42 protein-coding genes and 2 pseudogenes are annotated in these 45,583 nt (G+C 68.9%); 22 read left to right on the top strand and 22 right to left on the bottom strand.

Annotation, left to right across the window (positions count from 1 at the left end):
* The first annotated feature begins 101 nt into the window (after positions 1-101).
* The 9 genes from ACE3UA_RS15775 (at position 102) to ACE3UA_RS15735 (ending at position 9,691) form a co-directional block, all read left to right on the top strand.
* A complete protein-coding gene (locus ACE3UA_RS15775) occupies positions 102-1,148 on the top strand; it encodes a M24 family metallopeptidase (protein WP_374646800.1) in 1,047 nt (348 codons plus the stop codon).
* Between the two features lie 131 nt (positions 1,149-1,279).
* On the top strand, positions 1,280-2,320 hold the full coding sequence (locus tag ACE3UA_RS15770; RefSeq protein ID WP_374646798.1) for an ABC transporter substrate-binding protein: 1,041 nt from the start codon (positions 1,280-1,282) through the stop codon (positions 2,318-2,320).
* Positions 2,321-2,344: 24 nt separating this feature from the next.
* Entirely contained in the window at positions 2,345-3,466 is a 1,122-nt protein-coding gene (locus tag ACE3UA_RS15765; protein WP_374646796.1) for an ABC transporter ATP-binding protein, read from the top strand.
* Between the two features lie 3 nt (positions 3,467-3,469).
* Positions 3,470-4,711, top strand: coding sequence for an ABC transporter permease (locus tag ACE3UA_RS15760; RefSeq protein WP_374646794.1), 1,242 nt, complete (start codon positions 3,470-3,472; stop codon positions 4,709-4,711).
* Between the two features lie 6 nt (positions 4,712-4,717).
* The gene (locus ACE3UA_RS15755; protein ID WP_374646792.1) at positions 4,718-5,527 is read left to right on the top strand and encodes an ABC transporter permease; all 810 of its coding nucleotides are present in this window, start codon (positions 4,718-4,720) and stop codon (positions 5,525-5,527) included.
* 229 nt (positions 5,528-5,756) lie between these two features.
* Positions 5,757-6,572, top strand: a complete 816-nt coding sequence (locus tag ACE3UA_RS15750) for a transporter substrate-binding domain-containing protein (RefSeq protein WP_374646790.1) — start codon at positions 5,757-5,759, stop codon at positions 6,570-6,572.
* A gap of 91 nt (positions 6,573-6,663) precedes the next feature.
* Positions 6,664-7,965, top strand: a complete 1,302-nt coding sequence (locus ACE3UA_RS15745; RefSeq protein ID WP_374646788.1) for an NAD(P)/FAD-dependent oxidoreductase — start codon at positions 6,664-6,666, stop codon at positions 7,963-7,965.
* 5 nt (positions 7,966-7,970) lie between these two features.
* Positions 7,971-8,939, top strand: coding sequence for an amino acid ABC transporter permease (locus ACE3UA_RS15740; protein WP_374646786.1), 969 nt, complete (start codon positions 7,971-7,973; stop codon positions 8,937-8,939).
* On the top strand, positions 8,936-9,691 hold the full coding sequence (locus ACE3UA_RS15735) for an amino acid ABC transporter ATP-binding protein (RefSeq protein WP_374646784.1): 756 nt from the start codon (positions 8,936-8,938) through the stop codon (positions 9,689-9,691). The genes ACE3UA_RS15740 and ACE3UA_RS15735 overlap by 4 nt, the downstream gene beginning before the upstream one ends.
* A gap of 30 nt (positions 9,692-9,721) precedes the next feature.
* Here ACE3UA_RS15735 and ACE3UA_RS15730 read toward each other — a convergent pair whose 3' ends face one another.
* The 9 genes from ACE3UA_RS15730 to ACE3UA_RS15690 form a co-directional block, all read right to left on the bottom strand.
* A complete protein-coding gene (locus tag ACE3UA_RS15730; RefSeq protein WP_374646782.1) occupies positions 9,722-10,495 on the bottom strand; it encodes a GntR family transcriptional regulator in 774 nt (257 codons plus the stop codon).
* A gap of 97 nt (positions 10,496-10,592) precedes the next feature.
* A complete protein-coding gene (locus ACE3UA_RS15725) occupies positions 10,593-12,083 on the bottom strand; it encodes a chlorohydrolase family protein (RefSeq protein ID WP_374646780.1) in 1,491 nt (496 codons plus the stop codon).
* Positions 12,080-13,261, bottom strand: a complete 1,182-nt coding sequence (locus ACE3UA_RS15720; protein ID WP_374646778.1) for an amidohydrolase family protein — start codon at positions 13,259-13,261, stop codon at positions 12,080-12,082. Before ACE3UA_RS15720 ends, ACE3UA_RS15725 begins: the two co-directional genes overlap by 4 nt.
* A complete protein-coding gene (locus ACE3UA_RS15715) occupies positions 13,258-13,941 on the bottom strand; it encodes a flavin reductase family protein (protein WP_374646776.1) in 684 nt (227 codons plus the stop codon). Before ACE3UA_RS15715 ends, ACE3UA_RS15720 begins: the two co-directional genes overlap by 4 nt.
* A complete protein-coding gene (locus ACE3UA_RS15710; RefSeq protein WP_374646774.1) occupies positions 13,938-14,963 on the bottom strand; it encodes an ABC transporter ATP-binding protein in 1,026 nt (341 codons plus the stop codon). Before ACE3UA_RS15710 ends, ACE3UA_RS15715 begins: the two co-directional genes overlap by 4 nt.
* Positions 14,960-15,928 (bottom strand): ABC transporter ATP-binding protein, encoded by a 969-nt coding sequence (locus ACE3UA_RS15705; protein WP_374646772.1) that lies wholly within the window; start codon positions 15,926-15,928, stop codon positions 14,960-14,962. The genes ACE3UA_RS15710 and ACE3UA_RS15705 overlap by 4 nt, the downstream gene beginning before the upstream one ends.
* Before the next feature lie 5 nt (positions 15,929-15,933).
* A complete protein-coding gene (locus tag ACE3UA_RS15700) occupies positions 15,934-16,851 on the bottom strand; it encodes an ABC transporter permease (RefSeq protein WP_374646770.1) in 918 nt (305 codons plus the stop codon).
* A 14-nt stretch (positions 16,852-16,865) separates the two neighbouring features.
* On the bottom strand, positions 16,866-17,849 hold the full coding sequence (locus tag ACE3UA_RS15695) for an ABC transporter permease (protein WP_374646768.1): 984 nt from the start codon (positions 17,847-17,849) through the stop codon (positions 16,866-16,868).
* A 65-nt stretch (positions 17,850-17,914) separates the two neighbouring features.
* Positions 17,915-19,480: an ABC transporter substrate-binding protein gene (locus tag ACE3UA_RS15690; protein WP_374646766.1), complete on the bottom strand. Its 1,566-nt coding sequence runs from the start codon at positions 19,478-19,480 to the stop codon at positions 17,915-17,917.
* 177 nt (positions 19,481-19,657) lie between these two features.
* On the opposite strand from ACE3UA_RS15690, the gene ACE3UA_RS15685 reads away from it, so the two are divergent.
* Both ACE3UA_RS15685 and ACE3UA_RS15680 read left to right on the top strand, forming a co-directional pair.
* The gene (locus ACE3UA_RS15685; RefSeq protein WP_374646764.1) at positions 19,658-20,344 is read left to right on the top strand and encodes a GntR family transcriptional regulator; all 687 of its coding nucleotides are present in this window, start codon (positions 19,658-19,660) and stop codon (positions 20,342-20,344) included.
* The gene (locus tag ACE3UA_RS15680) at positions 20,341-21,786 is read left to right on the top strand and encodes an amidohydrolase family protein (RefSeq protein WP_374646762.1); all 1,446 of its coding nucleotides are present in this window, start codon (positions 20,341-20,343) and stop codon (positions 21,784-21,786) included. Before ACE3UA_RS15685 ends, ACE3UA_RS15680 begins: the two co-directional genes overlap by 4 nt.
* Before the next feature lie 10 nt (positions 21,787-21,796).
* Here the strand turns inward: ACE3UA_RS15680 and ACE3UA_RS15675 are convergent, their stop codons facing one another.
* On the bottom strand, positions 21,797-23,158 hold the full coding sequence (locus ACE3UA_RS15675; RefSeq protein ID WP_374646760.1) for a formimidoylglutamate deiminase: 1,362 nt from the start codon (positions 23,156-23,158) through the stop codon (positions 21,797-21,799).
* Between the two features lie 101 nt (positions 23,159-23,259).
* Between ACE3UA_RS15675 and hutI the strand changes: the two genes are divergently transcribed.
* The 3 genes from hutI to hutU are packed head-to-tail and all read left to right on the top strand — an operon-like array spanning position 23,260 to position 27,710.
* Positions 23,260-24,459, top strand: coding sequence for an imidazolonepropionase (gene hutI / locus ACE3UA_RS15670; RefSeq protein WP_374646758.1), 1,200 nt, complete (start codon positions 23,260-23,262; stop codon positions 24,457-24,459).
* Positions 24,456-25,982: a histidine ammonia-lyase gene (hutH, locus tag ACE3UA_RS15665; RefSeq protein WP_374646756.1), complete on the top strand. Its 1,527-nt coding sequence runs from the start codon at positions 24,456-24,458 to the stop codon at positions 25,980-25,982. The genes hutI and hutH overlap by 4 nt, the downstream gene beginning before the upstream one ends.
* A 48-nt stretch (positions 25,983-26,030) precedes the next feature.
* Positions 26,031-27,710: a urocanate hydratase gene (gene hutU / locus ACE3UA_RS15660; protein ID WP_374646754.1), complete on the top strand. Its 1,680-nt coding sequence runs from the start codon at positions 26,031-26,033 to the stop codon at positions 27,708-27,710.
* A gap of 38 nt (positions 27,711-27,748) precedes the next feature.
* Here hutU and ACE3UA_RS15655 read toward each other — a convergent pair whose 3' ends face one another.
* Positions 27,749-28,450: a GntR family transcriptional regulator gene (locus ACE3UA_RS15655; RefSeq protein WP_374646752.1), complete on the bottom strand. Its 702-nt coding sequence runs from the start codon at positions 28,448-28,450 to the stop codon at positions 27,749-27,751.
* Between the two features lie 204 nt (positions 28,451-28,654).
* On the opposite strand from ACE3UA_RS15655, the pseudogene ACE3UA_RS15650 reads away from it, so the two are divergent.
* The 4 genes and pseudogenes from ACE3UA_RS15650 to ACE3UA_RS15635 form a co-directional block, all read left to right on the top strand.
* Positions 28,655-28,801, top strand: a pseudogene (locus ACE3UA_RS15650) (2Fe-2S iron-sulfur cluster-binding protein); the annotation flags it as partial.
* A 116-nt stretch (positions 28,802-28,917) separates the two neighbouring features.
* On the top strand, positions 28,918-29,121 hold the full coding sequence (locus ACE3UA_RS15645) for a (2Fe-2S)-binding protein (RefSeq protein ID WP_374646750.1): 204 nt from the start codon (positions 28,918-28,920) through the stop codon (positions 29,119-29,121).
* The gene (locus ACE3UA_RS15640) at positions 29,115-29,909 is read left to right on the top strand and encodes a xanthine dehydrogenase family protein subunit M (protein WP_374646748.1); all 795 of its coding nucleotides are present in this window, start codon (positions 29,115-29,117) and stop codon (positions 29,907-29,909) included. The genes ACE3UA_RS15645 and ACE3UA_RS15640 overlap by 7 nt, the downstream gene beginning before the upstream one ends.
* Positions 29,906-32,161: a xanthine dehydrogenase family protein molybdopterin-binding subunit gene (locus ACE3UA_RS15635; RefSeq protein WP_374646746.1), complete on the top strand. Its 2,256-nt coding sequence runs from the start codon at positions 29,906-29,908 to the stop codon at positions 32,159-32,161. The genes ACE3UA_RS15640 and ACE3UA_RS15635 overlap by 4 nt, the downstream gene beginning before the upstream one ends.
* A gap of 47 nt (positions 32,162-32,208) precedes the next feature.
* Here the strand turns inward: ACE3UA_RS15635 and iolG are convergent, their stop codons facing one another.
* The 8 genes from iolG to ACE3UA_RS15595 all read right to left on the bottom strand — a co-directional run bounded on the left by iolG (position 32,209) and on the right by ACE3UA_RS15595 (position 40,010).
* Positions 32,209-33,210 (bottom strand): inositol 2-dehydrogenase, encoded by a 1,002-nt coding sequence (iolG, locus tag ACE3UA_RS15630; RefSeq protein ID WP_374646744.1) that lies wholly within the window; start codon positions 33,208-33,210, stop codon positions 32,209-32,211.
* Between the two features lie 273 nt (positions 33,211-33,483).
* Complete coding sequence (locus tag ACE3UA_RS15625) at positions 33,484-34,230, bottom strand: DUF4167 domain-containing protein (RefSeq protein ID WP_374646742.1); 747 nt, start codon at positions 34,228-34,230, stop codon at positions 33,484-33,486.
* A gap of 180 nt (positions 34,231-34,410) precedes the next feature.
* Positions 34,411-35,268: a peptide chain release factor N(5)-glutamine methyltransferase gene (gene prmC / locus ACE3UA_RS15620; RefSeq protein ID WP_374646740.1), complete on the bottom strand. Its 858-nt coding sequence runs from the start codon at positions 35,266-35,268 to the stop codon at positions 34,411-34,413.
* A complete protein-coding gene (gene prfA, locus ACE3UA_RS15615; RefSeq protein ID WP_374646738.1) occupies positions 35,265-36,320 on the bottom strand; it encodes a peptide chain release factor 1 in 1,056 nt (351 codons plus the stop codon). Before prfA ends, prmC begins: the two co-directional genes overlap by 4 nt.
* 102 nt (positions 36,321-36,422) lie before the next feature.
* Positions 36,423-36,851 carry a DUF1499 domain-containing protein gene (locus ACE3UA_RS15610; protein WP_374646736.1) on the bottom strand — a complete coding sequence of 143 codons (429 nt, stop codon included), beginning with the start codon at positions 36,849-36,851 and terminating at the stop codon, positions 36,423-36,425.
* Positions 36,851-37,816 carry an agmatinase gene (gene speB, locus ACE3UA_RS15605; protein ID WP_374646734.1) on the bottom strand — a complete coding sequence of 322 codons (966 nt, stop codon included), beginning with the start codon at positions 37,814-37,816 and terminating at the stop codon, positions 36,851-36,853. The genes ACE3UA_RS15610 and speB overlap by 1 nt, the downstream gene beginning before the upstream one ends.
* Positions 37,817-37,958: 142 nt before the next feature.
* On the bottom strand, positions 37,959-39,365 hold the full coding sequence (locus ACE3UA_RS15600) for an aminotransferase (RefSeq protein ID WP_374646732.1): 1,407 nt from the start codon (positions 39,363-39,365) through the stop codon (positions 37,959-37,961).
* A gap of 240 nt (positions 39,366-39,605) precedes the next feature.
* Complete coding sequence (locus tag ACE3UA_RS15595; RefSeq protein ID WP_374646730.1) at positions 39,606-40,010, bottom strand: DUF6636 domain-containing protein; 405 nt, start codon at positions 40,008-40,010, stop codon at positions 39,606-39,608.
* A 55-nt stretch (positions 40,011-40,065) separates the two neighbouring features.
* Between ACE3UA_RS15595 and ACE3UA_RS15590 the strand changes: the two genes are divergently transcribed.
* Positions 40,066-40,446 (top strand): hypothetical protein, encoded by a 381-nt coding sequence (locus ACE3UA_RS15590; RefSeq protein WP_374646728.1) that lies wholly within the window; start codon positions 40,066-40,068, stop codon positions 40,444-40,446.
* On the opposite strand, the gene ACE3UA_RS15585 is transcribed toward ACE3UA_RS15590, so the two are convergent.
* A complete protein-coding gene (locus tag ACE3UA_RS15585; RefSeq protein WP_374646726.1) occupies positions 40,431-41,594 on the bottom strand; it encodes a M20 aminoacylase family protein in 1,164 nt (387 codons plus the stop codon). The genes ACE3UA_RS15590 and ACE3UA_RS15585 overlap by 16 nt on opposite strands.
* 299 nt (positions 41,595-41,893) lie before the next feature.
* Between ACE3UA_RS15585 and mazG the strand changes: the two genes are divergently transcribed.
* Positions 41,894-42,697, top strand: coding sequence for a nucleoside triphosphate pyrophosphohydrolase (gene mazG / locus ACE3UA_RS15580; protein WP_374646724.1), 804 nt, complete (start codon positions 41,894-41,896; stop codon positions 42,695-42,697).
* Positions 42,698-42,723: 26 nt separating this feature from the next.
* Here the strand turns inward: mazG and ACE3UA_RS15575 are convergent, their stop codons facing one another.
* Positions 42,724-43,038, bottom strand: coding sequence for a multidrug efflux SMR transporter (locus tag ACE3UA_RS15575; RefSeq protein ID WP_374646722.1), 315 nt, complete (start codon positions 43,036-43,038; stop codon positions 42,724-42,726).
* A 238-nt stretch (positions 43,039-43,276) separates the two neighbouring features.
* On the opposite strand from ACE3UA_RS15575, the gene ACE3UA_RS15570 reads away from it, so the two are divergent.
* Positions 43,277-44,275: a Fe(3+) ABC transporter substrate-binding protein gene (locus ACE3UA_RS15570; protein ID WP_374646720.1), complete on the top strand. Its 999-nt coding sequence runs from the start codon at positions 43,277-43,279 to the stop codon at positions 44,273-44,275.
* An 87-nt stretch (positions 44,276-44,362) separates the two neighbouring features.
* Complete coding sequence (locus tag ACE3UA_RS15565) at positions 44,363-45,295, top strand: nucleoside hydrolase (protein WP_374646718.1); 933 nt, start codon at positions 44,363-44,365, stop codon at positions 45,293-45,295.
* A gap of 185 nt (positions 45,296-45,480) precedes the next feature.
* Here ACE3UA_RS15565 and ACE3UA_RS15560 read toward each other — a convergent pair.
* A pseudogene (locus tag ACE3UA_RS15560) lies at positions 45,481-45,583 on the bottom strand (IS5/IS1182 family transposase); the annotation flags it as partial.

The raw sequence follows: 45,583 nt of genomic DNA, 5'->3' as shown, positions 1-45,583 counted from the left end.
TCTTGGGAAAGAAGGGCTGCAGCCGTGCCATCTGCACGTCCGTCAGCCAAAAAAGGTTGGTCATAGGTCAGTCTCCTTGCGGAGCCTGAATCACGCCGAAAGTGGAAGATCAATGGGTCCTGACCCTGGTGACGCATGACGTCTCGACCTCGATCAGCGCGGGCATCGACGGCGGCCAGCCCTGGCGGCGCACCTTCGGGGGGCGCAATGTCACCTACACCGACTGGCAGAAGGACAATTATTTTCATGCCATCCGTGGTCTGTCCGGCGGCGTGAAGCGGCTGGGGATCGAGTTCGACCATATCACCATCGACACGCTGAACCTGCTCAGGACCGAATTCCCGCAGATGGAGTTCGTCGACATCGCCGCGGCCTCGATGCGGCTGCGCATGGTCAAGTCGGCCGAGGAGATCGCCCATATCACCAAGATGACCCGGATCGCCGACATCGGCGGCGCGGCCTGCGTCGAGGCAACGGCAGTCGGCGTGCCGGAACACGAGGTGGCGCTGCACTCGACCGCCACCATGGTGCGCGAGATCGCGAAGGTCTGGCCGCATGGCGAGCTGCTGGACACCTGGACCTGGTTCCAGTCGGGCATCAACACCGACGGCGCGCACAACCCGGTCACCAGCCGCCGGATCGAACGCGGCGACATCCTGTCCTTGAACTGCTTCCCGATGGTCGCGGGCTACTATGTCGCGCTGGAACGGACGCTCTTCGCGGAAGAGGCGAGTGACGAGCACATCCGGCTCTGGGAGATCAACTGCAAGGTCCATGACCGGGGCAAGGAACTGCTGGTTCCGGGCGCGAAATGCAGCGACATCGCCAGGGAACTGAACGAGATGTATGCCGCCGAGAACCTGCTGCAATACCGCAGCTTCGGCTATGGCCATTCCTTCGGCGTGCTCTGCCACTATTACGGCCGCGAGGCCGGGCTGGAGCTGCGCGAGGACTGCGAGACCGTGCTGGAGCCGGGCATGGTCGTCTCGATGGAGCCGATGATCACCATCCCGAACCACCTGCCGGGCGCTGGCGGCTACCGCGAGCACGATATCCTGGTGATCACCGACGACAACAACAAGGGCAACACCAACATCACCGGCTTTGCCTATGGGCCCGAGCACCTGATCGTGAAGGGCAAGGGCTGATCCGAACAGGGGCGCGGGCGAAGGTCCGCGCCCCTTCCGCAAGTCAGGAAGCGCGGCCCTCAGGCCGGCCATGGCTGCACCGCCGGTCCCGCATCCCGCCGGCCGGACGTTCCAACAGTGGAGACCAACCGATGAAGAAAGCATATGCCACGGCCGTCCCGGTTCTGGGCCTTCTGGCGCTGGCCGCGCCCGCGCTCGCCGAAGGCTCGATCTCGGTGATGAGCTTCGGCGGCGCCTATCAGGAAGCGCAGCGCAAGGCGGTGTTCGAGACCTACACCGCCAGCACCGGCATCAAGGTGGACGAACAGGAATACGGCGGCGAGATCGCCAAGATCGCGGCGATGGTCGAATCCGGCAACACCACCGTCGACGTGGTCGATGTCGATGCCCCGACCCTGCTGCAGGGCTGCGATGACGGCATCTTCGAGAAGATCGACTGGACCCGGATCGGCGACCAGGCCGACTGGCTGGGGGGCACCACCTCGGACTGCGGCGTCGGCACGATCGTCTATTCCACCGCGCTGGCCTATAACGCCGCGACCCTGCCGGAAGGCCCGACGGTGATCGCCGACCTGTTCGACACCGCGAAATTCCCCGGCAAGCGGGGCCTGTGGAAGAACCCGGCGACCAACCTTGAATTCGCCCTGCTGGCCGATGGCGTCCCCGCCGGCCAGGTCTACGAGGTGCTTGCCACCGCCGAGGGCGTGGACCGGGCCTTCACCAAGCTGGACACGATCAAGACCGACATCGTCTGGTGGGAGGCGGGCGCGCAGGCGCCGCAGCTTCTGGCCTCGGGCGAGGTGGTGATGACGACCGCCTGGAACGGCCGCATCTACAACGCCAACAAGGAAGGCCAGGATTTCCGCATCGTCTGGGACAACCAGATCCTCGATTCCAACTACTGGGTGATCCCGAAGGGCGCGAAGACCCCCGAAGCCTCGCTTGAGTTCATCAGATACGCGGTCGAGCCGCAGGTGCTGGCCGGGACGACGAAATACATTCCCTACGGCCCGGTCCGCGCATCCGCCGCCGAATTCGTGACGCCCGAGGATGCGGCGAACCTGCCGACCAGCCCGGCGAACATGACCGTCGCCCTCACGCTCGACAATGCCTTCTGGGCCGACAACGGCGACGAGATCCGCAAGCGGTTCACCACCTGGCTCGCCCAGTAGGCCGCGGAAAGAGGAGAGCGCATCATGAATGCCATGCCAGCCGACACGTTCACGACGGTCAGGAGCGAGGATGCGCTCGTCCGTTTTTCACAGGTGAAGAAGTCCTATGACGGCATCCACTATGTGGTGAAAGACCTGAACCTGGATGTCGCCAAGGGCGAGTTCCTGACCATGCTCGGGCCTTCGGGCTCGGGCAAGACCACCACGCTGATGATGCTGGGCGGGTTCGAGCGGCCGACGCTGGGGCAGATCCTGCTGAACGGCAACCCGGTCGAGCGCCTGCCGCCCGAAAAGCGCAACATCGGCTTCGTCTTCCAGAACTATGCCCTGTTTCCGCACATGACCGTGGCCGAGAACGTGGCCTTCCCGCTGCGCTATCGCGGCATCAAGGGCGCGGCGGCGGGCGCGAAGGTCGCCCGCGCGCTTGGCCGCGTCGGGCTGGAGGCGATGGGCGACCGTCGGCCGGCGCAGCTTTCGGGCGGCCAGCAGCAGCGGGTGGCCCTGGCCCGGGCGCTGGTGTTCGAACCCTCGCTCGTCCTGATGGACGAACCGCTGGGCGCGCTGGACAAGCAGTTGCGCGAAAGGATGCAGATCGAGATCAAGCACCTGCAGACCTCGCTGGGCATCACCATGGTCTATGTCACGCATGACCAGTCCGAGGCCCTGACCATGTCGGACCGCATCGCCGTCTTCCACGACGGGCGCATCCAGCAGCTGGCCGATCCGAAGACCCTCTACAACGCGCCGGAGAACCGTTTCGTCGCGGGATTCATCGGCGAGAACAACACCATGCCCTGCGCGCTGGTCGGGCGCGAGGCGGGCCTTGCCGTGGTGCGGATGGCGGACGGCTCGACCCTGAAGGCGGCCGATACGGCCCTGTCCGGCGGACAGGCCGAGCTGTCGCTTTCCGTGCGGCCCGAGAACATCGGGCTGGCCGGCGAACCGCCGGCGGCACAGGGCAACCTCTTCTCCGGCCAGGTGGCGGACATGTTCTTCCTGGGCGATCACATGCGCCTGTCCGTCGCGGCCTTCGGCGGACAGATCGTGACCGCCAGGGTTCCGGTCACCTCGGTCCGCAGCATCGGCACGGGTGACACCGTCCACCTCACCTGCGCCCCCGCCGACTGCCGCCTGCTGGAGGGCTGAGAGATGAGCGTCACCGAAACGGTCGACATCGAACGCATCCGCACCTTCGTCGCCGTGCGCCGCGCCGCGCGCCCCGCCCGCCGGGCCGCGCTGTCGCTGGCGCTGCCGCTGGTGGGGTTCCTGATCCTCGCCTTCATCGCGCCGATCCTCTCCCTCCTGGTGACGGCCGTCGACAATCCCGAGACCCGCAGCATCCTGCCCCGGACCCTGACCGCGCTGGAGAGCTGGGACGGAGTCTCGACCCCGGACGAGCCGGTCTTCGCCGCCCTCGCCGCCGACCTGAAGCAGGCCAAGGCGGACAGCACCGCCTCGCAGGTGGGCAAGCGGCTGAACTACGAGATCCCTGGAATGCGCAGCAAGGTTCTGGCCGCGTCGCGGATGGCGGCGGGGCTGGAGGCCGGGCCCTACCGCGAGGCATTCCTGGACCAGAGCGACATCTGGGCCGCCCCCGAAACCTGGAGCGTGATCCGCCGCAACGGGGCGGGCCTGACCCCCTATTACCTGCTCACCGCCGTGGACCTGCAACAATCGCCCTCCGGCGGCATCGAGGGCGTGGCCCCGGATCAGGCGATCTTCCTGCCGATCCTCGGCCGCACGCTTCTGGTGGCCGGCATCGTCACCGGGTTGACGCTGATCCTGGGCTATCCGGTGGCCTATGTCCTGACCATCGCGCCTCGGAGCATCGCGGCAGTGATGATGCTGATGGTGCTCCTGCCGCTCTGGACCTCGCTTCTGGTGCGCACGACCGCCTGGGTGGTGCTTCTGCAATCCGACGGGGTAATCAACGCGGTCCTCATGGCGCTGCACCTGACCACCGAGAAGGTGCAGCTGATCTTCACCCGCTTCGGCACCGTCACCGCGATGACCCATATCCAGCTGCCCTTCACCATCCTGCCGATGTATTCGGTGATGCGCTCGATCCAGCCCACGCAGCTGCGCGCAGCCCGTTCGTTGGGCGCCGGGCCGACCTCGGCCTTCTGGCGGATCTACGCGCCGCAGACCCTGCCGGGCGTGGTCGCGGGCTGCCTGATGACCTTCATCCTGTCGCTGGGCTATTACATCACCCCCGCGCTGGTCGGCGGGCCGCAGGACCAGATGGTCTCGAACTTCATCTCGGTCTACATCAACCGCGATCTGAACTGGGGGTTGGCGGCCGCACTCGGCGTCGTGCTGCTTCTGGTGACGCTGGCGATCTACGGCCTGTTCCTGCGCCTTGTCGGCGCCGACAAGATCAAGCTGGGGTAATCCATCATGTGGCTTCCGTCCTATGCAACCCCGTCCGAGCGCCTGTCGCGGATCCTCGTCGTCGGTTTCGCCGTCGCGGTCATGCTGTTCCTGATCGCGCCGCTGTTCATCATCGTGCCGCTCTCGTTCTCGAAGGACCCGTTCTTCACCCTGCCGGTGCGGGAATACTCCCTGCGCTGGTACGAGGATCTGTTCGGCAACCCGCGCTGGTTCGAGGCGATGGTCAACAGCGCCGTGGCGGCGGTCCTGACCACGATCCTCGCCACCACCCTGGGCACCTTGGCCGCCCTGGGGATCGCCCGTCCGGATTTCCCCTGCCGCCGGGCGATCATGGCGCTGTTGATCTCGCCGATGATCGTGCCGATCGTGATCGTGGCCGTCGGCAGCTACCTGTTCTTCGGCGCGTTCGGGCTGACCAACACCCGCGCGGGCCTGGTCCTTGCCCATACCGCGCTGGCGACGCCTTTCGTCGTGATCACCGTCACCGCGACGCTTTCGACCTATGACACCAACCTGACCCGTGCCGCGAACAGCCTGGGCGCATCGGGCCTCTCGGCCTTCTTCCGGGTGACGCTGCCGAACATCCTGCCCGGTGTGATCTCGGGCGCGATCTTCGCCTTCGCCACCTCCTTCGACGAGGTGGTCGTCGCCTTGTTCCTGACCGCGGCGGAACAGCGGACCCTGCCGGTGCAGATGTTCTCGGGCATCCGGGACCAGATCAATCCCACGATCATGGCGGCGGCGACGATGTTGCTGATCCTGTCGATCCTGCTCTTTGCCGCCCTGGCCCTGCTGACCCGCAGGAAGGCGCGCTGAAGAAGGCCGCGGCAGCGCCCTCCCAGGGTTCCGGCGCAGGACCGGACAATGCGGCCCGCACCGTCCTGGTGCGGGCCGCGCCCGTTTGCGGTCGGCATCCGTGGCGATGCCGGCCGCGTCCCGCAACCCTTCCGGCGAAAGCAGATCGGTGTTGACAGACGTATGACAACAATCGTCCTCTGTCGCAGGGCCTGCGGCGACGGGCACAATCCAGAGGGAGGAGAAGAAGATGAGACTGGCTCTGATCGGCGCATTGGCGGCCGTTTTCCTGACGCCCGCCGTCAATGCGGGCGAGACCCTGGACCGGGTGACCTCGACCAAGGTGCTGAAGGTCGCCACCAATGCGGGCTGGCCTCCGCAAAGCTTTCTCGACGACAGCAACCAGCTTGTCGGTTTCGACATCGACGTCGCCAACGAGATCGCCAAGCGCCTCGGGGTGACGGCGGAGTTCGACACCCCGGAATGGGGCGTGATGACCGGCGGGCGCTGGGGCGGGCGCTGGGATGTGGCGGTCGGCTCGATCACGCCGACCAAGCCGCGCTCCGAGGTGCTGGATTTCGCGGCGATCTACTACTACACGCCCTATGTGTTCGCGGTGCACCAGGACAGCACCATCACCGACCCGAAAGAGCTGAACGGCAAGCGGATCGGCGTGGAAACGGCCACGACCTCGGAGGAATACGTCAACCGCAGCCTGGTGATCGACGCGCCCGGCGTGCCGCCGGTCGAATACTGGCTGGAACCGGGCGAGGTGAAGACCTACGCCGATTCGATGCTGCCCTTCGACGACCTGCGGCTGGGCGACGGCGTGCGCGTCGATGCGGTGATCTCGGGCGAGCAGACCGTGCTGGGCGCGATCAAGAACGGCTATCCTATCAAGGTCCTGCCGGGCGACTATGCCTTCCAGGAACCGCTGGCGATCGTCGCCGACAAGGGCGATGCCGAATGGACCGCCAAGGTCGGCGAGACGATCGCGGCGATGAAGGCCGATGGCACGCTCAGCCAGCTTACCACCAAATGGTACGGCAAGGACTACAGCGAGTGAACCGACCCGGTGGCGGGCGGCCCGCGCCGCCCGCCTCTGCCTTCGCCCCATCCTTCCGCCCGCTATCGCCGTGCCGTCCCAGGGAACCGAAATGCCGACCAAGTCTTCGACCGAATATGCCGATGTCTGGTATCGCCGTCAGGCCGCGGCCGAGATCCCGCTGCATCCCCCGCTGCAATCCCGGACCGAGGCCGATGTCTGTGTCGTGGGCGGCGGCCTGGCCGGGCTGACGACGGCACATCACCTTGCCCGCGCCGGACGCAGGGTCGTGCTGCTCGAGGCGCGCCGCATCGGCTGGGGGGCGTCGGGGCGCAATGGCGGCTTCGTCAGCCCGGGCTACGCGCTGGGCCTCGACGGCATCGCCGGCCGGATCGGCCCCGAGGCGGCGAAAGAGCTGTTCCGCATGTCCATCGAGGGGATGGAGATCGTGGCCGGGAACATCCGCGAGTTCGGCATCTCCGCCGCGGCCCCCTGCCCCGGCATCCTTGGCGCCGTGCGCTACGACGCGGGGCGGCAACTCATGGATCGCCGCGACTGGCTGGCGCGGGAATTCGGCTATGAGGTAGAGCATCTTGACCGCGCCGCCCTGGCCGAACACCTGACCTCGCCGCGCTATCATCAGGCGCTGCACGACCGGAACGCATTCCATTTCGATCCGCTGGCCTATTGCCTTGGCCTTGCCGGGGCGGCCGAAGCGGCCGGGGCGACGATCCACGAGGCGACGCCCGCCGACAGGATCGAAGGGGGACCGGACGGCTGGACGGTGACCACGCCGCAGGGCCGGATCTCGGCGCGCGAGGTGGTGGTGACCACCGGCGGCTATACCGAGCGGCTGGTTCCGGCCCTGCACCGCGCCTTCCTGCCGATCGCGACCTATGTGATGGTCACCCGCGAGGCGCCGGAGCTGATCGCCAGCGCGATCCACACCCGCTCGGCCATCGGGGACGACCGCAGGGCGGGCGACTATTACCGGCTGGTCGATGACGGCAAGCGCGTGCTCTGGGGCGGCAAGATCACCACCCGCACCTCGGAACCGCAGGACCTGGCCCGCCTCCTGCACCGCACCATGACCGACACCTATCCGCAACTGGCCGGGCTGGAGATCGAGACGGCCTGGACCGGGCTGATGTCCTATGCCCGCCACCTGATGCCGCAGATCGGCCGGCTGCCCTCGGGCCTGTGGCACTGCACGGCCTTTGGCGGCCACGGGATGAACACGACCGCGATCGGCGGCCGCGTGATCGCCGAAGGCATCCTGGGCCAGTCCGACCGCTGGCGCGCCTTCGCGCCCTTCGGCCTGGACTGGACCGGCGGCGCACTGGGGATGGCGGCGGTGCAGCTGACCTACTGGCGCTATCAGGCGATGGATGCCTGGCGCGAGCGCAAGGGCTGACCGCCATGCATTACAAGGACAACATCGACTATCCGCCGCTCCTCTCGCGCCCCGCGGTCTATCTGCCGGTGCTGGCCGCGGTCTTCGCGGCGCTCTGGTGGTTCCGGGCCGGCGACGGCGCGCTTGGCCGGCTGGTTCTGGGCCTCGTGCCGGGGGCCGAGGGCAATGCGCTGAACCTTGCGACCGCCGCCTGCGTGACGGTGCTGGTCGGCTTCAACATCTTCGTGGTGATGCGCCTGCCGCTGCGCCAGCAGGTCTGGCTGGTCTGGGCCGAGCTTGCCGCCCTGATCCTGCTCTTCTTCTATTCCTTCGACCTCAGCTTTGCCTTCATCCAGCGCAAGATCGGCTTTCTGATCACCCAGGGGCTGGTGACCACGCTCTATATCTCGGCGGTCTCCATCGTCATCGCGACGGTGCTGGCGCTGATCGGGGCGATTGCCAAACTGTCCTCGAACGGCATCGCGCAGGGCATCGCGCATTTCTATACCTCGCTGTTCCGGGGCCTGCCGCTCCTGATGCAGATCTACATGATCTACCTCGGCCTGCCGCAGCTGGGCTATGTCGTCGATGCGGTCCCGACCGGGATCGCGGCGCTGTCGCTGTGCTATGGCGCCTACATGACGGAAATCTTCCGCGCCGGGATCGAGAGCATCCCCAAGGGCCAGTGGGAGGCCGCCCGCGCCCTGGGGATGCGGCCGGTTTCGGTGATGACCCGGATCATCCTGCCGCAATCGATGCGGGTGATCATCCCGCCGACCGGGAACCAGTTCATCTCGATGCTGAAGGACAGCTCGCTCGTCTCGGTCGTGGGGGTGTGGGAGTTGATGTATCTGGCCCGCACCCAGGGCCAGACCGAGTTCCGCCATATCGAGATGATGGTCACCGCCTCGCTGATCTACTGGCTGATGTCGATCGTGCTGGAACTGGCGCAGAAACGGATCGAGACCCATTTCAACAAGGCGGCGACGCGATGACATCGGCACAGGACAGCGCCCCTCCCGCCATCCAGATCACCGGCCTGAACAAATGGTATGGCCTGCTGCAGGTGCTGCACGACGTGAACCTGTCCGTGGCGCAGGGCGAGCGGCTGGTGATCTGCGGCCCCTCGGGGTCCGGCAAGTCCACCCTGATCCGCACCGTGAACGCGCTGGAGGGCTTCCAGAGCGGCGAGATCAAGGTCGCGGGCCTCCGGCTGACCCGCGAACCGGCCGTGGTCGAGGAGATCCGCCGCCGGGTCGGCATGGTGTTCCAGCAGTTCAACCTGTTCCCGCATCTGACGGTTCTGGAGAACTGCGCCCTGCCCCTGCGGCTGGTGCGCGGCCTCTCCGCGACCGCGGCGCGGGACCGGGCGATGCATTACCTGTCGAAGGTGCGCATCCCCGAACAGGCCGCGAAATACCCCGCGCAGCTTTCGGGCGGCCAGCAGCAGCGCGTCGCCATCGCCCGCGCGGTGGCCATGCAGCCGGAGGTGATGCTCTTCGACGAGCCGACCTCGGCCCTGGATCCGGAGATGGTCAAGGAAGTGCTGGACGTGATGGTGGCCCTTGCCGACGAGGGCATGACCATGGCGGTCGTGACGCATGAGATGGGCTTTGCGCGGCAGGTGGCAGACCGGGTGATCTTCATGGATGCGGGCCGGATCGTCGAGCAGGGTCCGCCCACGACCTTCTTCACCGCCCCGAGAAGCGACCGGACCCGGGCCTTCCTCCGGCAGGTGCTGCATTAGCACGGGATCGCGGCGGCTTCGGCCAGGCCGTCACTGGCGCGTGAAGTTGAACGAGATCAGCGACCCGCGGTGATAGTCGCGGGCGTAAAGCACCGGGGTGCCGTTGTCGGACAGGCAGGTTTCCGACACCAGAAGCCAGGGCTCGGCATTCGCGGGGCCCTGCAGCACGCCCGCCGGCAGGAAGGCCGCCGCGACATTGGCGCTGGACATCACCGGCCTGTGGCCGGCGTCGGCCAGAAGCTCGTTGACCGAACCCGCCAGGTCCGTGTCCACCGGCCTGCCTGCCAGAAGCGCCATCGGGATCACGTCCAGGGTATAGACCAGAACCTCCTCCCCCGCCTCGCGCAGCCGTTCCAGCACGAGAATCTCGGCCCCCGGCGTCAGACCCAGCGCGAGGGCCGCCTGCGGATCCGAGGCCGCAAGCGCGACCCGCGACGAAAGCACCCGGGTCTCCGGATCATGGCCCAGCGACGCCAGCATCCGGGTGATGCTTTCATAGACGGTGATCGGCCGGGCGACATGCAGCGCCGCCGCCGCGGTCACGAACCGGCCGCGGCCATGCTCGGTCACGATCAGCCTTTCCTGCTCCAGCAGGCGCAAGGCCTCGCGCAACGTCGGGCGCGAGACGCCGAAGGCCGCGCACAGGTCTGCCTCGGTGGGGATGCGGTCCCCCGCCTTCAGGCCCCGCGCGCGGATATGGTCGCTGACCGCATCGCGGATCTGCTCGGCCATCTTCCTGTGCGGCTGGAATGGTCTGGTGCCGAGCATCCTGTCCTGGCCCGCCCATGCTGCCTTGTCAGTCATCAGACAATAGCCGCGAGCCGTCGGTCAAGTAAAGCAAGCATGCAACCCGGCCGCCGCGGCCGGATCCGCCATAGGCCTGGGGCTGGTCTGTCGCCCTTCAGCCGACGCCTTCTCCGGTCCAGGCCGGATAGGCCGGGGGGAAGATCGCAGCCACCGGCGGATGGCCCCAGGTCCGGTCGGGATAGCGCGACACCAGCCCGTCGAACTGCACCTGCGCCCTGCGCCGGGCCTCGGCCATGTCGATCCCGGCAACCTCTCCGTCCCGCATCGACAGGCGGCCGTCCACGAACACCGCCCGCGTGACGCGGCCCGTCGCCCCCAGGATCAGCGTGCGGATCGGATCGACCCGGGGGGCCATCAGCGCATCCGCCATGTCGAAGACCGCGATGTCGGCCTTGGCCCCGGCCTCCAGCCGGCCGAGGTCGGGGCGATGCAGCGCCTCTGCCCCGCCGATGGTGGCGGCGTCGAAGACATGTTCCGGCGCGGTCTCGGTCAGCCCGTCGCCCGCCGCCCGCGCCATCATCACCGCCACCGCCATGTTCAGCACCATGTCGGGCGGGGCGGTGTCCGTGCCCATGCCGATGCGGATCCCCATGCGGCGCAACCTGGCGAAGGACCGCAGCATTTCGCCCGTCCGCGCAAAGACCAGCGGGCAATGCGCGACCGTGACGCCATGGTCGGCGTATAGCGCGAGGTCGGTCTCGGTGGCCTGGACGGCATGCGGCGCGATCAGCCGGTCGTTCAGCGCCCCGAACCCCGCCAGCCATTGCGGCGCGGTGGTGCCATGCAGGGCCTGCACGGTGTCGCGCTCCATCCGGCCCTGCGCCATGTGCAGCCGCACCGGCACGTCCAGGTCGCGCGCGGCATCCATCGTGCGCCGCACCAGCGCCTCGGTGCAGGTCTCCACCCGGTCGGGCGCCAGCATCCCCTGGACCAGCCCCCCGAACCGCCCGGCCTGCGCCTTGACGAAGGCGATGGCATCGGCAAGACCGGACAGGCCCCTGCCCTCGTCGAAACGCGGCTCCAGCACGCCGGGCGCGGTGCAGACCATCCCGCCCGCGCGATAGGCCGGCCCCAGCCAGACCCGCAGCCCAAGCGCCCCGGCCGCCTCGGCGGCGGCCTCGAACTCGGCCACCGTCTCGCCCCATTCGCGATAGAACAGCGAGGCGATCGGCAGCGCCGAAGTGATGCCGTTGCACAGAAGCTGCGCAAAGCCGAAGCGCTTCTGGAAGGCAAGCTCCTCGGGCGTGTACATCTCGTAAGGGCCCCGCGCGACATAGCTTTCCGGCCAGACCCGCCCCTTGGCCCAGGCCGGGCCGCAGTCGACGCCAAGCGTCGTCGTGTCGAGATCGGACAGCGCATCGAGGTCGATCAATCCCGGCGAGACCAGCACCTCGCCCAGATCGATCCGGCGCGCGACCTCACCCCCGAAGCGCGGGCCGACATGGAGGATACGGTCGCCCTCGATCACCACCTCGCCATTCTCGAGCAGCCGGTGCCCGCCCGCCTGATGCGCCACGATCCAGCGCGCGGACAGGGCGGTACGGCCGGCGGGCCGCTTCCCAAGGGTCAAAGCCGAAAGGGTCATGGGGCCTCCATCAATGCCTTGCCGCGACGCGCGGCAACCACGCCGCCCTTCAGCGTCATGAGGACCGGCCCGCCCTGGGCCACGGCAGCGGCCAGAGTCTCGCCGGGCAAGAGGGCAAGATCGGCGGGCGCGCCCTCGGTCAGGCCGTGACCCTCGATCCCGATGGCCCGCGCCCCGCCCGAGGAACACAGATCCAGCACCGCCGCCAGATCCGCGTCCGAACGCATGTTGTTCTTCTGGGCGACGATGCGGGCGCGGTCCAGCATGTCGGGCCGGTTCCACGGATTCCAGGTGTCCAGCACCCCGTCGCAGCCCGCGCCCATCCTGATCCCGCGCGCCCGCAGGCGCGGCACCGACGGCACCTCGCGCGAAGGCGCCCCCGTCGTCATCACCGCGATGTCCAGCGCGGCCAGCCCGTCGATCAGCGCCTCGGTCCGGCGCGCATCCGGCATCCCGAGGCAGAAGCCATGGCTGACCGTGATCTTTCCCGCCATCCCCAGCGCGCGCGTCCGCTCGCAGATCAGCTCCAGTGAGAAGGCGCCCATCTCGCCGGGTTCGTGCAGGTGGATGTCGACCCCCGCGCCATGGCGGTCGGCAAGCGCGAAGACCGTGTCGAGATGTCCCTTCGGGTCCCGGTCCACCGCGCAGGGATCAAGGCCCCCGACCAGATCCGCCCCCATTGCCATCGCCTGGTCCAGCAACTCCGCCGTGCCGGGCCGGATCATCAGCCCGGACTGCGGAAACGCGACGATCTGGATATCGAGCACCCCGCGCAGCGACAGGACGTCCCGCAACCCGTCCAGCCCGTTCTCGGTATCGACATCGACATGCGTCCGGACATGCGTCGTGCCGTTGCCGACCAGCGCCAGCGCATGACGCATCGCCTGGCGGCCGACATCCAGGCCAAGCCGCCGGCGCTCGGCGCGTTCGTTGTCGATCATCGCCCGAAGATCGGTGCCGACGGCATTGGCATACCAGCCCATGCCCATCACCGTCTTGTCCAGATGGGTATGCGCCTCGACCAGCCCCGGCACGCAGATCGCGCCGTCCCCCTCCTCGACCGTCAGACCATCGGCCGAAAGCCCTTCCGCCATGGCCTCGATGCGTCCGTCCCGGATCGCGAGATCCACCGAAGGGCCGCCAAGCGGACGGATGTTGCGCAACAGGATCCCGGTCATGTGCCCTCCGGCGGCTGGAGTTCCATCACTTCCCGTCCCGCGACCGGCAGATCAAGCCCGGCCTCCCAGGCCTTGGCCTGCGGCGGGGGGCGCAGCTCGAACTGGCGGTCGGCCACGATGTAATTGTCCGCATGCAGCCGCGCGATCGGCTGGTAGACCGAGGGATCGACATAGCGGCCCTGCGCGTCCAGGCAGTCGTCGCGCACCGTCATCTCGACCACTTCGCCCAGGATGATCGCACGGCGGGGAAAGTCGATGATCCGCTCCACCCGGCATTCCATCGCACAGGGCGAGCGGCGGACGAAACGGGCGGCGATCTGGCGGCAGTCCCGCATCTCCAGCCCCGCCAGCGCCGGTTCGTCGATGTCGCGGGCGAAGTTGATGCCGCACAGGATCATCGCCTCGGCCAGCTCCATGTCGACCATGTTCACGCAGAACTGCCCGGTGCGGCGGATGTTCACCGCCGTATCCTTCTCGGCCCCGTCGGCGCGCGTCTGGACCCCCAGGATCACGATCGGCGGCTCTTGCGAGAAGACGTTGAAAAAGCTCATCGGCGCGGCATTGTCATGCCCGGCCTCGGACCGGGTGGTCACCAGCGCGATCGGGCGCGGGCCGACGAAATTGGTCAGCAGACGATAGCGGTCGGCGGCCGGAAGCCGGGTGAAATCGAACTCCATCATCCGGCCTTTCGCAGCGGGAAGGAACCGATGCGGCCTTCCTCGACCGCATGGCAGCGCACCCGGGCGCCGTCCCGGGCCAGGAAATCCGGCACCTCGCTGCGGCACCTGTCATCGGCCAGAGGGCAGCGGGGATGGAAATGGCAGCCGCGCGGCGGGGTGATCGGGTTCGGCACCTCGCCGGCGGGACGCTCCTGGTCGCGGTGCGTCATCGAGATGTCGGGCACCGTCTCCAGCAGCAGGCGCGTATAGGGGTGCTGCGGTTCGGCGAATATCCGGTCCGCCGGCGCAAGCTCCACCAGCCGGCCCAGATACATCACGCCGATCCAGTCCGAGATGTAGTTCACCACCGCAAGGTCGTGGCTGATGAAAAGATAGGTCAGCCCCAGCTCGCGCTGCAGCGACCGCATCAGGTTCAGGATCTGCGCCTGCACCGACACGTCCAGCGCCGAGGTCGGCTCGTCGCAGACCAGGAACTCGGGCTTGGTCGAGATCGCCCGCGCGATCGAGATCCGCTGCCGTTGCCCGCCCGAGAATTCATGCGGGAACTTCTCGCCATCCGCCGCCGAAAGCCCGACGAACTCCAGCAGGCGGTCCACCTCCCTGCGGCGCGCGGCGGGATCGGGATGGGTGCCGAAGCTTTTCATCGGCTCGGCGATGATGCGTGCCACCCGCCAGCGCGGATTGAGGCTGGCGTAGGGGTCCTGGAAGATCATCTGCATCCGGCGCCGCACGGCGGGCGGCTCGCCCGCGACGGTTCCGGCAAGCTCGTGCCCGTCGAAACGGATGCTGCCCGCCGTGGGCCGGGCCAGCCCCATCAGAAGCTTGGCCACCGTCGACTTGCCGCAGCCGGATTCGCCGACCAGCGACAGGGTCGTGCCGCGCGGAATGGTGAAGTCCACGCCGTCCACGGCATGGACAAAGCGCCTGTCGCCGCCCGAAAGCAGGCGGTTCAGGAAGGGCTGCGAAAGATCGAAGGTCTTTCGCAGCCCCGAGACGGTCAGCAGGGGCTCGGGCGCGGTCATGCGGGCACCTCCGTGGTCAGGTGGCAGGCGACGGCCCGGACCGGGGTTCCGGTCAGTTCCGGCCGCGCATCGCCGCAGGGCGCGAACCTGTGCGGGCAGCGCGGGGCGAAGGCACAGCCCGGCGGCCGCGCATGGGGACGCGGCATCGCCCCCTCGATCTGCGGCAGGATGTCCGGGCGCGGGCCGATCCGGGGGATCGAGGCCATCAGGCCCGAGGTATAGGGATGGCGCGGCGCGCGCAGCACCTCGGCCACCGGCCCGACCTCGACGATCCGCCCGGCATACATGACGGCCACCCGGTCCGCCGTCTCGGCGATCACGCCCATGTCGTGGGTGACCAGGATCACCGCGACCCCGGTTTCCCGCGCCAGCTGGCGCAACAGCGCGATGATCTGCGCCTGCACGCTGACGTCGAGTGCCGTCGTCGGCTCGTCCGCGATGACCAGCCTCGGCTCGGCGCACAGGGCCAGCGCGATGACGACGCGCTGCCGCATGCCGCCGGAATACTGGTGCGGATAGGTGTCGATCCGCGCCTCGGGGGCGGGAATGCCGACCCGGCGCAGCCAGTCGATCGCACGGGCCCGGGCGGCCTCGCGCGGCAACTTCAGATGGGTCCGGATCGTCTCGATCAGCTGCTCGCCCACGGTCAGCACCGGGTTGAGGCTGGTCAGCGGGTCCTGGAAGATCGCCCCGATCCGGCGGCCCCGGATCCGGCGGATCGCCTCGGGCGGCAGGTTGTCGATCCGCTCGCCCTCCAGCCGGATTTCGCCGGCACTGATGCGGCCGGGGGGCTCGATCAGCCCGATGATCGCGGCGCCGGTCATGGACTTCCCGGCCCCGCTTTCGCCGACCATCCCCAGGATCTCGCCCGGCTCAAGCTCCAGGCTCACATCCTCGATGGCGTTGACGGTGCCCGAGCGTCCGGAAAAGGCGACGGTCAGGTTCTTGACGGACAGAAGGGTCATCGCGCTTACCTCAGCCTGGGATTCAGGGCGTCGCGCAGCCAGTCGCCCAGCAGGTTCACCGCCAGGACAAGCACGACAAGAACGATCGACGGAAAGATCACCACCCACCAGATGCCGGAGAACAGGTATTCGTTGCCGATCCGGATCAGCGTCCCCAGCGAGGGTTGGGTCGTCGGCATCCCCACGCCAAGGAAAGAGAGCGTCGCCTCGGTCAGGACCGCCATGCCAAGGTTGATCGTCGCGATCACCAGCACCGGGCCCAGGACATTCGGCAGGATGTGCTGCACCATGATGCCCGCCCCCGAGACCCCGTTGATCCGCGCGGCCTGGACATATTCCTTCTGCCGCTCGACCATGGTCGAGCCGCGGACGGTGCGGGCATATTGCACCCAGTTCGTCAGTCCGATCGCCAGGATCAGCACCCAGATCGCCGCATCGGCGTGACGGTCGGGGGGCAGGATTCCCCGGGCGATGCCGTTGACCAGCAGCGCCACCAGGATTGCCGGAAAGCTCAGCAGGATATCGGCGACGCGCATGATCGCGCCATCGACCATCCCGCCCAGGAACCCGCCCAGAAGGCCCAGCGAGATGCCGATGGCTCCCGCCAGCGCCACGCTGGCAAAGCCCACGATCAAGGACAGGCGCAACCCGTAGAGGATCGAGGAATAGACGTCGCGCGCCTGTTCGTCGGTGCCAAGGAAATAGCGGGGATCGCCCCCCTCGGCCCAGGCCGGCGGCAATTCGCTGTCCAGAAGGAACAGCTGCGAGATGTCATAGGGGTTCTGCGTCGCCAGAAGCGGCGCCAGCAGGGCGGCAAGGAACAGGACCGCCAGCAGAAGGGTAGAGATGCGCGCCGTCCAGGAGTGCCGGAAGCTCCAGGCAAGGTCGCTGGAATAGGCGCGGGAAAGGGCTTGCATGGCCATGGTATCCCCCGGTCTCAATGCGCGCCGCGCGCGCCATCGACGCGCAGGCGGGGGTCGAGCACCGCATAGAGCAGGTCGACCGTGGTGTTGATGATGACGAAGATCAGGCTGACCAGCACCAGATAGGCCGCCATCACCGGAACGTCGCCGAAGCTGACCGCCTGGATGAAGAGCGCCCCCATCCCGGGCCACTGGAAGACCGTCTCGGTGACGATGGCAAAGGCGATCAGCCCGCCGAGCTGCAACCCGAAGATGGTGATCACCGGGATCAGCGTGTTCTTCAGCGCATGGCGGAAGTGGATCGAGCGGTTGGACAGGCCGCGCGCCCGGGCGAACTTGATATAGTCGGTCCGCAGGACCTCCAGCATCTCGGCCCGCACCAGGCGCATGATCAGGGTAAGCTGGAACAGGCACAGCATGACCGACGGCAGGATCAGCGCCTTCAGCCCCGCCAGGGTGAAAAAGCCGGTCGACCACCAGCCGATGTCCACGACATCGCCCCTGCCGAACGAGGGCAGCCAGCCCAGCCAGACCGAAAAGACCAGGATCAGCAGGATGCCGGTCACGAAGGTCGGCAACGAGATCCCGATCAGCGAGATCAGCTGCAGCGACTGCGCCGGGAAACTGCGCGGCCGCAGCGCGGTCAGGATGCCCAGCGGGATCCCCAGCACCAGCGACAGGGTGGCCGCGACCAGGACAAGCTCGGCCGTGGCGGGGAGCCGTTCCGCCAGAAGCGTCGAGACCGGGCGGGCATTGCGCCAGGAAAGACCGAAGTCGCCCTGCGCCGCACGGGCCACGAAGCGGCCGTATTGCATCCACAGCGGCTGGTCGAGGCCAAGGCGTTCACGCACGGCCTCGCGCTCTTCGGTGCTGGCATTCTCGGTGACCATCGAGTTGACCGGGTCACCCATGAAACGGAACATCAGGAAGGCGATCAGCGCAACCGCGAGCATCACGAAGACCGACTGGATGACGCGGCGAACAAGAAATCCGAGCATGGCGAAACCTCCCGTGCCTCAGGACCGAAGGAGGGGGCGGGCATGTCGGCGCCCGCCCCGGCGGATCACTTCGCGACCTTGGCGTACCACAGGCGCACCAGGTCATCGGCCGCCTGCGGAAGCTCGACCGTATCGCGCGCCGCCCAGGACATCGGCTGCTGGTGCAGCGGGATCCAGACGTAATCCTCCTTGGCCAGCCCCAGCGCCTCGATCATCATCGCGCTGCGCTTGTCGGCGTCCATCTCGGTCGCGATGGCCTTGGTCAGCTCGTCCACCCGCGGGTTGGAATAGCCGGCCGGGGTGAAGGTGCCGTATTCGCCTTCCGTCGTCGCCAGCATGGCCGACAGGACCGAGAACCCGTCCAGCATCGGCAGCGTCGCCCAGCCCAGCATGAAGACGTCGACGGCGTGGTTGTCGACCTTCTGGAAGTGCATCTGGCGCGGTTCCGTCACCAGGCGCGGCTCCAGCCCGGCCTGGGCCCACATCGCCGCAATGGCCTGGCAGATCGCCTCGTCGTTGACGTAGCGGTCGTTCGGGCAGTTGAAGTTGAAGGCAAAGCCCTCGGGATAGCCCGCCTCGGCCAGAAGCGCCTTGGCCGCCTCGACGTCATAGGGCGCGCGCGCGTCCAGCTCGTCGGAATAGCCGCGAACCTGCGGCGCGATCATCGATCCGGTGTTGCGCGACTTGCCGCGCATGATCTTGTCGCGGATCAGGTCCATGTTGATCGCCAGCGTCAGCGCCTTGCGGACGCGGACGTCCTTCAGCGGATTGCCCTCGACATTGCCGTCGACCAGCGCGTCGCCATGGTTGATCCCCAGAAGGATGGTGCGCAGCCCGGCATTCTCCAGCATGTGAACGCCGTCCGCCTCTTCGATCCGGGCGGCATCCTGCAGGGGCGCCGGCTCGATCAGGTCGATCTCGCCCGACAGGAGCGCCGCCACCCGCGTCGCGTCCGAGGCGATGGGCGTATGCTCGATCCGGGTCAGGTTGTGCGCCGGGGTGTCCCACCAGCCCTCGTTGGCGACCAGGACGTTCATCGCATCCGGACGGCGGCTTTCCAGCTTGAACGGGCCGGTCCCGTTCGCGTTGTTGGTGGTATAGCCCTCCTCGCCCTGGCTGGCGTCGATGGGGGCAACGGCGTCATGTTCCTCGAGCCAGCCCTTGTCCATGATGAAGGCGTTGGTCAGGTAGTTGTTCAGGATCGGCGAGGGGCCATCCAGGATCAGGTCCACGGTCAGCGGATCGACCACCTCCACCGCCTTCAGGCCGGGAAGGTTGCCCTTCATCGGCGATTTCTCGTTCACCATCCGCATCAGCGAGACCGCGACGTCCTCGGCGTCCAGGTCCTGCCCCTCGTGGAACTTCACGCCCTCGCGCAGGAAGAAGCGCACGCGCGTCGGCTCGATCACCTCCCAGCGGGTCGCAAGCGCCGGCTCGATGTTCAGTTCCGCGTCATAGCGCACCAGCGGCTCATAGATGTGATGCGTGAAGATGTTGGTGAAACTGTCGGTGACGCCATGCGGGTCCAGCCCGTAGACATCGCGGGCCGTGGCATAGCGCAGCGTCTCGGCGCTGGCACCGGCGGCCAGAACGGCCGATGCGGCGGCGGACATCATCAGAAGACGAAGCATGTGGAAACCTCCCTGTGGTGCGCTGGCCGGTTTTTCCTGCATGCATGCCAGCAATGCTCATATTGCATACATAGCACCATCTCATTGTCTACAATTTTTTTTGCTTGTGCATGCAATACTGTTAGCATAGCCTTCGACAATCGGGAAAATGCGCGAAGGGACAGGAGGATATCGAAGATGTACGATGTCGAACCAGCCGCCGAATCCCCGCAGACCGAAATCTACAACCGGCTCTGGATGTCGATTGCCGAGCGGAAACTGCGCCCCGGCACCCGCCTCAAGGAGGAACAGCTGGCCGAGATCTTCTCGGCGAGTCGCGCCCGCGTCCGGCATGCGCTGACCGCCCTTGAACGCGACGGCCTCGTCACGCTGGTCCCGCATCGCGGGGCCTTCGTCGCGCAGCCCTCGATCGACGAGGCGCGCGACATCTTCTTCGCCCGGCGCATCATCGAGGCCCCCCTCGCCGCCCGGCTGTGCGAGATCGCGACCCCGGCCATCCTCGACCGGCTACAGGCGCATGTGGATCAGGAGCGGCAGGCCCGCCAGCAGGGCGACACCAGGGCCGCGATCCGGCTTTCGGGGGGCTTCCACCTGCTGATCGGCGAGGTTGCCGGCTCGCCCTACCTTGGCGAGGTGCTGCGCGATCTGGTGTCGCGCACCTCGCTGATCGTGGCGATGTATCAAAGCCGCAGCCAGGCCGACTGCGGGCCGGACGAACATGCCGAGATCGTGGCCGCGATCCGTGCCCGCGACACCGCGCGCGCCCGACACCTCATGGACGATCACATCGACCACCTCGAGCGCAAGCTCGACCTCGACAATGGCGAAGAGCCGAGCATGGACCTGAAGGAGCTTCTCGCATGACCACGCCCGCAAGCCACGACCTCCTCTTGCGTTGCGCCAGCATCGTCACCCTCGACCCGGACCGCCGCGTGATCGAGGGCGGCTGGATCGCCATCGACGGCGACCGGATCAGCGCCGTCGGCACCGGCCAGCCCCCCGCCGCCCGGCAGGTCATCGACCGGCCCGGCCTGATCGCCCTGCCCGGCCTGATCGACGCCCATTCGCACGCGGGCCACGGCCTCGTCCGCGCCGCCGGGGATGGCGACGGCGAACTCTGGTTCAGCATCTGCCAGGACATCTACGCCTTTGCCGCAACCCCCGCCTTCTGGCGGGCCGAGGCGCGGCTGGCCCAGGCGGAACGCCTGCGCGCGGGCGTGACCACGGCCGTCTCGCTCCTCGGCGGGGGTGGCGACGTGATGCGCACCGACACGACCGAGGCCGGGGACGCCCATGCCGCCGCAACCGTCGAATCCGGCCTGCGCACCATCATGGCGGTCGGCCCCGGCCGCCTGCCCTTTCCGCGCCACTTCGGACCCGAGCGCCGCGCCGTCAGCTTCGACGAGCAACTGGCGGTCTGCGACGAACTCATCACCCGCCACGACGCGGTCCTGTCGCACCGCACCGGCGTCGCCCTGATCCTGCCGGTCTACGCGGCCGACCACATGGAGAGCGACGGCCCCGAGATCCGGCGCATGTCCGCCGCGATCCGTGAGTTGCAGGACCGGCGCGGGACGCTTTTCACCCAGGACGGCCATCGCGGCGGGACCATCGCGCTGGCCCATGACCTTGGCCTCCTGTCGCCCCGCGCCGCGCTCAGCCATTCGGTCGACCTGACCGAGGCCGATTTCGCCGCGCTCCAGGCCAGCGGCGGCGCCATCATCCACAATCCCAGCGCGATCATGTCGATCCTCGGCCGCTGTCCGGTGCCCGAACTGATCGAGGCGGGCATCGCCGTCTGCCTCGGCTCGGATGCCGGTGCGCCGGACCGGGGCTTCGACATGTTCCGCCACATGGCCCAGGCGCTGCACTACCATCGCCGCCATTTCCGCGATCCCAACGTCCTGCCTGACGGCAAGGCGCTGGAGATGTGCACCATCGACGCGGCCCGGGTCCTTGGCCTTGGCGACGAGATCGGCTCGATCGAGGCCGGCAAGAAGGCGGACGTCATCCTGGTCGACGGACGGCAGCCGCATCTCTGGCCGCCGGTCATGGCTGTGAACCGGCTGACCCATTTCGCGGCGGCCGGGGATGTGGACACGGTCATCGTCGACGGCCGCGTCCTGATGGACCAGCGCCGCATCCCCCATCTCGACCTGGACGCGATCCTGGACGAGGCCCAGGCCCAGGCCGAAAGCGTGTTCCGGCTCTCGGGCCACGCCGACACGCGCCGGGAATCGCCGCAGATCTGGGGCCGGGCGCGGCGAGAGGCCGCGGCGTTCCGGCCCTCCGGCACCCGGCGCTAGCCAGGGTCTCTCACAAGGCGTCCTTCAACCGGCCCAGGGTCGCGACATAGCGGGCGCGGATCGCCTCGCGCGCGATATGGCGGCCGCCCTGCACCAGATGGCGGCCCGCCGACCAGACATCCAGCACCATCCGGTCGTCGCCCGCGAAGATCCAGGCGTCCAGGATCGTGTCGCCGGTCTTGCCGATCAGGTCGACCGCCGCCCCGTCCAGCGCCAGAAGGTCGGCCCAGAGCCCCGGCGCGATCGCGCCCGAGGGCCGCCCGGCCGCCTGCGCCCCGCCGCGTGCCGCGCCCTCGAACAGCACCCGCCCGGTCGAGGCATCGGGCCGCGCCAGCGCCGCCCGCGACCGATCCCGCAGCCGCTGCGAATAATCCAGCGTCCGCAGTTCCTCGGACAGCGCGATGCGGATGTTGCTGTCCGACCCGATCCCGAACCGCCCCCCCGCCCCCAGCCAGCGCACCCCGTCGAAGATGCCGTCGCCCAGCGAGGATTCGGTGATCGGGCACAGCCCCGCCACCGCCCCCGTGGCCGCCAGCGCCAGGGTCTCGTCCGGCTCCATCTGCGTGCTGTGGATCAGGCACCAGCGCCCATCCACCGCCGCATTGTCCAGAAGCCAGCGCACCGGCCGCGCGCCCCGGGCGGCGCTCACCTCCTCGACCTCGGCCAGTTGCTCGGCCAGGTGCATGTGGATCGGCCCGTCGCCCAGCCCGACCACCCCGCCCAGGGCCTCCGGGCCGACCGCCCGCAGGCTGTGCGGGGCGACGCCCAGCAGCGTGTCCGGCGGCAGCGGCGCCAGCGCCGCCCGCGCGCCGTCCATCAGCCGGGCGAAACGCTCCGGATCGTTGCCAAAGCGGATCTGGCCCGGCCCCAGCGCGCGGCCATCGCAGCCGCCATGTTGATACAGCACCGGCAGCAGCGTCAGCCCGATGCCCGTGGTCCGCGCCGCCGCCGCGATCCGGGCCGACATCTCGGCCAGGTCGTCATAGGGCAACCCGCCGGGGCGGTGGTGCAGGTAATGGAACTCGACATTGCAGGCATAGCCCGCCTCCAGCATCTCCATCTGCACGAAGGCGGCAATCGCCTCTACATCCTCCGGGCCCAGACGGTCGAGAAAGCGGTACATCAGCTGCCGCCAGGTCCAGAACGAGTCGCGCGGATCCGGCCCGCGACGCTCGGTCACCCCGGCCATGGCGCGCTGGAAGGCATGGCTGTGCAGGTTTGCGGGCGCCGGCAGCAGGATCGCATGGCGCTCTCCTTCCGGCTCCTGCCCCGCCGCGACCTCGGCGATTCGGCCGCTGTCATCGACCCGGATTCGCACGCCCCGCGCCCAGCCATCCGCCAGAAGTGCCTGTTCCGCCCAGAGAACCGTCATGTCGCGCCCCGTTCCATTCGCATGTTGACAGGAAATATATGTGCAGACATATTACAATTAACAGCGCATAAAACAAGCGTCTCGATACGACAGGAGACCAGATGACACCCGAAATCCTGATCAACACCCGGATCGCCACGCTGGAGGGGCCCGGCTACGGCATGATCGAAGGCGGCGCGGTGGTTCTGGATCAGGGCCGCATCCTGTGGACCGGGGCCGGGGCCGACCTGCCCGCCGAACATGCGAAGGCTCCGCGCCGCGATCTTGGCGGCCGTCTTGTCACGCCCGCGCTGATCGACTGCCACAGCCACATCGTCTTCGGCGGCGACCGCGCCCGCGAATTCGAGATGCGCCTGCAGGGCGCCAACTATGAGGAGATCGCCCGCGCCGGGGGCGGCATCCTCTCCACCGTCCGCGCCACCCGCGCGGCGGACGAGGCCGGACTGGTCGCGCAGGCCCTGCCCCGCCTCGATGCGCTGATCGCCGAGGGCCTGACCACTATCGAGGTGAAATCGGGCTATGGGCTGGAGCGGGAGGCCGAGCTGCGGATGCTGCGCGCCGCGCGGCAACTGGCGCGGCTGCGCCCGGTCCGGGTCCGCACCACCTATCTTGGCGCCCATGCCTGCCCGCCCGAATACAAGGGCCGGCCCGACGACTATTTGACCGAGGTCTGCCTGCCCACGCTCCGCGCCGCCCATGCCGAGGGGCTGGTCGATGCCGTCGACGGCTTTTGCGAGGGCATCGCCTTCGACACTGCCCAGATCGCGCGCGTCTTCGACCTGGCGCAGGATCTGGGCCTGCCGGTCAAGCTTCATGCCGAACAACTCTCGCATCAGGGCGGCACCGCGCTGGCCGCGCGTTATGGCGCGCTTTCGGCGGATCATGTGGAATATGCCACGGCCGGGGACGCGGCGCTGATGGCCGCCTCGGGCACGGTCGCGGTCCTGCTGCCGGGGGCCTTCTACACCTTGCACGAAAGGCAGATGCCCCCCGTCGCCGCCTTCCGCGCGCATGGCGTGCCGATGGCGCTGTCGACCGACTGCAACCCCGGCACCTCGCCGGTGACCTCGCTGCTCCTGACCATGAACATGGGCTGCACCCTGTTCCGCCTGACCCCGGAAGAAGCCCTGCGCGGCGTCACGGTCGAGGCCGCCCGCGCCCTTGGCCTTGCGGACTGCGGCCGCATCGCGCCCGGCCTGCGCGCCGACCTGGCGATCTGGAACCTGGCGAACCCGGCCGAACTTGCCTGGCGCATCGGGTTCAACCCCCTTCATTCCCGCATTTTCGGAGGCTCCGAATGACCATCACCCTCATCCCCGGCGCCGCGACCCTGGCCCAGCTGGAAACCCTCTGGCGCGAAGGCCATGCGGCGCGGCTGGACCCGGCCGCCCGTGGCCCGGTCGAGGCGGCGGCGGCCCGGATCGAGGCTGCGGCGCAGGGGGGCGCGGCCGTCTACGGGGTCAACACCGGCTTCGGCAAACTGGCCTCGGTCAAGATCGCCGCGCAGGACACCGCGACGCTGCAGCGCAACCTGATCCTGTCGCATTGCTGCGGCGTGGGCGAGCCGCTGGACGCCGCCACCACCCGGCTGATGATGGCGCTGAAGCTCCTCAGCCTCGGGCGCGGCGCCTCCGGCGTGCGCTGGGAGATCGTCGCCCTGATCGAGGCGATGCTGGAGCGTGGCGTGGTGCCGGTGATCCCGTCGCAAGGCTCGGTCGGGGCCTCGGGCGACCTGGCGCCGCTGGCGCACATGACCGCCGTGATGATCGGCGCCGGCGAGGCCGTGGTGGAAGGCCAGCGCATGGCCGGCGACAAGGCCCTCGCGCGTGCGGGTCTCACGCCGGTGGTGCTGGGCCCGAAGGAAGGGCTCGCGCTGATCAACGGCACCCAGTTCTCCACCGCGCTGGCGCTGGTGGGGCTGTTCAACGGCTGGCGCAATGCCGTGGCCTCGATGGTCACCGCCGCGCTTTCCACCGATGCGATCATGGGCTCGACCGCGCCGCTGCAGCCGGAAATCCACGACCTGCGCGGCCATCCCGGCCAGATCGAGGTGGCCCGCCAGATGCGCGCGCTGATGGAGGGCTCCGAGATCCGGGAAAGCCACCGCGAGGGCGACAGCCGGGTGCAGGACCCCTATTGCATCCGCTGCCAGCCCCAGGTCGCCGGGGCGGCGCTGGACATCCTGCGCTATGCCTCGCGCACGCTTCAGATCGAGGCGAATGCCGTCACCGACAACCCGCTGGTGCTGTCCAACGGCCGGATCGTGTCCGGCGGGAACTTCCACGCCGAGCCGGTCGCCTTCGCCGCCGACCAGATCGCGCTTGCCGTGGCCGAGATCGGCGCGATCGCCCAGCGGCGCGTGGCGCTGATGGTGGATCCCACCCTCAGCCACGACCTGCCGCCCTTCCTGACCCCCGATCCCGGCCTGAACTCCGGCCTGATGATCGCCGAGGTGACGACCGCCGCCCTGATGAGCGAGAACAAGCATCTCGCCAACCCCTGCTCGACCGACTCGACCCCGACCTCCGCCAACCAGGAGGACCACGTCTCCATGGCCGCCCATGGCGCGCGGCGGCTGGGGCGGATGAACGACAACCTTGCCGTGATCCTCGGCGTCGAGGCGATCTGCGCCGCGCAGGGGATCGAGTTCCGCGCCCCCCTCAAGACCTCGGCCCGGCTCCAGACCGTGCTTGCCGCCCTGCGCGCCGAGGTGGCGCCGGTGCAGCAGGACCGTTTCCTTGCCCCCGATCTGGAAAAGGCCGCCGCGCTGGTCCGCGACGGCGCCCTGATCCGCGCCGCCGGCATCGACGGCGTGGCCCCCTGATCCCCTTTCAAACCCGGCCGATCCGGCCCCCGACGCAAGAGACCGACGATGACCAATCCCCGCCACAACATCCGCGACGTCTTTCCCCCGACCGGCACCGAGATCAGCGCGAAAAGCTGGCTGACCGAGGCGCCCCTGCGGATGCTGATGAACAACCTGCATCCCGACGTCGCCGAAAACCCGCATGAGCTGGTGGTCTACGGCGGCATCGGCCGCGCCGCCCGCACCTGGAAGGACTTCGACCAGATCGTCGCCAGCCTGCGCGCGCTGGAGGAGGACCAGACCCTGCTGGTGCAATCGGGCAAGCCGGTCGGCGTGTTCCGCACCCACAAGGACGCGCCGCGCGTGCTGATCGCCAACTCGAACCTGGTGCCGCACTGGGCGACCTGGGACCATTTCAACGAGTTGGACCGCAAGGGCCTGGCGATGTATGGCCAGATGACCGCCGGATCCTGGATCTACATCGGCACGCAAGGCATCGTGCAGGGCACCTACGAGACCTTCGCCGAAGCGGGCCGCCAGCATTATGGCGGCGACCTCAGGGGCAGGTGGATCCTGACCGCCGGCCTGGGCGGCATGGGCGGGGCGCAGCCGCTGGCCGCCGTGATGGCCGGGGCCTGCTGCCTTGCCGTGGAATGCGACGAGACCCGCGCCGATTTCCGCATCCGCACCCGCTATTGCGACGCCAAGACCCACAGCCTTGACGAGGCGCTGGCGATGATCGACCGCTGGACCCGCGCGGGCGAGGCGAAGTCGGTGGCGCTGATCGGCAACGCGGCCGATGTCTTCCCCGAACTGCTGCGCCGGATGCAGGCCGGCGGGCCGCGCCCCGACATCGTCACCGACCAGACCTCGGCGCATGACCCGGTCCACGGCTACCTGCCGCAGGGCTGGACCGTCGCCGAATGGCGCGCGCGGCAGGAAAGCGATCCGAAGGCCGTCGAAAAGGCCGCCCGGGCCTCGATGCGCGTGCAGGTCGCGGCCATGGTGGCCTTCCATGACGCGGGCGTGCCCACCGTCGATTACGGCAACAACATCCGCCAGATGGCCAAGGAGGAGGGGCTAGAAAACGCCTTCGCCTTTCCCGGTTTCGTGCCCGCCTATATCCGGCCGCTCTTCTGCCGCGGCATCGGCCCCTTCCGCTGGGCCGCGCTCTCGGGCGACCCCGAGGATATCTACAAGACCGACCAGCGGATGAAGGAACTGTTCCCCGACAACGCCCATCTGCACAACTGGCTGGACATGGCGCGCGAGCGCATCGCCTTCCAGGGCCTGCCCGCGCGCATCATGTGGATCGGCCTGGGCGACCGGCACCGCGCCGGCCTCGCGATCAACGAGATGGTGCGCAACGGCGAGCTGAAGGCCCCGGTGGTGATCGGCCGCGACCATCTGGACAGCGGCTCGGTCGCCAGCCCCAACCGCGAGACCGAGGCGATGCGCGACGGCTCGGATGCGGTCAGCGACTGGCCGCTCCTCAACGCGCTCCTGAACACCGCCTCGGGGGCGACCTGGGTCAGCCTGCACCATGGCGGCGGCGTGGGCATGGGGTTCAGCCAGCACTCGGGCATGGTGATCTGCTGCGACGGGACCCGGGACGCCGACCGCCGGATCGAGCGTGTGCTGTGGAACGACCCGGCCACCGGCGTGATGCGCCATGCCGATGCCGGCTATGACATCGCGCTGGACTGTGCCCGCGAACACGGGCTGAACCTGCCGGGAATCCTGTAGACCCGGCCTGCGGCGTGCCCGTCACGGCACGCCGCGCGCTATCCCCCGGTCATGCGCGCCAGATCGGACAGGACCTCGCGGACATCGTTCTGCGGCCGCACCGACAGCTGCCCGCGCGCGGCGACGTCCTCGACATGGCGCTCCATCAGATCTCCCGCCCGCTCGAACTCGCCCGCGACCAGCGCCTCGACGATCTGGCGATGCTCGCGCGCGCCGCAATCGGCGGAGTGCTGCCGCCCGTACATCGCCAGCACCAGCGAACAGCGCGAGACGATCTCGGTCAGATAGCGTTCCAGCACGGCATTGCCGGTCAGGCTGGCCAGATAGAAATGGAACTCGGCCGCCAGCCGGATCGCCTCCACCTCGCTTTCCTGCGCCAGGCGCGACTCTTCCTCGACCATCTGCCGCAGCCGCTCGACCACCGAAGCGTCGATCCGGCCCGCAAGCTGGCGCACCATCGCCCGTTCCAGCGCGGCCCGGATCACGAAGATGCCCCGCCCCTCCTCCAGCGACGGGTTCGCGACAAAGGCCCCGCGGTTCGGGATCAGTTCCACCAGCCCCTCGGCGGCCAGGCGGCCAAGCGCCTCGCGCGCGATGGTGCGCGAGGCGCCGAAGGCCTCTCCGATCGCATCCTCGGGCAAGCGGGTGCCGGGGGTCAGGCGCTGCTGCAGGATCGCCTGCCGCAAGGCGATCTGCACCCGTTCCGTCCGTGTCGGCGTTCGATCCCTGGTCGTCGTCATCGCGTAAGGCATCCCCTCGGCGTTTCCCCTACGGTTTGGCCCAAGGCGCGCGGCGAAGCAATCCATCCTTTCCGGCCCCGGCCCCCGACCGTTCCTGCGGCCCAAGGTCGCAGGTCGGGCAAAGGACAGCCCGGTCGAATTCCGCCAAAGCGCCGGTGCCGCGGATGCGCTAGCCTCGGCCCCGACCACAAGCGGAGCCTCGGCGTGCCCATCCCCCTGACCCTGAACGGCCGGACGACCGAGCTTCCGGCCGCCCCCGGCGACAGGCTCTCCACCGCGCTGCGCGCCGCCGGATTGACGGGGGTCAAGGAGGGCTGCCTGGAAGGCGAATGCGGGGCCTGCACGGTCCTGCTCGACGGCGCGCCGGTCTGCTCCTGCCTGATGCTCGCCGCGCAGGCCGAGGGCCGCGAGGTGGAGACCGCCGAGGGGCTGGCAGGGGACGGGCCTCCGACCTCCAGGCCGCCTTCGTGCGCGAGGGCGCGGTGCAATGCGGCTATTGCACCCCTGGCATGGTCATGGCCGCCGAGGGATTGTTGCGCCGCAACCCCGATCCGTCCGAGGCCGAGATCCGCCAGGCGATCGCCGGAAACATCTGCCGCTGCACCGGATATGTCGCCATCATCCGCGCCATCGCCGCGACCGCGGCCAGCCGGCGTGCCGCGCCATGCTGAGCTTTCTCGCCCCGCGCTCTCTCGCCGAACTTGCCGCCATGCTGACGCCGGACCGCCCCTCCTGGCTGATCGCGGGCGGCACCGACCGGCTGATCGCCCCCGCCAGCCTTCCGGACGAGGGCGTGATCCTCGACCTCTCGCGCCTCGCCGGGCTGGACCGGATCGAGACCGCCGGGGATCGGCTGATCCTCGGCGCGGGCGTCACCGTGGCCCGCCTCGCCTCGGACGAACGGATTGCCCGGCTCGCCCCGGTCCTGACCCGGGCGGCGCGGGTCTTCGGCTCGGCCCAGATCCGCAACCGCGCCACCATCGGCGGCAATGTCGCCAACAACTCTCCCGCCGCCGACCTGACGCCCGCCCTGCTGGCCGCCGATGCCCAGGTCCGGCTCTGGCGGGGCGGCGGCGAATGCGCACTGCCGCTGGAACGCCTCCTCTCGCGGACACTGGACCCCGGCGAGATCATCCTGGGCTTCGATCTGCCGGTCAGCGAGCAGGGCGGCTTCGTGAAGCTCGGCCAGCGCCGGGAACCCGCGATCTCGCGGCTGACGCTGGCGGCCGCCGGCCCGGCGGGCGCGCTGCGGCTTTACGCCGGGGCCGTCGGCCCGGTGCCGCGCCGCCTGACCGGGGCCGAGGCGCTGCTGAACGCGGGCGATCCCGGCTTTGCCGAGGCGCTGTCCGGTGAACTCGCCGCCGCCAATCCCGGCCGCGCCTCGACGCGCTACAAGGCGCTTGCCGCGCGGGGCCTTGCCGCCGACCTTCTCGCCCAACTCGCCGGGGCCGCGCCATGACGATGATCGGAACCCGCGAGCCGATGCTGGACGGCCTTGCCAAGGCCACGGGCCGGCTGCGCTATGCCGCCGATCTGCGGATCGAGGGGTTGGCCCATGCGCTCCTCCTGACCAGCCCGCATCCCCACGCCCGCATCCTGTCGCTGGACGCGACCGCGGCGCTGGCCGCGCCCGGCGTCCTTGGCGTCTTCTGGCACGGCAACATGCCCGCCCACCGCTACAACAGCTCGATCTGGTTCGAGGGGCAGGAGGCGGACGCCGACGAGCAGATGTTCCCCGCCACCGTCCGCCACATCGGCGATCGGGTGGCCGTGGTCGTGGCCGAAACCCTGCCCCAGGCCGAGGCGGCGCTGGACCTCCTGCAGGTATCCTACGACCCGATGGAGCCCTTCCTGACCCCCGAAGCCGCCGACCGCATGCGCGGCCCCCTGTTCGATGCCTCTGGCGCGCCCACCTTCCTGAACCCGGTGGCCGAGCGCGACTTCCGGCTTGGCGATGTCGCCGCCGGTTTCGCCGCTGCCGCCCATGTCACCGAAACCAGGGTCCGCACCCCCAAGACCCACCACTGCGCCATCGAGACCCATGTCGCCGTCGCCCTGCCCGAACCCGGCGTCCGCATCTGCGTCATGGCCCCGTGCCAGAGCGTCCATGCCGTGCAGGTGGTCGTCGCCCGCGCGCTTGGCCTGGCGGCGGCGGATGTGCATGTGATCAAGACGCCGATCGGCGGCTCTTTCGGCGGCAAGGCCGAGCCGGTGCTGGAACCGATCGCGGCCGAACTGGCGCGGCGGCTGGATCGGCCGGTCCGGCTGGCCTGCGACCGGCGCCAGACCTTCACCAGCACGCGGATGCGCAGCGCCACCACCACCCGCATCCGCAGCGCGCTGTCGGCCGAGGGCCGGATCCTGGCGCGGGACACCGAGACCCTGACCGACGTCGGCGCCTATGTCACCGGCGGCAATTACCTGCCCGGCTCGATGCTGCAACGCCATGTCCGGCTTTATGCCATCCCGGCCGAGACCTATACGGGCCGCGCGGTCTATACCAACACCCCGCCGACCGGGGCCTTCCGCGGCTACGGCTCGCCGCAGATCAACGCGGCCGGCGAGATCCACCTCGACATCGCCGCCCGCCGCGCCGGGCTGGATCCGGTTGCCCTGCGGCTCCTGAACGCCGTGGCCCCCAACGCGACCGAGCCCTATACCGGGCTCTGCGTCGGCAATGCCCGGCTGGCCGACTGCCTGCGCGAAGGTGCCGCCGCCTTCCGCTGGGCCGAACGCAGCGCCCGCCCGCGCGACAGCGGCCGCCTGCGCCGGGGGGTGGGCATGGCGGCGGCGGCACATGTCAACGGCTGCTTCCCCGGCTCGGACGAGCAGACGACGATGACCATGACGCTGGGCCGCGACGGCCGGATCACCATGGTCTCGGCGCTGCACGACCTCGGCTGCGGCTCGAACACCACGCTGGCGCAGATCGCCGCCGAGGTGCTGGGCCTCTCCCCCGCCGCCCTCTGCATCACCGAGGCGGATACCGATCTCTGCGGCTACGACCTCGGCACCCGCGCCAGCCGGATGACCTATGTCCAGGGCGAGGCGACGCGGCTCACCGCGCTGGCCCTCGCCGACCGGATCCGCGGCGCGGCGGGACGGCTGGCCAATGTCGCGCCCGAGGACCTCGTGCTGCGGGACGGCGGCGTCGCGAATCTCCGCAGCGGCGAAAGCGCCAGCCTCGCCAGCCTCGCCGCCGACCTGGCCCATGCCGGGCTGGACCTGCCCGCCGCCACCGTGACCCATGCCGCCACCGCCAACCCCAGCTCGCATGCCGCGCATTTCGCCGAGGTCGAGGTGGACAGCCTGACCGGCCTTGTCCGCGTCACCGACTATCTGGCCGCGCATGACATCGGCCGCGCCATCAACCCGATGCTGGTCGAGGGCCAGATCCACGGCGGCGTCCAGATCGGCATCGGCTACGCCCTGTTCGAGGACGTGGCGAACGATCCCCTGACCGGCCGCATGGGCGGACACAGCTTCGCGCGCTACATCATGGCCAACAGCCTGGAGATGCCCCCGATCACCGTCCGCCTGGTCGAGGCGGGCGAGCCGAGCGGCCCGTTCGGCGCCAAGGCGGTGGGCGAGATCGCGACCATCCCGGTCGCCGCCGCCGTGGTCAACGCCGTGAACGCCGCCCTCGGCACCGAATTGGCCGACCTGCCGCTCCTCCCCACCCGCATCCTGGACGCGCTGCATCCCGCCTGACCCTGCCGCGCGGGCCTGGGGTGGGTGAGTCACCCACCCTGCCGGCGTCAGAGGATCTCGCTCATCCGCACCACCCGGCCCTCGGCGACCGATTTCAGCGCCGCCTCCGCCAGCGCCAGCGCCAGCAGCCCGTCCTCGCCCGAGGGGCTGGCCTCGGCCTTGCCCGCCATCGCCTCGATGAAGGCGGCGATCTCGGCGGCATAGGCCTCGGTATAGCGCGTCATGAAGAAATCATGCAGCGGCGGCCGGGTATAGCCCGCCCCCGTCGCGACCTCGATGCTGACCGGCCGCTGGTTCTCGGCCGCGACCGCGCCCTTCGCGCCATGCACCTCGATCCGCTGGTCATAGCCATAGCTCGCCCGGCGCGAGTTCGAGATCACCGCCAGCTTGCCCGACCCCGTCCGCAGCATGACCTGCACCGAGTCGCTGTCCCCCGCCTTGCCGATCGCCGGATCGATCAGCACCGAGGCCATGGCCGAGACCTCGGCGATCTCCTCGCCCAAGAGGAACCGCGCCATGTCGAGGTCATGGATCGTCATGTCGCGGAAGATCCCGCCCGAGCGCGCAATGTAATCCACCGGCGGCGCGCCGGGGTCGCGGCTGGTGATCGTCACCATCTCGACCGGGCCGATGGTGCCCTTGTCGATCTCGGCCCGGACCGCGCGGAAATGCGGGTCGAACCGGCGGTTGAAGCCGACCATCAGCGTCCCCTTGCGCGCCCGTACCACCTCCAGGCACTGCTTCACCCGGACGAGCGACAGGTCGATGGGCTTTTCGCAGAACACCGCCTTGCCGGCTTCCACGAACTGCTCGATCAGATCGGCATGGGTGTCGGTCGGCGTGCAGATCACCACCGCGTCGATATCCGCCGCCGCTGCAATCGCGTCGATGCTGCGCATCTCGCAGCCATACTGGTCGGCAATCGCCTGCGCCGCCGCGGGCATCGCATCCGAAACCGCCACCAGCCTGGCGGCCGGGTTGCCGGTCACCGCCTTCGCATGAACCTTACCGATGCGCCCCGCACCCAGAAGCCCGAACCTGATCGTCATCATTCTCCTTACTCCGGGCAGGCCCCGGCGACATCCTGATCGAAATCCATCAGCGCCCCGGTCATCACGCCGGATGCGTCGGGCAATTGTAACTCGCCAGCCCCGCAACATGCGAGGGTCCTGCGACAGGCTCGAGGGCGGCAGCATGGGCCTCGGCGCCGGCCTGACGGGCCTCGGCTTCCTCCCCTGGCGCAATGCGCGGACGGTGATGGCGGCGGGCCGGCTTTCTCCAGCCTCCGACGCAAAAGGCCGCCCCGGGGGCGGCCTTCTTGTTCACTCCGCCGCTTCCTTGGGCGGCGTCCCGCCGTCGGGCTTCGGATCGCCCTTCGGCTTGCGCGGCCCGCGCGGGCGGCGCGCCGGGCGCTCATCCTTCCCGGCCTCGGGCGCTTCGGCAGCGGGCGCCTCGGCCGCGGGCGGTTCCGCCGCCTCGACCGGCGCCGCCGGAGTCTCGATCCGGGGCCGGGGCGAGGATTCCGGCGTCTCGACCAGACCGCTCTCCTCGGTCGAGTCGACCTCGATCACATCCACCGCGGTCGGCTGCTCGGTCTCGCGCTCCTCGCGGAAATCGCGCTGGTAATCGCGCCGCTCGCCCCCCCGGTCCTGCCGCCGCTCGCCGCGGTCCTGCCGCTCGCCGCGCTCCTGCCGCTCGGGCCGGTCGCCGCGCTCGGGCCGGTCCTGACGCTCGGGCCGGTCCTGGCCATCGCCGCGCGGCTGGCCATTCTGCCCGCCGTTCTGCTGGTACTGCTGCTGGCGCGCCTCCTGCTCGGCCGCCATCTCCTTCATCGCCTCGGCCAGCATCCGCGTGTAATGCTCGGCGTGCTGCAGGAAGTTCTCGGCCGCCACGCGGTCGTTCGACAGCTGCGCATCGCGCGCAAGCATCTGGTACTTCTCGATGATCTGCTGCGGCGTGCCGCGCACCTTGCCCTCGGGACCCGAGGAATCGAAGACACGGTTGACGATATTGCCGAGGGTGCGCGGGCGGTTCTGGTTGGAACGCGAGCGTTTCTTGGAAGAGCGCATCTTGTCCTTATGATGGCTTTGGCCTGCGACCGCCGCCCCTCATGGGCAGCAAATCCGGGTCAGCAGGGTTTGGGCAGTGCACCGGGGCAGGTGAAAACCCGCGTCCGACAGGGGTCACTAATCACAGGCTTTCGGATGTGACAAGAAATTTCTGCGGCTTTCCGCGTGAATCGGCGGCAATCAGGCACAGCCGCAACGGTCGGCCGCACCCGGTTTCACCGCCGCCACCACCCGGTCGCGCCCGTCCATGTCCGGCAGGATGCGCACCTCCCCAAGCCCCGCCTGCCGGAACAACCCGGCCACCGCCGGCCCCTGCGTCGGCCCGGTCTCGACCAGGATCCGCCCCCCCGGCATCAGCCGCGCCCCCGCCCCCCGCGCGATGGCACGATAGGCGTCCAGCCCGTCGCCGCCGGGCGTCAGCGCCAGATGCGGCTCCCAGTCGCGGACCTCGGGCGCAAGGCCGGGCATCTCCGCCGCCGCGATATAGGGCGGGTTCGAGACGATCAGGTCGAAGGCCCCCCCGACCTTCGCGAACCAGTCCGATTCCAGGAACCTCGCCCGGTCCTCCAGCCCCAGGTCCCGCGCATTGCCCGCCGCCACCGTCAGCGCGGCGGGCGAGAGATCCACGCCGACCCCGCGCGCCATCGGCATGCCCTTGAGGCAGGACAGAAGGATGCAGCCGGTTCCCGTCCCCAGGTCCAGCACCTTCAGGAACGGCCGCGCCAGGGCCTCGGCGACCAGCGCCTCGGTCTCGGGGCGCGGGTCGAGCGTGTCGCGGGTGACGCGGAACGGCAGGCCCCAGAACAGCCGCTTGCCGGTGATCTGCGCCACCGGCCGGCGCGCCTCCCGCGCGGCCAGCGCCGCCTCGTAGATCACCGCCTGCGGCTCCGTCATCTCGTCGGGAAGGTGCAGGGTCAGCCGGTCCGGCGCGATTCCCAGCGCATGGGCCAGAAGCACCCGCGCATCCCGCGCCGCGCCCTCGACCCCGGCCGAGTGCAGCCGGGGCACGGCCAGACGCAGCGCCTCGGCGGCCGTCACCCCTCCATCTCCGCCAGCCGGCCGGCCTGGTCATGCGCGACCAGCGCGTCGATCACCTCGGTCAGGTCGCCCGCCATGATCTGCGGCAGGGCGTAAAGCGTCAGGTTGATCCGGTGGTCGGTCATCCTTCCTTGCGGGAAGTTGTAGGTGCGGATCCGCTCGCTGCGATCCCCCGACCCCACCTGCGATTTCCGGTCCGCCGCGCGTTCGGAATGCAGCCGTTCCCGCTCCGCCTCGTACAGCCGCGAGCGCAGCACCTGCATCGCGATCTCGCGGTTGCGGTGCTGCGACTTCTCCGACGACGTGACCACGATGCCGCTGGGCAGGTGCGTGATCCGGACCGCCGAGTCGGTGGTGTTCACATGCTGCCCGCCCGCACCGCTGGAGCGCATCGTGTCGATCCGGATGTCGCTGGCGGGGATGTCGATATCGACCTCCTCCGCCTCGGGCAGCACCGCCACCGTCGCGGCCGAGGTATGGATGCGCCCCTGCGCCTCGGTCTCGGGCACCCGCTGCACCCTATGCACGCCCGATTCATATTTCAGCCGGGCAAAGACCCCCTCGCCCGAGATCAGCGCCACCAGTTCCTTCAGCCCGCCCAGGTCCGAGGCCTGCTCCTCCAGCACCTCCCAGCGCCAGCCCATCCTTTCCGCGTGCCGCTGGTACATCCGCGCCAGGTCGCCCGCGAACAGCGCCGCCTCGTCGCCCCCCGTCCCCGGCCTGATCTCGATGATCGCCGGCCGCGCATCCGCCGCGTCCTTGGGCAGCAGCGCCAGCCGCAGCGCCTGCTCCATCTCCGGGATGCGGGCCTTGAGCCGGGGCAGTTCCTCCTCGGCCAGCGCCTTCATCTCGGGGTCGGAGAGCATCGCCTCGGCCTCGGCCAGATCGTCCAGCGACTGGCGATAGGCGTGGATTTCCTCCACCACCGGCTTGAGATCGGTATATTCGCGGCTGATCCGCGCGATTTCTCCGGGCGCGGCGCCGGCGTTCAGCTGCGCCTCGAGATACTCGAAGCGTTCGGCGATCTGGGCGAGTTTGTCCAAGGGAACCATGGGGTGCGGGTTTGGCGCGAATGGCCCGGCCGGTCAAGGGGCGGCGGGCCCCAGAGGCCTCACCCCCGGACCCCCGCAGGACATTCTCGCCCGCATGAAAGGCTAGAGCCGGGAAAGCCAATCCTTCAGCCGCGCCGCATTCACCCCCATGTCGCCCCGCCCGAAGCGCAGTCGCGCCCGCAGGTAAAGCCCGTCCGCCCGCGCCTCGGCGGTGGTATAGTCCGGAAAACCCCAGAGCGCCGAGCGGGTGACCCAGGTGATCCGCCCTTCGGCGACGGACCCTGCCAGCCGGAGGGTGCGCGGGGTGGCCAGAGCCACGGCATCAAGCCGTGCCAGCAGCGCGCGGGGCTCGCCCCGTCCGGGCGGCAGGCGCAGGCTCGCCCAGCCCTCGCCCGCCGTGACCTCGCCCCAGGGGCCTGCGGCCTCCGGCGCCACATGCCAGCGCGCGGGGTCCGAGGGCGCAAGGCGCACATAGGCGCCGACCCCCGCGACGGCAGCCAGAACCAGCCCGGCCGCCAGCCGCCAGCGCATCACCGCTGCGTCCGCGCCCAGTGATAGAGGCAGATCAGCTCATAGGCGACATGCGCCCCGGCGATCGCCGTGGCCCCGGTGGTGTCATAGGGCGGCGAGACCTCGACCACATCGCCGCCGACCATGTTGATCCCGGCAAGATCGCGCAGACAGGCCGCCGCCTGCCAGGAATGCAACCCGCCCCAGACCGGCGTCCCCGTCCCCGGCGCGGCCGAGGGGTCGAGGCAGTCGATGTCGAAGGTCACATAGGTCGCCCCGTCGCCGACGATATCCTTCGCCTTCGCCACCGCCGCCGCCACGCCCTTCTCATGCACCTCGCGCGCGTCGATGACATGGACGCCCAGATAATCCTCGGTCGTGGTGCGGATGCCGATCTGGACCGAGCGTTTCGGGTCCACGAGGCCAGTCTTCACCGCCTTGTACAGCATGGTGCCATGGTCGATCCGCGTCAGGTCGTCATCCGGCCAGAGGTCGGAATGCGCGTCGAAATGGATCACGCCCAGCGGCCCGAACTTTTCGGCATAGGCCTTCAGGATCGGATAGGTGATGTAATGGTCGCCCCCCAGCACCACCGTCCCCGCCCCGGCGGCCAGGATCGTGCGGATATGGGCCGTCAGCGTCTCGGGGAAATCCGCGACCTTCGCGTAATCGAAGGCCAGGTCGCCGTAGTCGATGACCGTCATCTCCTCCAGCGGATTGGTCGGCCAGCCATAGGGCGGGTCATAGGGTTGCAGCGTCGAGGCCTCGCGGATCGCCCGCGGGCCAAAGCGGGTGCCCGCGCGATGCGTCACCGCCTGGTCGAAGGGCACGCCGGTGATCGCCAGATCGACCCCGGTCAGGTCCTTGGTATAGCTCCGCCGCAGGAAGCTCGTCGCGCCGCCGAAGGCATTCTCATAGGAAAGGCCCCGGCGGTCGCTCCGGGTGAACGCAGTATCGACCTGCGTCTTCGCGTCTTCTAGTGCCATGGAAATCTCGGCTCTGTCGGCGCAGTCGTTCATCGGAGACGCGCGGATCCGGGCGGGCAGGAAACCCCTGCCCCGCCCGCTTGTCAAGCCGGGGGCGATTTCCTTGAAGAAATCGCGCCGGAACTTTCGCCACTCCGGCGCCTCACCCGATGCGGTGTCCCTCGCGCACCAGCTCGTCGGTCACCTGCCGGATCGCGCGCTCCAGCGTCTCGGCGACGAAATCCACCTCGGCCTCGGTGATGGTCAGCGCCGGGGACATCACGTTCAGATGGCCCAGCGGCCGCACCATCATCCCCATCGCCTCGGCCGCGTCCGAGATGCGCTTGGATTCGTTCACCCCGTCCGGCAAGGGCGCCTTGGTCGCCTTGTCGGCCACGTTCTCGACGCAGACCATCAGCCGCCGCCCGCGCACCTGCCCGACCAGCGGCAGCGCCTCCAGCGCCTGCAGCCGCTCCAGGAAATAATCCCCGACCCGCGCCGCGTTTTCCAGCAAGCCCTCGCGCTCGATGATCTCAAGGTTCTTCAGCCCCACCGCACAGGACACCGGATGCCCCGAATAAGTGAAACCGCTGGTGAACCACCGCTCGCCATTCGCCGCCATCGCCTGCCAGATCCGGTCGCTGAAGATCACCGCCCCCAGCGGCACATAGCCCGAGGTCAGCCCCTTGGCGCAGGTGATCATGTCCGGCACCACGCCGAACTCGGCCTCCGAGGCAAACCAGTGCCCCAGCCGCCCGAAGGCCGTTACCACCTCGTCGGCGATGAACAGGATGTCGTGGCGCCGGCAGACCTCCCACATCCGGCGCAGATAGCCCTGGGGCGGCACGATCACCCCGCCGCTCGCCTGAATCGGCTCGGCGATGAAGCCGCCGATCCGGTCGGCCCCGACCCGCAGGATCAGCGCCTCGAACTCGGCCACCAGCGCGTCGCAGAACTGCGCCTCGCTCATCCCCTCGGGCCGCCGATAGGGGTTCGGCGCGCTCAGGTGGTGGATTCCGGTTTCCTTGTAGCGGAACTCGGCCACCCGGTCGCCCGGCCGCTTGCCCACCGACTGCGACAGGTAGGTCGAACCGTGATAGCTGTGGTCCCGCGCCACGATGCCGGTCTTCTCCGGCCGGCCCATGCAGGTCTGCCAGTACCAGACCATCCGCACCGCCGTATCCACCGCGGTCGAGCCGCCTGTGGTGAAATGCACCCGGTTCAGGTCGCCCGGCGCCAGCTCCGCCAGCCGTGCCGCCAGCCGGGCCGAGGGGTCATTCGTCACGTCGACGAAGGTGTTCGAGAATGCCAGCCGTTCGGCCTGCTCGGCCATGGCCACCGCCATCTCGCGCCGGCCGAGGCCCACGTTCGTGCACCACATGCCCCCCACGGCATCGAAATAGCGCCGCCCCTCGGCATCCCAGAGATAACAGCCCTCGCCCCGGCTGATGACCAGCGACCCCTCCCGCTCGAAGGGGCCGAAATTCGTCCAGGGATGCAGAAGATGCCGGCGGTCCATCTCCCAAAGATCATGCGGGCCGGGCCGTGCCAGGGCCATCGGGGCGGTCATGTCGGATCTCCTTTTCAGGCAATGATGCAGTTGAGGAACAACACCAGCCTAGCAGTTTGATCAAATCCGGGCCAGCGCCGCGTCGTTCCAAAGGTTGGGGTCGGAGCCGACCGGGCGTCCAAAGGTTGAACCGCCCCATTCGGCGGCCCGAATCGCCCCCGGCGCAAGCATCCTCGCGGGATATGCCGTCGGTTTCGCCATCGGCTCAGGAACCATGCGGGCCGAGGCGCCCGCGCCGGTCTAGAAGATCCGCTGCTTCGCCTTCGCCACGCTGAACCCGTGCCCCTCGCGGTTGGTGCAGGTCATCCCCGTCTTCGCCGAGACGCAGGAGATCCCGCCCAGCGACACCGCCTCGCCATAGGGCAGCACCGGATTGCCGGGGTCCTGCACCGTGTCGCCGACGCAAAGGAGTTCCCCCTTGCCGGCAGCGCCGACGCCGAAAGCCATCCCCCAGTCCTGCTCGCACCCCGCCGGGCGCTTCGTATAGCTCGGCACATAGGAGCGCAAATCGCACTGCGCCTCGGTCCTGCCGTCGAAACGGTAGATCGCGCAATGGATGTTGCCGGTGGGGGACTGGAAACCGATGTAATCGTCGGCCAGCGCCGGGCCGACCAGAAGCAGGGGAAGCAGGGCAAGGACTTTCACGGGCGGCACCTTTCATGGCAAGGACGGAACCCAAGCCACTCCAGAGAGGCGCAAGATGCCCCCGACCGTCAAGGCCGCCCTTGCCTATGTCCTGCCGGTCTTTGCCGTGGCTTTCGTCCTCGGGGCGCTGCGCGTGAGCCTCGTCGCCCCGCAACTCGGCCCGCTTCCGGCCGTCGCGCTGGAACTTCCGCTGGTCCTCGCCCTATCCTGGGCCGTCGCGGGCCGGGTCCTGGCCCGCTGGCCCGACACCCGCCGCGCGGGCCTCGGCCTCATCGCCTTCACGCTCCTGATGCTCCTGGAACTCGCCACCGCGCTCGTCTTCGGCCAGACCCCCGGCCAGTTCCTCGCCGCCATGGCCACCCCGCCCGGCATGCTAGGCCTTGCGGGGCAGGTCGGCTTCGGGCTGATCCCGCTGGTCCGTCAGCCCAGGGGCTGAGCCTTCTCGACCAGCCGCGCGAAGAAGCTTGCCCCGACCGGCGACACCTCGTCGTTGAAGTCATAGGCCGCGTGGTGCAGCCCCGCCCCCGGCCCGGTGCCCAGGAACAGATAGGCCCCCGGCCGCGCCTCCAGCATGTAGGAGAAATCCTCCGACCCCATCTCGCGGTTGGCCCGGGCGTCCACGGCCTCCGGCCCCACCACCTCGCGCGCGACCCCGGCGGCGAAATCGGTCTCGTCCTCGTGGTTGATCGTCGCCGGATAGCCCCAGTCATAGTCGATCCGGGCGCTGACGCCATAGGCCGCCGCATGGCCCTCGACGATCTCGTAGAAGCGTTTCTTCAACAGCGCCCGCACGTCCGGCTTGAAGCAGCGGATCGTGGCGCAGAACATCGCCTCCTCGGGGATGATGTTGCTGGCAGTCCCGGTGTGGATCTGCGTGACCGAGATCACCGCCTCGTCCAGCGCATAGACGTTGCGCGGGATGATCGTCTGGATCGCCTGCACCATGCCCACCACCGCGACCACCGGGTCCACCGTCTCATGCGGCGTGGCGCCATGCCCGCCCCGGCCGGTGATATAGACGAAGGCCGTGTCCACGCTGGCCATCAGCGGGCCGGGAGTGGTGGTGAAATGCCCGAAGGGCACGTTCGGCGCGTTGTGGATGCCATAGACCTGGCCGATGCCGAAACGGTCCATCACGCCCTCCTGCACCATGACCTGCCCGCCGCCGCCATCCTCCTCGGCCGGCTGGAACAGCAGCGCCACCGTCCCTGCGAAATTCCGCGTCTCGGCCAGGTATTTCGCCGCGCCCAAAAGCATCGTCACATGCCCGTCATGGCCGCAGGCATGCATCCGCCCCTTCACCGTCGAGGCATGCGGGGCCCCGGTCAGTTCCTCGATCGGCAATGCGTCCATATCGGCGCGCAGGCCGATCACCGGCCCCTCGGCCCGCCCCCGGATCAGGGCCACGATCCCGGTCTGCGCGATCCCCTCGTGGATCTCGTCCACCCCGATCTCGCGCAGCCGCGCGACGATGAAGGCCGCCGTCTCCCGGCAGTCGAAGGCCAGTTCGGGATGCATGTGCAGATGCCGCCGCCAGCCCTTCATGTCCTCGGCGTAAGAGGCGATACGGTTCAGAACGGGCATGGTCGGGTCCTTGCGGCAATGTGGGTCGGCCTTTGATCAAATCGTAAAACAGGGCCGACCGCAATGCACATGACTGCGCGTCGAACGGCAAGCTCTTGCCCCCAAGCCCATCGCTCAATCCAGAGAAGACGGCGGCGATACCTGATCACCCCCCGGTTTCACTCCCGCATTTCCGGGCCTCCCGAGGCCCCGACCGGAACTTTCGCGACCCTCATCGCGCTTGCTCCGCATCTCTGGCGCGGGGGCTACCATTGCCCCCGCGCCCATCCTAGGGTGCCCCCGCAACCACGCGAGGCCCCATGCCCCTTCCCTCCGACCTTCCTCCCGCCGGCATCGACCGCCTGCTCGCGATCATGGCCGCCCTGCGCGACCCGCGGACCGGCTGCCCCTGGGACATCGAGCAGGACTTCGCCTCCATCGCCCCCTATACGCTGGAAGAAGCGCATGAGGTCGCCGACGCGATCGAGCGGCAAGCCTGGCACGAGCTGAAGGGCGAGCTTGGCGATCTCCTCTTCCAGACCGTCTACCATTCGCAAATGGCCGCCGAGGCCGGGCATTTCGCCTTCCCCGATGTCGTCGCCGCGATCTGCGACAAGATGATCGCCCGCCATCCGCATGTCTTCGGCGCCGACTCGCGCGACAAGACCGCCGAGCAGCAGACAAGGGACTGGGAGGCGCAGAAGGCGCGCGAACGCGGCGCCATGCGCACCCTCGACGGCATCGCGGCCTCGCTTCCCGCCCTGACCCGTGCGCTCAAGCTCCAGAACCGCGCCGCCCGCGTCGGTTTCGACTGGCCCTCCACCGATCAGGTGCTGGACAAGCTGGTCGAGGAAGCGCGCGAGGTCACCGAGGCCCGCGACAGCCTCTCCCATGCCGAACTGACCGGGGAGATCGGCGATCTCCTCTTCGTCATGGCCAACCTCGCCCGCCATCTGAAGGTCGACCCCGAGGCCGCCCTGCGCGCCGCCAACGCGAAATTCACCCGCCGCTTCGCCCGGATCGAGGATTGGCTCGCCGAAGCCGGCAAGGCCCCGGCCGACAGCGACCTGGACGAAATGGACGCGCTCTGGAACCGCGCCAAGGCCGAGGAAAAAGCGCCGTAGGTCGGGCTTCAGCCCGACTCATCCCCTCAACTCGCCACCTTCAACAGCACGATCCCCGACAGGATCAGCCCCGCAGCCACCATCCGCAACGCCGTCGCGGGCTCTCCCAGCACCAGAAGCCCGACCATGAACGACCCCAGCGCCCCGATCCCGGTCCAGATCGCATAGGCCGTTCCCAGCGGCAGCACCCGCATCGCATGGGCCAGAAGCACGAAGCTCAACAGCATCGTGACCGCCATGACCGCCGTCGGCCAGGGCCGCGTGAACCCCTCCGAGGCCTTCATCGCATAGGCCCAGACGATCTCGAAAATTCCGGCAAGCAGCAACGTGACCCAGGCCATCCCGGCACCCCTTTCGCTCCAAAGGCGCCGGGCCGTCCCGGTCTCATGCCCTTCGACAAGGGGGAGGACGTTGCCTCGCCCGGTCCATATGTCCGCTCCTGCGGCCGCGATCAAGCCGCAAGGGGCGATTTCCGGCAACGGGTTGCCCTTCGGCAACCGCCGCCGTCAGTCTCCCCTTGACCAGAGTAAAAGAGTCGGATTTAACCCCCGGCGGAAACCCGACTAAAGGAGTCAGCCAATGCTGCGCCTCTCGACCCTCGCCCTTCTCGCCTGCTCCGTCCCGGCCCTCGCGCAAGAGATCAACGTCTACTCCCACCGCCAGCCCGAGCTGATCCAGCCCCTCGTCGACGCCTTCACCGCCGAGACCGGGATCGCCGTCAACGTGGCCTTCGTCGACAAGGGCATGGCCGAGCGCCTGGTGGCCGAGGGCGACCGCTCCCCCGCCGATCTGGTGCTGACCGTGGACATCGCCCGCCTCCTCCAGATCGCCGAGGCCGGCGTGCTGCAACCCGTCCAGTCCGACGTGCTCGAGGCCAACATCCCCGAGACCCTGCGCGACCCGAACGACCTGTGGTTCGGCCTCACCTCCCGCGCCCGCATCGTCTATGCCGCCAAGGACCGCGTGCAGCCCGGCGAAGTCACCACCTACGAGGACCTGGCCTCGGACAAGTGGAAGGGCCGGATCTGCTCTCGCTCGGGCCTGTCGGACTACAACATCGCCCTCCTCGGCGCCGTGATCGTCCATCATGGCGAGGAAGAAGCGACGAAATGGGCCGAGGGCCTCAAGGCCAACCTCGCCCGCAAGCCCGAGGGCGGCGACCGCGACCAGGTCAAGGCCATCGCGGCCGGCGAATGCGACATCGCCATCGGCAACACCTATTACATCGGCCAGATGCTCGCCGACCCCGAACAGGCCCCCGCGGCCGAGGCCGTCACCATCGTCTTCCCGACCTTCGAGAACGGCGGCACGCATCTGAACATCTCGGGCGTCGCGATGACCAAATCCGCGCCGAACAAGGAAAACGCGCTGAAGTTCATGGAATGGCTCACCTCGGACGAGGCGCAGAAGATCTACGCCGAGACGAACTACGAATTCCCGGTCAAGCCCGGCGTCGAGCGTTCCGAACTCGTGAAAGGCTGGGGCGACTTCACCCCCGACAGCACGCCGCTCTCCGACATCGCCGCCGCCCGCCCGGCCGCGGTGAAGATCATGGAGACGGTGAACTTCGACGGCTGATCCCGGCCCCGGGGTGCGCGTCCCCTCGCGCACCCCTCTGGACAAATAGCCCCGGCCCGCGTCACCTTCCGCCCGAAGGAGACGCCCATGCCCCGCAAGATCATCATCGACACCGACCCCGGCCAGGACGACGCCGTCGCCATCCTCCTCGCCCTGGCCTCGCCCGAGCTGGAGGTCCTGGCGCTGACCGCCGTCGCGGGCAACGTGCCGCTCCCCCTCACCCAGAAGAACGCGCGGGTCATCGTCGAGCTTGCCCGCCGCGACACCCCGGTCTACGCCGGCTGCGACGCCCCCCTCACCCGCAAGCTCGTCACCGCCGAGCATGTCCATGGCAAGACCGGCCTCGATGGCATCCCCCTGCCCGACCCCACCCATCCCCTGCAGCCCGAACACGCCGTCGACTACCTGATCGACACGCTGCGCGACCACCCTTCCGGCAGCATCACCCTCTGCCCCCTCGGCCCGCTCACCAACATCGCCACCGCCTTCCAGCGCGCCCCCGACATCGTCCCGAAAGTCGCCGAGATCGTCCTGATGGGCGGCGGCTGTTTCGAGGGCGGCAACATCACCCCGGCGGCCGAGTTCAACATCTACGTCGACCCGGAAGCCGCTGACATCGTGTTCAAATCCGGCGTGCCGCTGGTGGTGATGCCGCTCGACGTCACCCACAAGGCCCTGACCTCCCGCGCCTGGGTCGAGGGGATGCGCGCCCTCGGCACCCCCGTCGGCCGGGCCGTCGCCAGCTGGACCGATTTCTTCGAACGCTTCGACACCGCGAAATACGGCAGCGAAGGCGCCCCCCTGCACGACCCCTGCGTGATCGCCTACCTGCTGGAGCCCGCCCTCTTCACCGGCCGCCACATCAACGTGGAGATCGAGACGTCAAGCGAGTTGACCCTCGGCATGACCGTCGCCGACTGGTGGCGGGTGACTTCGAGGGAGCCGAATGCGCTGTTCATGGGGGGAGTGGACCGGGAGGGGTTCTACCGGCTCTTGACGGAGCGGTTGGGGAGGCTGTGAGGGGTTGTCCTTTCTTTTCAGCTACGGCAAGGTTCCCACAGATGATGAACAAGGAAACCAAGTGGCAACTGTCGGAGTGTAAGATTTGCCTCCAGTATCTGAGCAAGTCCCAACGTCCTTTTCTGATCTGTTGAACATAATAGAAGCGTTTCAGGATGGACGTAGGGTCAGGACTCGTTCTCGGATCATAGCCAGAACATGACGGTTGCGGCGAGTGCGACGGCGGAGAGGAAGACTTTTGGGCATCTATCGTAGCGGGTCGCGACCCTGCGCCAGTCCTTCAGACGT

This window comes from Tabrizicola sp. (assembly GCF_041919135.1).
Classification (GTDB): Bacteria; Pseudomonadota; Alphaproteobacteria; order Rhodobacterales; family Rhodobacteraceae; genus Tabrizicola.
Note: the sequence above shows the minus strand (reverse complement) of the source record. Positions and strands in the feature narration are given on the sequence as shown.

Bases quoted from the DNA above. Each gene is read 5' to 3' on its own strand.
- ACE3UA_RS15770 (WP_374646798.1), top strand. From the start codon at position 1,280: ATGAAGAAAGCATATGCCACGGCCGTCCCGGTTCTGGGCCTTCTGGCG.
- ACE3UA_RS15765 (WP_374646796.1), top strand. From the start codon at position 2,345: ATGAATGCCATGCCAGCCGACACGTTCACGACGGTCAGGAGCGAGGAT.
- ACE3UA_RS15760 (WP_374646794.1), top strand. From the start codon at position 3,470: ATGAGCGTCACCGAAACGGTCGACATCGAACGCATCCGCACCTTCGTC.
- ACE3UA_RS15755 (WP_374646792.1), top strand. From the start codon at position 4,718: ATGTGGCTTCCGTCCTATGCAACCCCGTCCGAGCGCCTGTCGCGGATC.
- ACE3UA_RS15750 (WP_374646790.1), top strand. From the start codon at position 5,757: ATGAGACTGGCTCTGATCGGCGCATTGGCGGCCGTTTTCCTGACGCCC.
- ACE3UA_RS15745 (WP_374646788.1), top strand. From the start codon at position 6,664: ATGCCGACCAAGTCTTCGACCGAATATGCCGATGTCTGGTATCGCCGT.
- ACE3UA_RS15740 (WP_374646786.1), top strand. From the start codon at position 7,971: ATGCATTACAAGGACAACATCGACTATCCGCCGCTCCTCTCGCGCCCC.
- ACE3UA_RS15735 (WP_374646784.1), top strand. From the start codon at position 8,936: ATGACATCGGCACAGGACAGCGCCCCTCCCGCCATCCAGATCACCGGC.
- ACE3UA_RS15730 (WP_374646782.1), bottom strand. From the start codon at position 10,495: ATGACTGACAAGGCAGCATGGGCGGGCCAGGACAGGATGCTCGGCACC.
- ACE3UA_RS15725 (WP_374646780.1), bottom strand. From the start codon at position 12,083: ATGACCCTTTCGGCTTTGACCCTTGGGAAGCGGCCCGCCGGCCGTACC.
- ACE3UA_RS15720 (WP_374646778.1), bottom strand. From the start codon at position 13,261: ATGACCGGGATCCTGTTGCGCAACATCCGTCCGCTTGGCGGCCCTTCG.
- ACE3UA_RS15715 (WP_374646776.1), bottom strand. From the start codon at position 13,941: ATGATGGAGTTCGATTTCACCCGGCTTCCGGCCGCCGACCGCTATCGT.
- ACE3UA_RS15710 (WP_374646774.1), bottom strand. From the start codon at position 14,963: ATGACCGCGCCCGAGCCCCTGCTGACCGTCTCGGGGCTGCGAAAGACC.
- ACE3UA_RS15705 (WP_374646772.1), bottom strand. From the start codon at position 15,928: ATGACCCTTCTGTCCGTCAAGAACCTGACCGTCGCCTTTTCCGGACGC.
- ACE3UA_RS15700 (WP_374646770.1), bottom strand. From the start codon at position 16,851: ATGGCCATGCAAGCCCTTTCCCGCGCCTATTCCAGCGACCTTGCCTGG.
- ACE3UA_RS15695 (WP_374646768.1), bottom strand. From the start codon at position 17,849: ATGCTCGGATTTCTTGTTCGCCGCGTCATCCAGTCGGTCTTCGTGATG.
- ACE3UA_RS15690 (WP_374646766.1), bottom strand. From the start codon at position 19,480: ATGCTTCGTCTTCTGATGATGTCCGCCGCCGCATCGGCCGTTCTGGCC.
- ACE3UA_RS15685 (WP_374646764.1), top strand. From the start codon at position 19,658: ATGTACGATGTCGAACCAGCCGCCGAATCCCCGCAGACCGAAATCTAC.
- ACE3UA_RS15680 (WP_374646762.1), top strand. From the start codon at position 20,341: ATGACCACGCCCGCAAGCCACGACCTCCTCTTGCGTTGCGCCAGCATC.
- ACE3UA_RS15675 (WP_374646760.1), bottom strand. From the start codon at position 23,158: ATGACGGTTCTCTGGGCGGAACAGGCACTTCTGGCGGATGGCTGGGCG.
- hutI (WP_374646758.1), top strand. From the start codon at position 23,260: ATGACACCCGAAATCCTGATCAACACCCGGATCGCCACGCTGGAGGGG.
- hutH (WP_374646756.1), top strand. From the start codon at position 24,456: ATGACCATCACCCTCATCCCCGGCGCCGCGACCCTGGCCCAGCTGGAA.
- hutU (WP_374646754.1), top strand. From the start codon at position 26,031: ATGACCAATCCCCGCCACAACATCCGCGACGTCTTTCCCCCGACCGGC.
- ACE3UA_RS15655 (WP_374646752.1), bottom strand. From the start codon at position 28,450: ATGACGACGACCAGGGATCGAACGCCGACACGGACGGAACGGGTGCAG.
- ACE3UA_RS15640 (WP_374646748.1), top strand. From the start codon at position 29,115: ATGCTGAGCTTTCTCGCCCCGCGCTCTCTCGCCGAACTTGCCGCCATG.
- ACE3UA_RS15635 (WP_374646746.1), top strand. From the start codon at position 29,906: ATGACGATGATCGGAACCCGCGAGCCGATGCTGGACGGCCTTGCCAAG.
- iolG (WP_374646744.1), bottom strand. From the start codon at position 33,210: ATGACGATCAGGTTCGGGCTTCTGGGTGCGGGGCGCATCGGTAAGGTT.
- ACE3UA_RS15625 (WP_374646742.1), bottom strand. From the start codon at position 34,230: ATGCGCTCTTCCAAGAAACGCTCGCGTTCCAACCAGAACCGCCCGCGC.
- prfA (WP_374646738.1), bottom strand. From the start codon at position 36,320: ATGGTTCCCTTGGACAAACTCGCCCAGATCGCCGAACGCTTCGAGTAT.
- ACE3UA_RS15610 (WP_374646736.1), bottom strand. From the start codon at position 36,851: ATGCGCTGGCGGCTGGCGGCCGGGCTGGTTCTGGCTGCCGTCGCGGGG.
- speB (WP_374646734.1), bottom strand. From the start codon at position 37,816: ATGGCACTAGAAGACGCGAAGACGCAGGTCGATACTGCGTTCACCCGG.
- ACE3UA_RS15600 (WP_374646732.1), bottom strand. From the start codon at position 39,365: ATGACCGCCCCGATGGCCCTGGCACGGCCCGGCCCGCATGATCTTTGG.
- ACE3UA_RS15590 (WP_374646728.1), top strand. From the start codon at position 40,066: ATGCCCCCGACCGTCAAGGCCGCCCTTGCCTATGTCCTGCCGGTCTTT.
- ACE3UA_RS15585 (WP_374646726.1), bottom strand. From the start codon at position 41,594: ATGCCCGTTCTGAACCGTATCGCCTCTTACGCCGAGGACATGAAGGGC.
- mazG (WP_374646724.1), top strand. From the start codon at position 41,894: ATGCCCCTTCCCTCCGACCTTCCTCCCGCCGGCATCGACCGCCTGCTC.
- ACE3UA_RS15575 (WP_374646722.1), bottom strand. From the start codon at position 43,038: ATGGCCTGGGTCACGTTGCTGCTTGCCGGAATTTTCGAGATCGTCTGG.
- ACE3UA_RS15570 (WP_374646720.1), top strand. From the start codon at position 43,277: ATGCTGCGCCTCTCGACCCTCGCCCTTCTCGCCTGCTCCGTCCCGGCC.
- ACE3UA_RS15565 (WP_374646718.1), top strand. From the start codon at position 44,363: ATGCCCCGCAAGATCATCATCGACACCGACCCCGGCCAGGACGACGCC.